At 64.8% G+C, this 57,671-nt stretch carries 46 protein-coding genes, 1 tRNA gene and 5 pseudogenes (1 of these 52 running past the window's edge); 24 read left to right on the top strand and 28 right to left on the bottom strand.

Annotated features, from left to right (window positions below; genetic code table 11):
- The 6 genes from AC6RIC_RS02130 to AC6RIC_RS02105 form a co-directional block, all read right to left on the bottom strand.
- Window positions 1-490, bottom strand: the 5' portion of a protein-coding gene (locus AC6RIC_RS02130) for an amino acid ABC transporter ATP-binding protein (RefSeq protein WP_499734906.1). Its footprint begins 275 nt before the window's first position; the window shows 490 of its 765 coding nt (coding positions 1-490); the start codon lies at window positions 488-490; the stop codon falls past the left edge of the window.
- Window positions 487-1,986 carry an argininosuccinate lyase gene (argH, locus tag AC6RIC_RS02125; RefSeq protein ID WP_499734905.1) on the bottom strand — a complete coding sequence of 500 codons (1,500 nt, stop codon included), beginning with the start codon at window positions 1,984-1,986 and terminating at the stop codon, window positions 487-489. Before argH ends, AC6RIC_RS02130 begins: the two co-directional genes overlap by 4 nt.
- A gap of 39 nt (window positions 1,987-2,025) precedes the next feature.
- The gene (locus AC6RIC_RS02120; RefSeq protein ID WP_499734904.1) at window positions 2,026-2,742 is read right to left on the bottom strand and encodes an amino acid ABC transporter permease; all 717 of its coding nucleotides are present in this window, start codon (window positions 2,740-2,742) and stop codon (window positions 2,026-2,028) included.
- 10 nt (window positions 2,743-2,752) lie between these two features.
- On the bottom strand, window positions 2,753-3,415 hold the full coding sequence (locus tag AC6RIC_RS02115; protein ID WP_499734903.1) for an amino acid ABC transporter permease: 663 nt from the start codon (window positions 3,413-3,415) through the stop codon (window positions 2,753-2,755).
- A gap of 73 nt (window positions 3,416-3,488) precedes the next feature.
- Entirely contained in the window at window positions 3,489-4,328 is an 840-nt protein-coding gene (locus AC6RIC_RS02110) for a transporter substrate-binding domain-containing protein (protein WP_499734902.1), read from the bottom strand.
- Window positions 4,325-5,533, bottom strand: coding sequence for a pyridoxal-phosphate dependent enzyme (locus AC6RIC_RS02105; RefSeq protein ID WP_499734901.1), 1,209 nt, complete (start codon window positions 5,531-5,533; stop codon window positions 4,325-4,327). Before AC6RIC_RS02105 ends, AC6RIC_RS02110 begins: the two co-directional genes overlap by 4 nt.
- Before the next feature lie 132 nt (window positions 5,534-5,665).
- Between AC6RIC_RS02105 and AC6RIC_RS02100 the strand changes: the two genes are divergently transcribed.
- On the top strand, window positions 5,666-6,544 hold the full coding sequence (locus AC6RIC_RS02100) for a LysR family transcriptional regulator (protein ID WP_499734900.1): 879 nt from the start codon (window positions 5,666-5,668) through the stop codon (window positions 6,542-6,544).
- Window positions 6,545-6,740: 196 nt separating this feature from the next.
- A pseudogene (locus AC6RIC_RS02095) lies at window positions 6,741-7,709 on the top strand (IS91 family transposase); the annotation flags it as partial.
- A 443-nt stretch (window positions 7,710-8,152) separates the two neighbouring features.
- Here AC6RIC_RS02095 and AC6RIC_RS02090 read toward each other — a convergent pair.
- The 7 genes and pseudogenes from AC6RIC_RS02090 to AC6RIC_RS02060 form a co-directional block, all read right to left on the bottom strand.
- Window positions 8,153-8,476: a nuclear transport factor 2 family protein gene (locus AC6RIC_RS02090; RefSeq protein ID WP_499734899.1), complete on the bottom strand. Its 324-nt coding sequence runs from the start codon at window positions 8,474-8,476 to the stop codon at window positions 8,153-8,155.
- A 55-nt stretch (window positions 8,477-8,531) separates the two neighbouring features.
- On the bottom strand, window positions 8,532-9,350 hold the full coding sequence (locus AC6RIC_RS02085) for an SDR family oxidoreductase (RefSeq protein WP_162766409.1): 819 nt from the start codon (window positions 9,348-9,350) through the stop codon (window positions 8,532-8,534).
- 49 nt (window positions 9,351-9,399) lie between these two features.
- The gene (locus tag AC6RIC_RS02080; protein WP_499734898.1) at window positions 9,400-10,812 is read right to left on the bottom strand and encodes an FAD-binding oxidoreductase; all 1,413 of its coding nucleotides are present in this window, start codon (window positions 10,810-10,812) and stop codon (window positions 9,400-9,402) included.
- Between the two features lie 133 nt (window positions 10,813-10,945).
- On the bottom strand, window positions 10,946-12,421 hold the full coding sequence (locus AC6RIC_RS02075; RefSeq protein ID WP_499734897.1) for a DUF3100 domain-containing protein: 1,476 nt from the start codon (window positions 12,419-12,421) through the stop codon (window positions 10,946-10,948).
- On the bottom strand, window positions 12,405-13,349 hold the full coding sequence (locus tag AC6RIC_RS02070; protein WP_162766410.1) for a LysR family transcriptional regulator: 945 nt from the start codon (window positions 13,347-13,349) through the stop codon (window positions 12,405-12,407). The genes AC6RIC_RS02075 and AC6RIC_RS02070 overlap by 17 nt, the downstream gene beginning before the upstream one ends.
- Window positions 13,350-13,372: 23 nt before the next feature.
- Window positions 13,373-14,377: a membrane dipeptidase gene (locus tag AC6RIC_RS02065; RefSeq protein WP_113586954.1), complete on the bottom strand. Its 1,005-nt coding sequence runs from the start codon at window positions 14,375-14,377 to the stop codon at window positions 13,373-13,375.
- A 209-nt stretch (window positions 14,378-14,586) separates the two neighbouring features.
- A pseudogene (locus tag AC6RIC_RS02060) lies at window positions 14,587-14,862 on the bottom strand (IS3 family transposase); the annotation flags it as partial.
- A 49-nt stretch (window positions 14,863-14,911) separates the two neighbouring features.
- Here AC6RIC_RS02060 and AC6RIC_RS02055 point away from each other — a divergent pair.
- A pseudogene (locus AC6RIC_RS02055) lies at window positions 14,912-16,316 on the top strand (IS30 family transposase).
- Window positions 16,317-16,323: 7 nt separating this feature from the next.
- Here the strand turns inward: AC6RIC_RS02055 and AC6RIC_RS02050 are convergent.
- Window positions 16,324-17,198: pseudogene (locus AC6RIC_RS02050) on the bottom strand (IS3 family transposase); the annotation flags it as partial.
- Window positions 17,199-17,293: 95 nt separating this feature from the next.
- Between AC6RIC_RS02050 and AC6RIC_RS02045 the strand changes: the two are divergent.
- Window positions 17,294-17,425: a hypothetical protein gene (locus tag AC6RIC_RS02045; RefSeq protein WP_280140841.1), complete on the top strand. Its 132-nt coding sequence runs from the start codon at window positions 17,294-17,296 to the stop codon at window positions 17,423-17,425.
- A 33-nt stretch (window positions 17,426-17,458) separates the two neighbouring features.
- On the opposite strand, the gene AC6RIC_RS02040 is transcribed toward AC6RIC_RS02045, so the two are convergent.
- The 12 genes and pseudogenes from AC6RIC_RS02040 to AC6RIC_RS01985 form a co-directional block, all read right to left on the bottom strand.
- Complete coding sequence (locus AC6RIC_RS02040; RefSeq protein WP_091862342.1) at window positions 17,459-18,274, bottom strand: transglutaminase-like domain-containing protein; 816 nt, start codon at window positions 18,272-18,274, stop codon at window positions 17,459-17,461.
- Between the two features lie 308 nt (window positions 18,275-18,582).
- Window positions 18,583-19,209: a tyrosine-type recombinase/integrase gene (locus AC6RIC_RS02035; RefSeq protein WP_091862347.1), complete on the bottom strand. Its 627-nt coding sequence runs from the start codon at window positions 19,207-19,209 to the stop codon at window positions 18,583-18,585.
- Window positions 19,210-19,580: 371 nt separating this feature from the next.
- Window positions 19,581-20,696 (bottom strand): acetate/propionate family kinase, encoded by a 1,116-nt coding sequence (locus AC6RIC_RS02030; protein ID WP_091862349.1) that lies wholly within the window; start codon window positions 20,694-20,696, stop codon window positions 19,581-19,583.
- The gene (locus tag AC6RIC_RS02025) at window positions 20,693-21,640 is read right to left on the bottom strand and encodes a bifunctional enoyl-CoA hydratase/phosphate acetyltransferase (protein ID WP_499734896.1); all 948 of its coding nucleotides are present in this window, start codon (window positions 21,638-21,640) and stop codon (window positions 20,693-20,695) included. Before AC6RIC_RS02025 ends, AC6RIC_RS02030 begins: the two co-directional genes overlap by 4 nt.
- Before the next feature lie 9 nt (window positions 21,641-21,649).
- Window positions 21,650-22,771: an alpha/beta fold hydrolase gene (locus AC6RIC_RS02020; RefSeq protein WP_091862357.1), complete on the bottom strand. Its 1,122-nt coding sequence runs from the start codon at window positions 22,769-22,771 to the stop codon at window positions 21,650-21,652.
- A gap of 82 nt (window positions 22,772-22,853) precedes the next feature.
- Window positions 22,854-24,746 carry a heavy metal translocating P-type ATPase gene (locus tag AC6RIC_RS02015; RefSeq protein ID WP_091862362.1) on the bottom strand — a complete coding sequence of 631 codons (1,893 nt, stop codon included), beginning with the start codon at window positions 24,744-24,746 and terminating at the stop codon, window positions 22,854-22,856.
- Window positions 24,747-24,782: 36 nt separating this feature from the next.
- Complete coding sequence (locus tag AC6RIC_RS02010) at window positions 24,783-25,916, bottom strand: ABC transporter permease (protein ID WP_499734895.1); 1,134 nt, start codon at window positions 25,914-25,916, stop codon at window positions 24,783-24,785.
- Between the two features lies 1 nt (window position 25,917).
- The gene (rbbA, locus tag AC6RIC_RS02005) at window positions 25,918-28,650 is read right to left on the bottom strand and encodes a ribosome-associated ATPase/putative transporter RbbA (protein WP_499734894.1); all 2,733 of its coding nucleotides are present in this window, start codon (window positions 28,648-28,650) and stop codon (window positions 25,918-25,920) included.
- The gene (locus AC6RIC_RS02000; protein WP_113587616.1) at window positions 28,647-29,651 is read right to left on the bottom strand and encodes an HlyD family secretion protein; all 1,005 of its coding nucleotides are present in this window, start codon (window positions 29,649-29,651) and stop codon (window positions 28,647-28,649) included. Before AC6RIC_RS02000 ends, rbbA begins: the two co-directional genes overlap by 4 nt.
- 120 nt (window positions 29,652-29,771) lie before the next feature.
- Window positions 29,772-30,505 (bottom strand): annotated as a pseudogene (locus tag AC6RIC_RS01995) (IS5 family transposase).
- 232 nt (window positions 30,506-30,737) lie between these two features.
- Window positions 30,738-32,579, bottom strand: coding sequence for a CocE/NonD family hydrolase (locus AC6RIC_RS01990; RefSeq protein ID WP_499734893.1), 1,842 nt, complete (start codon window positions 32,577-32,579; stop codon window positions 30,738-30,740).
- Between the two features lie 4 nt (window positions 32,580-32,583).
- Complete coding sequence (locus tag AC6RIC_RS01985; RefSeq protein ID WP_499734892.1) at window positions 32,584-33,918, bottom strand: M28 family metallopeptidase; 1,335 nt, start codon at window positions 33,916-33,918, stop codon at window positions 32,584-32,586.
- A gap of 111 nt (window positions 33,919-34,029) precedes the next feature.
- Here AC6RIC_RS01985 and AC6RIC_RS01980 point away from each other — a divergent pair, with 111 nt between their 5' ends.
- Entirely contained in the window at window positions 34,030-34,293 is a 264-nt protein-coding gene (locus AC6RIC_RS01980; protein WP_499734891.1) for a hypothetical protein, read from the top strand.
- A gap of 25 nt (window positions 34,294-34,318) precedes the next feature.
- Here the strand turns inward: AC6RIC_RS01980 and AC6RIC_RS01975 are convergent, their stop codons facing one another.
- Window positions 34,319-35,131, bottom strand: coding sequence for an IclR family transcriptional regulator (locus tag AC6RIC_RS01975; RefSeq protein WP_499734890.1), 813 nt, complete (start codon window positions 35,129-35,131; stop codon window positions 34,319-34,321).
- A gap of 215 nt (window positions 35,132-35,346) precedes the next feature.
- Between AC6RIC_RS01975 and AC6RIC_RS01970 the strand changes: the two genes are divergently transcribed.
- The 19 genes from AC6RIC_RS01970 to AC6RIC_RS01880 all read left to right on the top strand — a co-directional run bounded on the left by AC6RIC_RS01970 (window position 35,347) and on the right by AC6RIC_RS01880 (window position 57,631).
- A complete protein-coding gene (locus tag AC6RIC_RS01970; protein WP_499734889.1) occupies window positions 35,347-36,153 on the top strand; it encodes a polysaccharide deacetylase family protein in 807 nt (268 codons plus the stop codon).
- A complete protein-coding gene (locus AC6RIC_RS01965) occupies window positions 36,150-36,932 on the top strand; it encodes a polysaccharide deacetylase family protein (protein WP_499734888.1) in 783 nt (260 codons plus the stop codon). Before AC6RIC_RS01970 ends, AC6RIC_RS01965 begins: the two co-directional genes overlap by 4 nt.
- A gap of 17 nt (window positions 36,933-36,949) precedes the next feature.
- Window positions 36,950-38,500, top strand: coding sequence for an ABC transporter substrate-binding protein (locus AC6RIC_RS01960; protein ID WP_499734887.1), 1,551 nt, complete (start codon window positions 36,950-36,952; stop codon window positions 38,498-38,500).
- A 71-nt stretch (window positions 38,501-38,571) separates the two neighbouring features.
- A complete protein-coding gene (locus tag AC6RIC_RS01955; RefSeq protein WP_499734886.1) occupies window positions 38,572-40,263 on the top strand; it encodes a M20/M25/M40 family metallo-hydrolase in 1,692 nt (563 codons plus the stop codon).
- Window positions 40,264-40,327: 64 nt separating this feature from the next.
- Window positions 40,328-41,920 carry an ABC transporter substrate-binding protein gene (locus tag AC6RIC_RS01950; protein ID WP_499734885.1) on the top strand — a complete coding sequence of 531 codons (1,593 nt, stop codon included), beginning with the start codon at window positions 40,328-40,330 and terminating at the stop codon, window positions 41,918-41,920.
- A 35-nt stretch (window positions 41,921-41,955) separates the two neighbouring features.
- Window positions 41,956-42,897, top strand: a complete 942-nt coding sequence (locus AC6RIC_RS01945; RefSeq protein ID WP_499734884.1) for an ABC transporter permease — start codon at window positions 41,956-41,958, stop codon at window positions 42,895-42,897.
- The gene (locus AC6RIC_RS01940) at window positions 42,894-43,778 is read left to right on the top strand and encodes an ABC transporter permease (RefSeq protein ID WP_499734883.1); all 885 of its coding nucleotides are present in this window, start codon (window positions 42,894-42,896) and stop codon (window positions 43,776-43,778) included. The genes AC6RIC_RS01945 and AC6RIC_RS01940 overlap by 4 nt, the downstream gene beginning before the upstream one ends.
- 324 nt (window positions 43,779-44,102) lie before the next feature.
- Complete coding sequence (locus AC6RIC_RS01935; RefSeq protein WP_499734882.1) at window positions 44,103-44,549, top strand: hypothetical protein; 447 nt, start codon at window positions 44,103-44,105, stop codon at window positions 44,547-44,549.
- Window positions 44,549-45,955, top strand: coding sequence for an exonuclease domain-containing protein (locus AC6RIC_RS01930; RefSeq protein ID WP_499734881.1), 1,407 nt, complete (start codon window positions 44,549-44,551; stop codon window positions 45,953-45,955). The genes AC6RIC_RS01935 and AC6RIC_RS01930 overlap by 1 nt, the downstream gene beginning before the upstream one ends.
- Window positions 45,843-47,066, top strand: coding sequence for a hypothetical protein (locus tag AC6RIC_RS01925; RefSeq protein ID WP_499734880.1), 1,224 nt, complete (start codon window positions 45,843-45,845; stop codon window positions 47,064-47,066). The genes AC6RIC_RS01930 and AC6RIC_RS01925 overlap by 113 nt, the downstream gene beginning before the upstream one ends.
- Window positions 47,067-47,187: 121 nt before the next feature.
- The gene (locus tag AC6RIC_RS01920; protein ID WP_499734879.1) at window positions 47,188-48,108 is read left to right on the top strand and encodes a hypothetical protein; all 921 of its coding nucleotides are present in this window, start codon (window positions 47,188-47,190) and stop codon (window positions 48,106-48,108) included.
- Window positions 48,109-48,231: 123 nt separating this feature from the next.
- The gene (locus AC6RIC_RS01915) at window positions 48,232-49,233 is read left to right on the top strand and encodes a hypothetical protein (protein ID WP_499734878.1); all 1,002 of its coding nucleotides are present in this window, start codon (window positions 48,232-48,234) and stop codon (window positions 49,231-49,233) included.
- Between the two features lie 141 nt (window positions 49,234-49,374).
- Window positions 49,375-50,274 (top strand): hypothetical protein, encoded by a 900-nt coding sequence (locus tag AC6RIC_RS01910; RefSeq protein WP_499734877.1) that lies wholly within the window; start codon window positions 49,375-49,377, stop codon window positions 50,272-50,274.
- 122 nt (window positions 50,275-50,396) lie between these two features.
- Window positions 50,397-51,566, top strand: a complete 1,170-nt coding sequence (locus tag AC6RIC_RS01905) for an AAA family ATPase (RefSeq protein ID WP_499734876.1) — start codon at window positions 50,397-50,399, stop codon at window positions 51,564-51,566.
- Window positions 51,567-51,650: 84 nt separating this feature from the next.
- Window positions 51,651-52,517, top strand: coding sequence for a hypothetical protein (locus tag AC6RIC_RS01900; RefSeq protein ID WP_499734875.1), 867 nt, complete (start codon window positions 51,651-51,653; stop codon window positions 52,515-52,517).
- A 110-nt stretch (window positions 52,518-52,627) separates the two neighbouring features.
- Complete coding sequence (locus tag AC6RIC_RS01895; RefSeq protein WP_499734874.1) at window positions 52,628-53,149, top strand: RraA family protein; 522 nt, start codon at window positions 52,628-52,630, stop codon at window positions 53,147-53,149.
- Window positions 53,150-53,245: 96 nt separating this feature from the next.
- The gene (locus tag AC6RIC_RS01890; protein ID WP_499734873.1) at window positions 53,246-55,099 is read left to right on the top strand and encodes a hypothetical protein; all 1,854 of its coding nucleotides are present in this window, start codon (window positions 53,246-53,248) and stop codon (window positions 55,097-55,099) included.
- A 337-nt stretch (window positions 55,100-55,436) separates the two neighbouring features.
- The gene (locus AC6RIC_RS01885; RefSeq protein ID WP_499734872.1) at window positions 55,437-55,721 is read left to right on the top strand and encodes a hypothetical protein; all 285 of its coding nucleotides are present in this window, start codon (window positions 55,437-55,439) and stop codon (window positions 55,719-55,721) included.
- Between the two features lie 212 nt (window positions 55,722-55,933).
- Entirely contained in the window at window positions 55,934-57,631 is a 1,698-nt protein-coding gene (locus AC6RIC_RS01880) for a recombinase family protein (RefSeq protein WP_499736539.1), read from the top strand.
- On the opposite strand, the gene AC6RIC_RS01875 is transcribed toward AC6RIC_RS01880, so the two are convergent.
- A tRNA-Met gene (locus tag AC6RIC_RS01875) sits at window positions 57,588-57,664 on the bottom strand. The genes AC6RIC_RS01880 and AC6RIC_RS01875 overlap by 44 nt on opposite strands.
- Window positions 57,665-57,671 lie beyond the last annotated feature (7 nt).

Below are 57,671 nucleotides of genomic sequence, written 5' to 3'. Positions count from 1 at the left end.
TCGCCTTGGGCTGCATGGCCAGGGCGCGCACAATGGCGACGCGCTGCTGCTGCCCGCCCGACAGCGCGGAGGGGTAGTCGTCCGCCTTATGAGCGAGGCCGACCTGGGCCAGAAGCGCCCGCGCCCGTTCTTCGGCCTCGGCCCGGGGCAGCTTGCGCCGACGCTGCGGCGTCAGGGTCATGTTGCGCAGGACCGTGAGATGCGGAAACAGCGCATAATCCTGGAAGACCATGCCGATCTCGGTCCGGAGCACCTGCCAGGCGCTCTCCTTGTGGATGTCGACCGTCTTGCCGGCCACGGTCAGGCTGCCTTCGTCAGGCCGGACGAGTCCGTTGATGCAGCGGATCAGCGTGCTCTTGCCCGAACCGCTGGGGCCGATCAGCACGAGCACGCTGCCCGGCGCGACGTCGAGATCGATGCCGCGCAGCGCCTGATGGCTGCCGAAGCGCTTGCCGATCCCGCGCAGGCTGATCAAAGGCTCAGCGCTCATGCGGCCAGCTCGGCCAGATCGCGCTTCAGCGTCTCGCGCGCCTTCTGCAAACGGCTGCGCTTGTCGGCCAAGGCCGCGTGCCGCGCTTCGAGGCGCGCCTGCGCGGATTCGACCGAGCGGGCCACAGCTTCGGGCGCCGGTCCGCCGGGCAAGGTGCGGCCGGCGACACTGGCCGTGGGGTCGAGGCTGCGCCGGACGAGATCGGCATCGAGCCCGATCGCCCGGCCGAGCTGGTCGCGAGCCGCGTCGTCGACCATCTGCGTAGTGATGCCGTCGGCGGCGAGCCCTGAATCTATCGCTGCACGCACCACGGCGCCGACGATGTGATGCGCCTCGCGGAAGGACAAATCGGCATCGCGTACCAGGATGTCGGCGAGATCGGTGGCCGAGGCGAAATCCTCTGTCACGCGGCGCTTCATCAGGGCGGCGTTGGGCCGGCCCGTCGCGATGATCAGGTCGAACAGCGAGAGGCAGCGCAGCACCTCCTCGCCCGCCTCCCAGACGCCGCGCATGCCCTCGCGGTTGGCGTCGATTGTGTTGGTGAAATGCGTGCCCTTCACCGCCGTCGCCGAGGCGACGTAAAGGCCGAGCAGATGCCCGGTCTTGCCCTTGAGATGTTCGAGGACCACCGGGTTCTTCTTCTGCGGCATGATGCTGGAGGTGCCGGTGACGCGGTCGGGGAATTCGACCGTCTGGAACTCGTGGCTGACCAGCACGTGATAGTCCTGCGCGACGCGGCTCCAGCCGATTGCGATCTGCGAGAGACCGTTCAGGATTTCCAGGCCGAAATCGCGCGTCGCCACTGCGTCGAGCGTGTTCTCGACGAGGCCCTCGAAGCCGAGAGAGGCCGCGATCGCGTGGCGATCGATGGCGAAGGTCGTGCCGGCGAGCGCGCCGGCGCCGAGCGGGCTGATATTCGTGCGAGCCCAGGCATCGGAGAGGCGGCCGAAGTCGCGCTCCAGCGATTGCGCGACGCCGGCCAGGAAGAAGCCGTAGGTCACGGGCTGCGCCGGCTGCAGATGGGTGTAGCCCGGCATCACCGCATCGCGGAAGCGGAAGGCGCCGTCCAGCGCATGCTCCTCGACGGAGAGCAGCGCCTGGCTGGCATCGAGCAGCAGGTCCCGCGCCCTCATGCGGTCGAGCCCGGCGCTGAGATCGTTGCGGCTGCGGGCGATGTGCATCCGGCCGCCGGCATCGGTGCCGATCAGCTTGATGAGATGGGCCTCGTAGTTGAAGTAGGAATCTTCCCGCTGCGGGTCGAGTTCGACGACGTCGGGGCCCTCGGCTTCCATCTGTAGGAGCCCGCCCGCCAGCGCCTTCGCCGCCTGCGGCGAGATCAATCCGCACCGCGCGAGCATGAGCACATGGGCCTGGTTGAGGTCGCTCATATGGCCGAAGACCGCCTTGAAATCGCGGGCGAGGCGTGGCGCGTAGATGTGATCGCAGACCTCCTGAGCGACCTTTTCGGTCAGGCGACGGCTGACTTTGGATTCCATGGTGAAGTCCTTTGGCGAGGCGAGGAAAGCGATCGGGGATCAGGGAAGCTGTGCGATGGGCTGCTCGACGACCCGCGCGCCCGGCGCGACGCGGCTCCGGTCGGCCTTGAGGCGCCGTTCGAGCCAGCGGCCGAACCAGCTCAGCGTCGAGCAGATGACGAAGTAGATCAGCAGCACCGCGCCATAGACGGTGAAGGCCGGGTTCCAGCCTTCCATCATCGTGGTCCGCTCGACGATGATCTGGCCGACCTTGAAGAACTCGGTCACCCCCACGAGCGCGCCCAGCGAGGTCGCCTGCACGAGCAGCGTCAGTAGGCCGACGAAGGGCGGCAGGATCGAGCGCAGCGCCTGCGGGCCGGCGACGAATAGATAGACCTCGTAAGGCTTCAAACCGAGCGCAGCCGCGCTCTGCCACTGGTGCCGGGGCACGGCATTGAACCCGGCCCTGACGATCTCGGTGCCGTTGGCGCTGCCCCAGAGCGAGAGACCGACCGTGACCGCCGCGAAGGGCGACAGTTCGAGCCCGAAGAGCGGCGCGACGAAGAACACGAAGAAGATGTTCACGATCAGAGGGATGTCGCGAAACAGCTCGACATAGACCTTCACCGCAACCCGCAGCCAGGCGAAGCGCAGGGTTGCCAGCGTGCCCAGAACGAAGGCGATGAGGGTCGAGAAGAACAGCGTCGCTAGCGCCAGCGACAGCGTCATCCCGATGCCCTGAAGGATGAAGGGCAGGTTCTTGATCAGGAGTTCCATCGCCCCGCCCTCAGGTCCGGAACGGCGTGTTCAGCCGGTATTCGAGCCGGCTGGCGAAGAAGGAGAGCGTGAGGACGAGCGTGAGATAGATCACGCAGATCGCGGCGAACATCTCGATCGTTCGGAAATCCATCGAGATCCGGTCGATCGCGACAAAGGTCAGTTCCGCAAGCCCGATCGCCTGGAGATAGGAGGAGTTCTTGAGGAGGGAGATCGAGGTGTTGAGCATCGACGGCAGCCCGACGCGGACCGCCATCGGCGCGGCGACCAGCCGGAAGAAACGCCAGGGCGATAGACCGAGTGAGAAGGCCGCCTCGCGCAACCCCTTGCCGACCGTCTCCAGCCCGCCACGAATGTTCTCGATCTGATACGCACCGGCCCAGAGCGTCAGGCTCAGCACGCCCGACCAGAACAGCGAGAGCTTCAATCCCAGCCCCGGCAGCCCGTAGAAGATGAAGAAGAGCTGTGCGAGCAGCGGGGTGTTGCGGATGAACTCGACATAGCCGACGACGACCTTGTCGAGCACCGGCACTTGCAGGACGCGAACAGCCGCGCCACAGAGCCCCACCGCGATCGACAGCACGATCGACAGCGCACTGACCTGAATGGTCAACCACAAGCCGCGCATCAGCGCCGGCCACTGGGCTGCCAAATAACCGAGGTCGAATTCCATGGTCGCGCCGGCCCCTAGGTCGAGAGAGGAGCCGGAGGCGGTCTTTCACCTCCGGACACAAGAAGAGCGCTGATCAGCGCGCCGTCGGCTTCGGCTTGGTGAAGGCGTCGGTGTAGAAGGGTCGGATATCCGCCGGAACCCATTTCTCAACCCATTTCGTATACAGGCCCTCGGCTTTCATGCGGTCGAGCGCAGCATCGACATAGGCCAGCCAGGCCGCCTCGTTCTTGCGGACGCCCACCGCAGCATCCGAGACGGCGAAGGGTTCACCGACGAGGCGCAGCGATGGGTCCTTGGCGGCGATGACAATCAGCGTTGCCGCGTCATGGGTGTAGGCGTCGCCGCGACCCTGCTTGAGCGACTGGAGAGCGTCAGAGGCTGTGTTGAGCCGCAGGCTCTCGACCTTCGGCATGGTGTCCTCGAACCATTTCGCCTGGGTCGAGCCCTTGAGCATGATCACGGTCTTGCCGGTGACGTCGTCGAGCTTCTTGATCGGGCTGTCCTTGGCGACGAGCATGTCCGAACCGCCCCAGCGATAGGGCTTGGAGAAGTCCACGACGCGGGCGCGCTCGGGGGTCACGCCCAGCGTGGCGATAAGCAGATCGACCTTCTTGCCGTTGAGCTGCGGAATCCGGTTTTCCGCGGTGACGCAGGTCAGTTCGATCTTGTCGGCCGAGCCGAAGGCCCAGGTCGCGATCTGAATCGCCATGTCGGTCTCGACTCCGGCGAACTTGCCGGTTTCGTCCTTGTACCCATAAGGCGGCTGGTCGCAGCGAACGCCGGCCTTCAGCAGGCCGGCGGATTTGATCGCTTCGGGGAGTGGAGGCAGGCTCTGAGCCTCGGCATGAAAAGCAAAGCCGAGGCTGGCGAGCGCCGACAGGGCCATGCGGCCGGCGGAGATGGTCTTGGTCATCCGTTGTCCCTCTGTTGGACCGATGTTTCGGTTCTCGGTGGCAGAAAGCCGGGCATTGCCGGCGGTGCGGCGGCGTGAGGCCGCTCGTTCGCGTGAGGCCGTGGAGCCAGATCGTGAGCGCCGGGGTCGCGGAGGCCGGAGCCTGTCAACACCAGGGTGACGTGGCGCCCGGCGAGACATCCGTCGCAGGCCATGGCCTGGACGGCGGCCAGCCCCGCGGCAGCGGAGAGTTCGGCGTGGAGACCACAGCCCGCCAGAGCCGCCTGTGCCTGGCGGGCCGCCGTGTCGTCGACGGGAACCGAGAGCCCGCTGGTCGCTCGCAGGGCGGCGAGCGCCTGAAAGGTCACTGTCTCGCCCGCGGTCGAAACCTGGGCGGTATGCCCCTCGAACCGCGAGCGATAGTCCTCGCCGGCCATCACGCGGGCGAGCCGGGGAAAGGGCTCGACGGCGATCAACCGGGGCATGCCACCGCCGATCTCCTCGAAACCTAGCCGAAGACCGGAGAGAAGATCGCCGCGCGAACTCGGCACGATGACGACATCGGGAGGCTCGGAGCCGGCGAGTTCGGCCGCGAGTGTCTTGTAGCCCTCAATCCCGAATGGGTCGGTACCGATTGCCGGCAGTCGGTAATTGGTGGCGGCGAAGGCCCCTTCGGCGACGCGGCGCGCCAGATGGTCCCAGCGCGCCAGGCTGTCAGGCGCCTCGACCAGTCGCGCACCATGGGCCGCCATGGCGCGGCGATAGGACGGCGCGAGTGCTGCCGTAATGGCGATCTCTGTGGGCAGCCCGGCATGGGCGGCATACGCCGCGATCGACACGCCGCCATTGCCACTCGACGCGGCCACGACGAGCGGAACGTCGCAGGATAGGGCGCGAGCGATGAGCCGGGCGCTCATCCGGTCCTTGTGTGAGCCGGTCGGGTTGCACCATTCCAGCTTCGCCGTCAGTCGGCCAACCTTCATCGCCTGTGCCAAGGTCGGCAGTTCGATGCAGGGGGTCCCCCCTTCGCCGAGCGCCAGCGCCTCGGGCAGGCGCATCTCCCCGCTCTGGCCGTCATAAGTGAGCTTCAGGTTCGAGGCGTGGCCCTCGCTGGCACAGCGGGGGCACCCAGCGGCGTAGGTCTCGACAGGCCAAGCAGCGTCGCAGCGCAGGCAGATCATCCCGCTCGGAACAGTCGTCGCTGCGATGGGGGGCGCGCTGGACATGGACAAAAGTATTGCGACCGCCAGCTATCTGGTCAAATCTCAGTTTTTGAGCCTTCTATTCACCCGTGATATGAGGTCAGCGTGAACCTTCGGCATGTCGATGCCTTCCGAACCATCATCTTGCGGGGCTCGATGACGGCGGCGGCGCAGGAGTTGCGGACGTCGCAGCCCAGCATCAGCCGTCTGATTGGCGAGCTGGAGATGGAGATCGACCTCAGATTGTTCGAGCGTCGGGCCGGCCGGTTGCGACCGACGCCGGAGGGTCTCGCCTTCTACCGGGAGGTCGAGCGCAGCTTCACCGGCCTTGAAAACCTGACCTCTGCGGCGCGCGACATCCGCGCCTTCGGGACGGGGCGGCTGCGCATCGCCGCCATGCCCGTGATGGCGCTTGGGTTCATCCCGCGCTGCATCCGCAAGTTCAAGGAGCGCTTTCCGCGCGCCATCATCTCGCTGCAGATGGGCAATGACGGCACGGTGACGCGCTGGATGTCCTCGTCCTATTGCGACATCGGCTTCGTCGCCAACGTCATCGACATTCCGCAGGTCGAGCATCAACCGCTCTACGCTGTGCCTGGTGTCTGCGCCTTGCCTCCGTCCCATCGACTGGCTTCGCACGATACCATCGAAGCGAGCGATCTCGATGGTGAGGCATTCATTTCGCTCTCCCTGGAGGATGGTGCGCGAACGCGTGTCGACCGGGTTTTTGATGATGCCGGGGTGCGCCGCCAGATGACCTTGGAGACGCCTTTCAGTGCGGCGATTTGCGCTCTCGTGGAGCAAGGCCTCGGCCTGGGGCTCGTCAACCCCATCGCAGCCGACGACTACCGCCACGCCGAGATCGTCTTCAGGCCCTTCCGACCGCAGGTGATGTTCCACGGGCACGCGATGTTCCCGAGCCGCAATCGCGAGGATCCATTGGTTGGGGGCTTCTTATCGGTGGTCCGGGAGGAACTCGCCGCCTATCAGCGCCCGCTGGTCGAGGGTCGAAAGAGCGCTAGCAACGGTAGATAGTTGTCTTGGACTCGGCCGCGCGGCGGAGCTGCTCAGCCATGGTGTCCGGCGAGATCGCCAACTGGACGTTGGCCACGCGTCGCAACTCGGCAGCAGTTAGTAGCGGTCAGCTACGCGATAACGACGCGCCGATGTCGTTGAAAAAGTCGGTCTCAAGAGGGACGCGAGGGCATTTCGGATTTGGCCGATTGATCCTCGCCGGCAAGCCGATCTGCTACCCGTGCCCTACTATCATCTCGTCTTCACCCTGCCGGCGCCACTCGCAGCGATCGCCTTCCAGAACAAGGCCGAGCTCTACGGCCTGCTGTTCAGGGCCGCAGCCGAGACGCTCGCCACGATCGCCGGCGACCCGAAGCATCTCGGCGCCCGTATCGGCTTCACTAGCGTGTTGCACACCTGGGGATCGGCGATGACGCATCATCCCCATCTCCATATCATTGCGCCCGGCGGCGGCCTCTCGCCGGATGGCGCGCGCTGGATCTCATGCCGGCCAGGCTTCTTCCTGCCCGTGCGCGTGCTCTCGCGCCTGTTCCGCAGGCTCTTCCTCGAAGGGCTCGCCGCCCTGCACGCGGCCGGGCGGCTCGCCTTCCATGGCGATCTCGCCGATCTGACTGAGGCCGATGCCTTCGCCGCCTTGCTGGCGCCGCTGCGCCGGGCCGACTGGGTCGTCTACGCCAAGCGACCCTTTGGTGGCCCCGAGGCCGTGCTGGCCTATCTCGCCCGCTACACCCACCGCGTCGCCATCGCCAACAGCCGCCTCGTCGCCATGGACCGGCACGGAGTCACGTTCCGCTGGAAGGACTATCGCGCCCGCTCGTCCGGGAAGATCTGGCGCAAGACCATGACGCTGACGGCCCCCGAGTTCATCCGCCGCTTCCTGCTCCACGTCCTGCCCGACGGCTTCCACCGCATCCGCCACTACGGCCTGCTCGCCTCCAGCCGCCGCGCCGAGACCATCGCCCGCATCAGGCAGATCATCGCAGCGGCAACGCCGGCCACGACGACGGCAGATCGTGAAGCAGAGATCTCGGCCGAACGATCCGATCCGGTCGATGAGCGGAGGCCACCTTGCCCCTGCTGCGGCGGTCGCATGATCCTCGTCGAGCGCTTCGCGCCGGGCTCGGCCCCGCGCACCATCCTCGCCGTCAGGATCGATACCTCATGACGATGAAGCCCTTGCGATACCCGGACAGACCCGCGCCGATCTCGGCCAGAGAGCGGCCGATCCCGTTCGGCCCGATCGCGGAAATGGACCTTGCTGCGATCGCGGATCCCGCCCAGACGCACCAAACTTCAGGCTTCCGGGCATCCCGGTTGGAGCATTGCGCCGCCGACCCGCGCCTCGCACTAACCCGCAGACCAGGCGGCGCCGCGAAATCCCCATAGCCCACGGCCTCGGGCCGCGGCTTCCTCCCCTGGAGGCTTTCGGACGCCGGCCCTCAGCCCGGTCCGAACCCGCTCGCACGGGCCGGCATCCGAAACCCTTCACACAAGCCGACATTGGCCGATAGCCGGAAAGCGGACTCTAGCAGCCTTATCGTCGTTGTACGAAAGGCCATCCGGGTGGTGCAGCCAACATCAGATCAATTCGCGCGCACGAAGCGTGCTTCAGCTGATGTCGACGATTTCGGCGAGCTTGCCCTCCTTAATCGTGAAGAAGGAAGCTCCGCGCAGAGTTGTTTCCACTCCGGCTTTCATCTGGCCGAAATCCACGGTTGGCATACCGGTCCAGACAATCTCCAGCGCAACCTTGTCGCCGTCGACGAGCGCGGTCCTGACAATCTGCCTACGCCTGACGAACAGGGCCGCCGCCTGGTCGGCAAGCCCTGCGAAGGCCGCCCGGCCTTCGATCTTGATGGAACTGCCGGCATTCGAAACATGCTCGAAAACCACGGAATCGCTGACGCATTCGACGAGGGAAGCGACGTCCATGGCATTGTAGGATGCGAGATAGCGCTGAACGATGGCGGGCAATGTCATGATTGGCCTATGCGAGGGCGGAGCCGAAATTCATCCAATGGGACGTCGCCAGCCATCCTGCATCGACCGGGATCGAGGCGCCCGAGACCGCGCTGGCGGCATCCGACATCAGGAAGCCGACGACCGCAGCAATCTCCTCGATCTCGACGAGCCGGCCCATGGCAGTCGCCTGCTTGATCGCAGAATCGTCGCGTAGTCCGCCTTCGATCTTGGCGCGCATGATCGGCGTCAGGGTGAAGCCAGGGGCTACCGCATTGACGCGCAGCCCGGTCCGGCCGAATTCGCCCGCCGTCAGAGTCGTCAGAGAGCCGAGTGCGACCTTCGTCGGCGCATAGGCATGCAGCGGCAAGGGCCGGCTCTCGTTGATCGAGGTGATGTTCACGATCGAACCGCCGCCGCCCGTCATGATGCTGGCGCCGAACGTGCGCATGCAGGCCAGCGCACCGAAATAGTTCACGTCCCAGATTCTGCGATGCGCCGCCTCGTCCATGGCCATGAATGGCGTGATATCCTGGAGCAGGCCGGCGGCATTGACCAGGCCGGCGATCCCGACGCCGCGGGCATTCAGGTCCGCGGCAAGTGCACTGACCGCAGCCGAATCTGAGACATCCAGCGGCGCGAGCGAGAGTGCGGCGTCTTGCCCGCCGTCTCGCAATGTCTCCAGAGCATCGGCGCTGAGGTCGGTCGCCACCACATGCCAGCCATCGGCGAGCAGGTGCCGCACGATGCCGCCGCCGATGCCGCCGGCAGCGCCTGTCACGACGATCGCCGCACTATCACCCCGGCGACAGGACATGATCGAACGATGATCAATTCTATCGGACATCGACATTCCCTCTAGGCGCCTGTTTGCATCGGGATCCCTCGAACCGCTCTCAAGCCTCGAAGACCTTGCCCGGATTCATGATGTCGTGAGGGTCCAACGTCGCCTTCAGACGCCGCATGTAGTCGACGGTCACGCCCAGCTCGTCCCGGAGGAAGCTGCGCTTGCCCTCGCCGATGCCGTGCTCCCCGGTGCAGGTCCCGTCCATCGCGATCGCGCGATGGTTGAGCCGATCGATAAAGGCCTTCGTCCGCGCCATTTCCTCGGCATCCTCGGTCATCGCCATGATCGAGACATGGAAATTGCCGTCGCCGACATGGCCCACGATCGGAGCGACCAGGCCACTGCACTCGATATCCGCATGGGTCTCGGTCATGCAGTCGGCGAGCCGCGAGATCGGCACGCAGACATCGGTCGCGATGAATTTCGAACCAGGCCGAAGCTGGAGGCAGGCCCAATAGACGTCGTGCCGTGCGGTCCAGAGTGCGTTCCGCTCCTCCGCCGTCGCGGCCTGTTCGTAGGATAGGCAGCCGAACTCCTCCGCGATCTTGCCGAAGAGCTCGACCTGCTCGCTCACAGCGGCCTCGAGGCCGGAAAACTCCACGAACAGGGTCGGCATCTCCGCCATGGTGAGCTTCGAATAGGCGTTGCAGGCGCGGATCTGCAAGGCATCCGCCAGTTCGATGCGACCGGGTTGCAGGCCGTAGCGAATGCTGGCGATGACCGTATTGCAGGCTGCGCCGAGGTCGGGGAAGGCACAGACCGCTGCGATCACCGCTGGCGGAATGCCATGCAGCCTGACCGTCAGTTCCGTGATGACGCCGAGCGTGCCCTCCGCCCCGATGAACAGGCGCGTCATGTCGTAGCCGGCCGAGGATTTGCGGGCGCGTGTGCCGGTCCTGCAGATGGTGCCGTCGGGCATCACGACCGTCATGCCGAGGATGTTGTCCTTCATGGTGCCGTAGCGGACGGCGGTCGTGCCGGAGGCGCGGGTCGAGGCCATGCCGCCGAGCGAGGCGTCGGCACCGGGGTCGATCGGAAAATGCAGCCCGGTGGCGCGCAGATGCGCATTGAGCGCCTTGCGTGTCACGCCCGCCTGAACGACGCAGTCCATGTCCTCCTCATGGACGGCGAGGACGGCGTTCATCTGGCCCAGGTCCAGCGAAATGCCGCCGAAGGGCGCGTTGACACCGGCTTCCAGCGAGGTGCCGGTTCCGTAAGGGATGATCGGCACCCTGTGGTCCGCGCAGAGCTTCACGACAGCGACCACATCCTCAGTCGAACGCGCGAAGAAGACGGCATCCGGCACTTCGAGAGGGTGCCACGAGGTTGCATTCGCATGCTGCCGGCGGATGACGGCGTTTCGCGTGACCTGATCGCCGAAGCGATCGGCCAGGGCCGCGATGACCAGCTCGATGGCCTCCTTCGGCGGAGACTCGGGAAAATCTCGTGCGGCAAGCTTCATCTGCACCCTCGATCATCGTCAGTCAGCGGCCATGTCGCAGTCCATGCCCGAGGCATTGGAGTTGAACGGGACCTTCCGCGCAACCCGACTGCGCTGCCGGCTGCCGGGCTGCCGTTTTCGCGCGCCAAGCCCGCTAGCGCGCAAGCTCGGCGATCGTCGCTCCCGCGAGGAAGGCGCCGGCATTGGCCAGCAGCGAGACGACGATGATGCGCCAACCTAGCGCGCGCAGGAGCGGCAGGTCCTTCGCCAGCGCGAGGCCGGCAAAGGCCAGGACCGGCGTCACGAGCGGCAGCAGTCCCAGTTTCGCGACCAGCGGGTTCAGGCTTGCCGCGAAGGGCGAGAACGTCGCGCCCAGGATCATGCCGATCAGCGAGATCCAGAGCAGGTTCGGCAATCCGAAGCGTCGTGTCAGGTGCCCGATCGCCATGCCGACCACAGTCGCGCCAAGCAGGATCAGCATGCCGGGAAGCGCGTCGGCGATGGCGGTGCCGGTCGCGATGCGATTGCCGACCAGCGCCATCGCGGCGCTGGCACCGAGAGCGGCCAGCGTCGCGGGAAGGCCGGTCTCCACCTCGGCCGGCCGGTCGAGATCCTCCGGCGCGATTGCTCGCGCCGCGCCCCCGATCGCCGGCTCCAGCTTGCGATAAAGCCAGTTGGCGAAGGGCAGTGAGACGAACAGGATGATATAGGTCCCGACGACCGTCGTGATCAGATTGCTGGCCGCGGCCAGCGCGGCGATCTCGGATGCGGCTTGGGGAAACTGACTGCCGAGTGCGCCGACCGCAGCAGCCGTCATGCTGCCCGAGCCGATACCCGCCGCCATGCCGAGAGCCTGCGGGCTGAACCAGCCGAGTTGGGCGATCGCTGCCGCCAGCAGGGCCATGAAGACCGCGCCGAGAACCGAGCCGGTGATGTACTCGGCCAGGACGCCGCGCCCTTCGGGCGAGCCCATGCCATAGCGCTCGGAGATGATCGCGATGCCGTTCTCCCGCCCGATCGAGAAGGTCGCGCCGACGGCCTCTCGCTTGATTCCGAGCAGGAGCGCGACCGGCATGGCCAGCAACATCGTTCCGACGAAGTTCCCGATCTCCTGCAGGACAAGGATCCAGCCGGCATCGATGATGAGCCGCAGGTTTTCGCCGACGATGAAGCCGAGCTTCGCCACGAAGAGCAGGATGGCGACCTGCACGAAATGGCCCGACAGGGTCTGCATCGCCACCGAGCGAGCGCGCAAGGTGTCGAGCCGGCGCTGCAGCACGCTGATGGCGGCGCAGAACAGCAGCGCCCAGAGAAAGGGAAAAAGCACGACCTTGGTGAAGCCGAGCGGGATCGAGACGTTCCCGATCAGCTCCGACAGCGCAACTGCACCGAAAACGATGGCAAGGACGCTGAAAAGCTGCCCAGCGCCTAAGACGCCCGAAGACCGTTGCGAATGATCCGGAAGAGCTTGCCCACTCACCACGCTTCCCCCCCTTTTGCGCGCCGTCACAGCGGCTGTTGCCGCAACCAGCACCGGGGCGCCGATCTCTGCGGATCGGCCTTTGTCTCTCGGCGGGTTTGCCGCAAAAAGTCTAAAGGGCGCTACTGTGCGTCTACTTTTTGCGAACACTCGCAGAATCCGAGAAAGACGTCATCCGCTCTCGGGCGCGTTCGACGAGCAGCATCGTCGCAGGGGAATGGATCCGCCCTTTCCTCAGCAAGAGCTGGTTGCGCGCCGCCGTGATTGCAGGGTCCAGTAGGGCGACGAGCCGCACCGTCCCGCTTTCCGCAAGGCGCGACACGGCCGAGCGCGGCAGCAGCGTCATGCCGGTGGTACCCTCGACATGCATCGTCAGCAATTGCAGGGAGTTGGTCTCGAACCGGACCTGTAAGGAGATGCCATCCTCGCGCTCGATGCGTTCGACGAGATTGCGGATGCCGGAATGTCGCGAATGCAGGGCGACAGGATATTGCGCGATGTCGCGTAGCCAGGCCTCGCCGGCCTCCGCCAAAGGGTGCCGCGGATGAACGACCGCAAGCAGCCGGTCCTCGGCCTCCACGGCGACCTCCAGCGCCAGATGCCGCGGCGCGTTGAATGCCATGGCGATGTCGGCCCGGTCGCGCGCCAAGTCGTCAAGGATCTCGTTGGTCGCACCGACGGTAAGGCGAATCGCGATGCCGGGATGCTCGCGCGCGAAATCGGCGAGCACGCTGTGCATCATGTCGTAGGCAAAGCCTTCACCGGTGGAGATCGCGACCTCGCCGCGTTCAAGCCCCTGCAATTCCGCGATGCGCTCGAGGAGAAGATGGTCACGGCGGTTGCGGTCGCGCAGATGCCCCGCCAGCAGATGCGCGGCAGCGGTCGGCTGAGACCCCTTGGCCGTGCGTTCGAACAGGGGCGTGCCGACGCGGTATTCGAGGTCGAGCACCTTCCGCCCGATGGCCGAGGGCGTGAGCCGGAGCTTTTCCGAGGCGGCCCGCAGCGAGCCTTCGGCATAGACCGCCAGAAAATACTGCAGGGATCGCTCGTCGAGCCGGAGAAACTTGTCTTCGCTCACCCGCCGCTCCGACACATGGGCGCTCACCGCCAGACGGAGCGCGCGACTCGCAGATAGTTGAGCCCCAATATGCCCTCGATTTCCGGATCGGACAGGCCTCTCGCGATCAGGCGATCCGTGATGTGCGGAAGCTGTTCCGGCTGCACGAACAGCCAGGGCGGCGCGGAATAGCCCTTCGGGTACATGTAGGCGCGGTCATAGTACCAGCGATAGGCACTTCCCTCGACGAACATGAAGTCGGAGCCGAGCGCGACATGCTCGACGCCAACGAGCTGTGCGACATGGATCATCGCGTCCGTCATCCGCTCGACCATCGTCTCCGCATCCGCGCCGTTGAAGAGGCCGACACCATTGATCCCAACGACACCGCCGCTCGCCGCGCAGGCCTTGATTTGCTCGTCCGTGATGTTGCGCTCATGGTCGAACAGGGCGCGTGGATTCGCATGCGAGAAGACGACCGGAGCCGATGACAGTTCGATCGCTTCGAGCGAGGTCCGGATTCCGGTGTGCGTGCAGTCGATCAGCATGCCGACCCGGTTCATCTCGCCGATCACGAGTCGCCCGAACTTGCTCAAGCCGGCGTTCTCGGGCTCATGGCAACCGTCGCCGACGAAGGTTCGCTCGTTATAGGCGAGGAGCGCCTGACGGATGCCGAGCCGATAGAATGGCTCGATCAGATCGAGGTTGCGCTCGAACGGATGGGTGCCCTGAAAATGGAAGACGATGGCCATCAGGTCGCCGGCGCGCGCGGCCTCGATGTCCTCGACGGAATAGCAGAGGCGGTAGCGATCGGGGCGCGACAGCAGTTCGCGGCGGCGCTTGGCGATGAGCCGAAAGCTTTCCTGTGCATTGTCGACCGCTGCGACGGTCATCGACAGCATGTCGACGCCAGCCGCTCGAAAGCGCGCGAGAACCGCATGCAGATCGGCATCCTGCGCCAGGAATTCTTCATGCCAGGGCACGGTGAGATCGCAAACGAAAGCGCGCTTCTGCAGCTCCCGGGCATGATCGGACAGTGCTGTGTTCATGTCTGGCTCCCTATGATCCGGCGGGGAGCGAAACACAGTCGGGAGGGAGAGAAAATTGCAGAACCGCGACGGTTGGTGTCGATAAAAATCGAACGCGTGGGCTGTCCTGCTTCCAAATCTAAGAGTGCCTGACGCCCAGAGCTACCATCCCACCTCCCACTTCGGAAAGGTCTCCGTCGTGGCCTGCTGCCGGTTTCGTGGACGCTCAGTTAAGCTAACCCGACCTTCTTCTCGAACTCGACCGGGCTGATGTAGCCGATGGTCGAGTGCCTGCGAACGGCATTGTAGAAGCGCTCGATGTAATCGAACACATCGGCACGAGCCTCGTTAAGTGTCCGGTACACCCTGCCTCTGATCCGCTCGGTCTTCAGCGACGAGAAGAAGCTCTCCATCGCGGCGTTGTCCCAGACATTGCCAGAGCGGCTCATCGAGCAGGTGACGCCGTTGTCAGCCATGAGCTTCTGGAACTGCTCGCTGGCATACTGGGCGGATTCAACCGGTCGTCGCAACACCCAGAAATTGGAGGTTGTGACGATGGCTGGTCGACGAGCATCGGATCGATGCACACGACGGAAGTTGAGTACGCCTGGGAGGCCACCTGCTTGGCAGCGTGAGCATTATTGCCGCTTCTGGCAGGCTGTTGCGCGCGGACGTACAAGCGAGCAGGCGGCCGCCGACGCCGGCATTTCGGTGCCGTTGGGGCCGCGCTGGTTTCGGAGTTCGGGAGGGATGCCACCAACCCACCTTGCCCCTTCGGCGCCAGCGCCGACGGGAAGATACCTGTCGTTCGGCGAACGTGAGGAGATAGCGATCGAGCTGGCCAGGGGAACAGCGATCCGCGCGGTCGCACGGAAGCTGGGGCGCTCGCCCAGCACGATCTCACGGGAGGTGCGCCGTAACGCTGCCACGCGCGGTGGCAAGCTTGATTATCGCGCCATCGCTGCACAGTGGCATGCCGACCGCGCGGCACTGCGGCCGCGCCCGAGCAAGCTGGCCAGCAGCCCGGCTCTACGCGCCTATGTCGAGCGGCATCTCTCGGGACAGGTGACGAACGTCGATGGCGCCGGCTTCGCTGGCCCCAAGGTGGTATGGAAGAAGCGTCGCGCCGTACTCCGGCAGAGCCGGCGCTGGTCGACCGCTTGGAGCCCCGAGCAGATCGCCCACCGACTTCAGATCGATTACCCGGAAGACGCCAGCATGCGCATCAGCCACGAGGCGATCTACCAGTCCCTGTATATCCAGGGTCGCGGTGCATTGCGTCGGGAGCTGACGGCTTGCTTGCGCTCGGGTCGAGCTCTGCGTGTTCCGCGTGAGCGGACCCGCGGCCGTGGAAAGGCCTTTGTGGGCGATGCCATCATGATCAGTGAACGGCCACCGGCGGTCGAAGACCGGGCGATCCCCGGCCATTGGGAAGGCGATCTCATCCTCGGCCTGCACAGCTCAGCGATCGGAACTCTCGTCGAACGCAGCTCGCGCTTCACGATGCTGCTGCACCTGCCGCGCCAAGAAGGGTATCAGCGGGGACAGCGGGTCAAAAATGGCCCACCGCTTGCCGGACATGGTGCTGAAGCCGTCCGGACGGCGATCGTGCAATCCATGAGCGAACTGCCCGCGACGCTCCGTCAATCGCTAACCTGGGACCAGGGAGCCGAGATGGCTCAGCATGCACGGCTCCGCATCGAGACCGGGCTGGAAGTCTACTTTTGCGATCCGCAAAGTCCGTGGCAGCGCGGCTCGAACGAAAACACCAACGGCCTTCTGAGGCAGTACTTCCCGAAAGGGACCGATCTCAGCCGGCACTCAACCGGGGAGCTGGCTGCCGTCGCTTACGCTATGAACACCCGGCCCCGAAAAACGCTCGGATGGAAAACACCGATCGAAGTGCTCGATCAGTTCCTCGCTCAGCATTTATGATGCCGGTGTTGCGACGACCGGTTGAATCCGCCCTGGCTGCCCTGGTCCGAATGGTGCAGTAGGGCATCTGGCTTTCCTCTGCGCCAGATCGCCATCATCAGCGCATCGGTCACGAGCTCGGCGGTCATATCGGGCTTCATCGACCAGCCCACCACACGGCGGGAGAAGAGGTCGATGACGGCGGCAACGTAAAGCCAACCCTCCGCGGTCCAGATATAGGTGAAGTCGGCGATCCAGCGCTGGTTCGGACGCTCGGCATGGAACTCCCGGCCGAGCCAATTCGGCGCGATGGCCGATCGCTGGCCACCGTCCTTGGGCAGGCTGCGCCGACGCGGCCTGGCACGCAAAGCTTGGGCACGCATCAGCCTCTCGATGCGATGCAGGCCGCAATCGATACCTACCGCCAGCACGTCCCGCCAGACACGCCTGGCACCATAGGTTCGATCCGAACCAAGGAAGCTTGCCCGGACCCTGTTGCCGATCTCCTCGTCGTCGCGTGCTCGACGGCTCGGTGATCGGTTGAGCCAGGCCTGGAAGCCTGAGCGCGACACATCCAGCGCTTCGCAAAGCCATGCCACCGGCCAGATCCCCCGGTGCTTCGCAATGAACGTGAACCTCATGTCACGTCCTTCGCGAAGTAGGCTGCGGCCTTTTTTAGGATATCGCGCTCCGCCTTGAGCTTGGCCACCTCGCGCCGCAGCTTCTCGATCTCAAGCTGCTCCGGCTTCATCTGGCCGTGGCCGGGAAAGGCTTGCGCTGGATCGGCAGAAAAGAGCTTCACCCATTTGCGCAACTGGTTCTCATGGACATCCAGGTCCCGAGACGCCTGCGCCACACTCACTCCGCGATCCTTGATCAGGCGGACCGCCTCGATCTTGAACTCACGCCCAAACTGTCGTCGCCGCATACGCCACCTCCGGTTTCATGAAACACCCAATCTCGGTGTCCACGAAACCGGCAGCAGGCCAAGCAGCCCGCTCTTCGTCATGACAGGAGACTAAAATGGCCAAAGGCGAACAGCGCGGTAATCGCGAAGCGAAGAAGCCCAAAAAGGAAAAGCCGAAGGTGATCGCCGCCGCGCCGTCGACCCTAGCGGCGGCGGCTATCAAGGCAACAGCGCCGAAGAAGAAATAATTCCCCTCAAGGATTATCGAGCGCGAGCCGTTATCACCCAGCCGCGGCGACCTCGTCTGTCCAGACCCTGAAGCCCTTCAACGTGTTGGGGCCGAAGGTCGTGGCGATGGCGACGTCGGCTGCGTCGCGGCCACGCGCGATCAACACGCGGCCGATGCGCGGCACGTTGTTGCGAGGGTCGAACATCTGCCAGCCGCCCTCGAGGTAAGCCTCGAAGGATGCGGCGAAATCGCCCGGTGGCCAAGGTGGTGGCGTGCCGACATCGCCCAGATAGCAGGTGCAATAGCGCGCCGGGATGTTCAGTGCCCGGCAGAAGGCGATCGCCAGGTGGGCATAGTCGCGGCACACGCCGCGACCTTCGCGATACGCCTCTGTGGCTGTGCGCGTCACGCTGGCATCATTATAGTCGAAGGCGATGCGCTGGTGCACGAAATCGCAGATCGCCTGCACGCGTGGTGCGCCGGGTGGCGTATGCCCAAAAAGCTGCCAGGCCAGATCGAGCAGGCGGTCGCTATCGCAGAAGCGGCTTGCCAAGAGGAAGACGATGGTCTCCTCCGGCAGGAGGTCGACTGAAACCTGCCCGGCGCTCAAGTTCGTGGTCTCGGGCAGACCGCTGTCGGAAATCAGGGCGTCGGCGGTGATGCGCATTGCGCCTGCCGGTGCGAGCAACCGGCTACACCAGTTGCCGAAACCGTCGCGGTAAGCGCTGATCGGTACCGATGGCTCAATTCGCATGTAGTCGGGCGTCTCTAGATCCGAGAACCGGCTGAAATGCACGTTCAGCATCAAGATCAACGGGGTAGGTTGTGGAAAGTCGTAGTCGAGCTCGTAGCCGATCCGGAGTTTCACGCGATGCCTTCTGCGCGGCGAGCCGCGTCGGTGATGATGAGTTCCCCCTCATGCCAGTGAGCACTATGCGCGCAATCGCAGACATGCGCCATCGACCCGATTAGACACGTCAAATCTGTAGCCGCGCAGCGCTGGCGCGCATTAGGGCGGCCATTGACCCGTGCATCTCGGTTCTGCGCTGTGACGGAAGATTGGACCGCGCCGGAACCGGACATTTCCCGATAGTATGGGGAACGAACGCTTCCGACCCAAGTTTTCTGTGGGCCGAACGGCGGGACTGGCACGGCGGGAGCCCGCCGTGCCACAGCTCATAGGTCTGTTTGCTCCGAAAGGAGAAGCGCATCGTCAACCTCGATGCCGAGGTAGCGCACGGTGCTTTCCAGCTTCGTGTGACCGAGAAGAAGCTGGCAGGCGCGCAGATTGCCGGTGCGCTTATAGATCAGCGCGACCTTCGTGCGCCGGAGACTGTGCGTTCCGTAGAGCGCTGGGTTCAATCCGATCAGGGCGACCCAGTAGTCCAGAAGGCGGCCGTATTGGCGCGTTGTGATGTGATCGCCAGGCCGGCTGCGGCTCGGGAAGAGCCAGTCGTCCTCACGCGAACCTCGCTTTCTAAGCCAGGCGGCAAGCGCTTCCCGGGCTGAGTCCGTCAGTTCGAATGGTACCGGCCGCCCGGTCTTCTGTTGAACGATCGCGGTTCGGAGGCGAACAGTGCCTCCGAGGACGACATCTCCGACCCGAAGGCGAACGAGATCGCAACCCCGCAGCTTGCTGTCGATTGCTAGATTGAACATGGCGAGATCGCGAGTTCGCCCTTCATGCTGAAGCCGCGTCCGCAACGCCCAGATGTGCTTTGGCTTCAGAGGTGGTTTCGGCCCGATGATGCGCCCGAGGTTCCAGGCCTGATGGGGTAGTTGGTTCTGCGCTTGGATATCCATGGCAGATCCCCTTCTTGGGATGCCGCATCCACCAAAATTCTATCAAAGACGGATGGCCCTCTCACGCCTCTTGGCCAAAACCGCGGCGAGGAGCGCGCCCTGCGCCAGTTGCGGACGTTGGGCGGCCTTCGAGAAACAGACATTGGCGCGCCCGGAAGGTCACCTGTCCTCTCTCGATATGAGCCAACTTCAGTTTTGCAATGACCACAGCCGGCAATGGACGTTTTCGATGACACGCCCCGCTGTCGATCAGCCTGTGTAGTCGCCATTGCTCAAGAAGCGACGTATTGCGATCTGCATGTCGACTGAGCGGGTGAATTCGCTCGCTGCCCCATGCGGAGTGCGTCACGCGGCTGTAAGAGCTATTGTCTCTATCCCTCTCCGGCGAGACATGCGCGCGCTTGCAGCGCCATCACACGCTCTTCGTTCGCCTTGATCACGATGACTTCGAATGCGCCGAGAAAGCGGAGGCGTTCGACGATCGCATCGCGCACCGGAGCTGCGTGCTCGCCGATGCCGCCAGTGAAGACGAGCGCGTCGATCCCACCGATGGCGGCGGCCATGAATGCAGCGAACTGCGCGACCTTGAGCGCGAAATAGTCGAGAGCGAAGCGGGCGCGCGGGTCGTCGCTTTTCAGCAGCGTCTCGACGTCGTTGGAAAGGCCCGACAACCCGAGCAGACCCGAGCGTTCATAGAGCGCGTCCGAGACCTCCTGCGCGTTCATCCCCAGGCTCTGGAACATGTAGAGCACCGCCCCGGCATCAAGCGCGCCGCAGCGCGTCCCCATTGGCAGGCCATCGAGGGTCGTCATTCCCATGGTCGTGTCGATGCTGCGCCCGCCCTGGATGGCGCACAGGCTCGCGCCATTACCGAGATGGGCCGCCACGACACGGCCCGCATGGAGATGCGGATGCTGCTCCGCCAGCACCATCTCCAGCCATTGATAGGACAGGCCGTGGAAGCCATAGCGGCGGATGCCCCTGTCGCGCAGATCCTGCCCGAGTGCGAAGTTATGGGTCAGCGCATCGTGCCGGGCGTGAAAGGCTGTGTCGAAACAGGCGATGTTCGGGACGTCGCCCATCAGGCGCCGGGCAGCGGTCACCGCGGCCAGGTTATGGGGCTGGTGCAGCGGCGCGAGCGGCGAAAGCGCCTCTAGCGCCGCAAAAACCTCGGGTGTGACCACGACAGCGTCGACAAAGCGTTCGCCGCCATGGACGATGCGATGAACCACCGCCTTCATCCGCCAAGCATCGTCGTGGCGGTCGACGAAGGCGAGGACGGCCGCGAGAGCGGTATCGTGATCGCAGGCCGGCGGCAGCGCGATGCGCTCCCGGGTGCCGTCCGCGAGGCTCGCGTCCATGGCAGGCTCGGGCTCGCCAAGGCGCACGGCCTTGCCGCGCGCCAGAACGTCGAGATCACCGACGCGAAAGACCTGGAACTTGAGGCTGGACGAGCCGGCATTGAGGACGAGGACGGTGTCGATCACTTGATCCGCCCCGTGCGGCGCGCTTCCGCCAGGAGAACGGCCAGCCCACAAGAGAGCAGGCGCGCGCGCAGATTATCGGCGCGGCTCGTCAGGATGATCGGCACGCGCGCACCGAGCACGATGCCCGCAGCGTCGGCACCGCTCAGGAAGGTGAGTTGCTTCGCCAGCATGTTGCCGGCCTCGATCTCGGGCACAAGGAGGATATCGGCATGGCCGGCTACGGCTGAGGCGATGCCCTTCTCCTTCGCTGCTGCGGCGCTGATCGCATTGTCGAAGGCAAGCGGCCCATCGACGATGGCTCCGGTGATCTGGCCGCGATCGGCCATCTTCGAGAGAGCAGCGGCGTCGAGCGTTGCCGCCATATGAGGATTAACGGTCTCGACGGCGGCGAGCACCGCGACGTTCGGCAACTCGTCGATGCCGTTCAGCGCGACATGCCAGAGATTGACGGCATTCTGGACGATATCGGCCTTCGTCATCAGGTTAGGCGCGATGTTGACCGCGGCGTCGGTGATGATGAAGGGCTTGGGATAGCTCTCGATATGCATCACGAAGGCGTGCGAGATGCGCCGCTCGGTCCGCAATCCGGAATCGGCCCGGACGACCGCGCCCAGAAGCTCGTCGGAATGGAGCGAGCCCTTCATCAACGCATCAAGCTCGCCGGCGGCGGCCAGCGAGACCGCCTTCGCCGCGGCTTCGTGGCTGTGCTCGGCATCGACGATCTCCCAGGGCGAGATGTCGATGCCGGCCTCCCGTGCGGCAGCGTGAATGCGGCCGGCCGGGCCGATCAGGACAGGCGCAATCAGCTGCTCGCTGACGGCATCGGCCACCGCCTCGATCACATTGGCCTTGACGGGATGTACCACCCCGGTCCGCACGGCCGGAAGAGCCTCGCAACGGCCGAGCGCGAGCCGGAAGTACTCGGAGGAGGTCAGCGTCGTCATGGCGCCTCTCTAGCTTTGCGCAACAAGCCAGCGGGCGATGCCGGGCCATGTCTCGCCCAGCGTCTTGCGACCCATGAACAGGCCGATATGGCCGCCGGGCACCAGCTTCTTCTCGATCTTTCTCTTCGGCGTGCCGACGAGGTCCTCCGCTGCGAAGACCTGCTCGCTGGTGGTGATGTCGTCCTCAGCGCCGGCCAGCAGATAGACCGGGCAGGTCACGTCCTTCAGGCTGAGGCGCCGACCGAGGCCGACGAACGCGCCCTTGGCGAAGCGGTTCTCCTTGAAGATCTGCTCGATGGCCTGAAGATAGTAGACGCCGGGCAGGTCGAGCGGGTTCTCGTACCAGGCGGCGAAGGTCTCGGTCCGGTCGAGATAGTTCCTGTCGGCGAGGTTCTGGTAGAGCCGGACGAACTTATCGACGTAGTGCTCCTCGGGATGCATGTTCTTCCAGCCGGCGAGCATGAAGCGCCCCGGCATCAGGCCGCGTCCAAGCTTGACCATGTCGCGATAGCTCTTCAGCGGCATGGTCTGCGCCATCTGCTTGATCGGGCCGTTGCCCGCGTCGGCATCGATCGGCGAGCCCGCCAGCACCAGCGACTTCACCTTGTGCGGGAAGCGCGCGGCCAGCATCGCACTCAGCCAGCCGCCCTGACAGAGCCCGACCAGGTGCACCTCGCCGCCGAGATCGTCGATCGCAGCGTTCAGTTCAGCCAGATAGGTGTCGATGCTGAAATACCGCATCTCCTGCGTCGCCGGCTTCCAGTCCGTAACGAGGACACGGTCGACGCCGTTCGCCAGCAGCACCTCGACGAGGCTCTGTCCCTTGTCGTAATCGGCAATGGTGGCCCCGTGGCCGGCATAGGGTGCGTCGACCAGGACGGGAATGCTGCCGGCCACTACCTTGCCGAATTCGCGCAGGCGCATGGTCGGCAGGTCGAGCCGCACCGTGTTGGGCGTGGCCCAGTCCGGCGGCGGCGGGCGGGTGATCTTCACGGCCTCGGATAGGAAATCGAGATTGCGCTCGGTCAGGCGCAGCGCGGCATCGACCGGCCAGAACCAGGGTAGGCTGAGCGCGGCGGAGCGGCTCTTCGGCTGGCTCGCTGCCTTCGTCGCGTTGCGGCTGGTCGCCATGGTCGAAACACTCGCTCATCGATTGGCCCCGAAGGGTAGACAGGCAACCTGATAGAGGCAAACGCGACAGCCTTGCGACAGGTCAAACCTCGCCAGCGATGCGCGGCGTCCGGGCGGCCACACCGGGGCGGCCCGGCTGCAACGGCCCGACCAATGTACGCAAGGCGTTGATGATGACGGCGATGTCGATGCCCTGTTGCAGGAAGGCGCCGGCGACAGGCGGGATGTAGCCGAAGGCGGCGAAGACCATCGCGATCCCGGACAGGCCGAGGCCGACGACGATGCTCTGCAGCGCGATCGCCCGCGTCCGCTGCGCGATCGAGACCGCTTCCGCAACGCGGTCGATCCGGTCGACGAGGATCACCACATCGGCGGCTTCGGAGGAGGCGGTCGCTCCTCTCGCGCCCATCGCCACGCCGACATTGGCAGCCGCCAGCGCCGGAGCGTCGTTGAGGCCGTCCCCGATCATAACGGTCGGCTGCCGCGCCTGTTCGGCCGCGACGGCGGCGACCTTGTCCGCCGGGCTGCAATCAGCCCGGACTTCGTTTATGGCGAGCTGGGCGGCGACCGCCTTCGCCGTGCCGGCATCGTCCCCTGTCACCATCAGGATGCGGCTCACCCCTGCCGCGTGTAGGCGCTGCAAGGTTGCGGCGGCGTCAGGGCGCACTGCGTCCGCCATGGCCAGGAAGGCGACCGGTTGGCCCTCGACCGCGATGAAGACAGCGAGCGCCGCCGCCATGTCTCCGCTCGTCCCGGCCGATGTCGCCCAGGGAGGAAGCGGCCCATAGCCCAGCACAAGGCGGCGCGATCCCGCGCGGACATGCCGCCCCTCCACGACGCCTTCCAGGCCGGAGCCGCGGTACTCCCGAACGGCAGTGGGTGCCGACAGGGGCAAGGCCTTCTGGCGCGCCAGCGCGACCAGGGTCTCGGCGAGAACATGGTGCGAGGCTTGCTCGAGCGAGGCGACGAGGCGCAGGATATCGCCCGCCTCGACGCCCGGTGCCGTGTCGAGCGCGATCAGCCGGGCGCCGCCCTCGGTCAGGGTGCCGGTCTTGTCGAAGATCGCCGTGCGGACCTGGCCCAGCGCCTCGATGGCCGAGCTGCCCTTCATCAGGATGCCGGAGCGCGCAGCACGCGAGACACCGCCGATGAAGGCAACTGGCGCGGCGAGGATCAATGGGCATGGCGTGGCGACGACGAGCACCGCGAGCGCGCGGATCGGATCGCCCGACAGCCACCATGCGAGGCCGGCGACGATCAGCGTCGCCGGTAGCAGTAGCAGCGCGAAGCGGTCAGCCATGCGGATGAAGGGAGCCTTGGCGGTCTGCGCCGCTTCCACCATCCGGATGATGCCGGCATAGGTGCTCTCATGCGCCGCGGCCGATGCACGGTAACGGAACGCTTCACCGGCATTGACCGTACCGCTGCGCAGCGCGGCGCCCCGCGTCTTCGTCTCCGGCAGAGGCTCGCCGGTGACGGCGGATTCGTCGAGCTGGGCCCGGACATCGAGCAGTTCGCCATCGACCGGCAGCAATTCGCCGGCGCGGACCAGCAGTTCGTCGCCGGCCGCCACGTCCCCGGCGGCGATGTCGACGAGGCCGCCGGCCTCCTGACGGTGAGCGATGCGCGGCGTCCGGTCCCGCAGCGAGCGGAGCTCGCGTTCAGCCTTGCCGCGCGCATAGTCCTCCAGCAGGTTGCCGCCGGAATACATCATCGCGACGACCACGCCGGCGAGCGGTTCTCCCATGGCGATCGACGCGAGCATCGCTACGAGCGCGATCGCATCGACGCCAAATCGGCCCGCCAGCATGTCCCGCAGCATCGAGACGGCGAGCGCCACCGCAACCGGGATGGTGGCTGCCGTCCAGATCTGATCCGGCGTCCAGAGTCCTCCGAAGCGGCTAGCGAAAAATCCGGCGATGGCGCCGGCTAGCGCGATGGCGAACAGGTTCAGATGGATGACCATCTCACGCATCGGTACCGCTCCGGCCTTGCCTCTCTCCAATCCCCTTCAAGCGAAGATCACTTTCCGGAAGCGGGCGAGCGCGAAGGCGAAATAGGCTGCGCCGATCGCGATGATCTTGGCGATCTCGGGCCAGACGACGTCAAGGCCTGCGCCGCGATAGAGCACGCCTTGCGAGAAGGCGACGAAATGCGGCGTCGGCGAGAAGATCCGCATGATCCATTGCAGCCAGATCGGCATACTTTCCATCGGGGTCGTTGCACCGGACAGGAGCTGCGTCACCACGAAGACCGGGATCGCGAGCAGGCCGAATTGCCCCATCGTGGTCGCCAGCGTGCCGAGCAGGATGCCGAGCGCGGCGACGGCAAAAGCATAGATCGCCGTCCCGAGCACGAAGAGCAGGAGCGAGCCGGTGATCGGCACACCGAGAGCCCACTCGACAACGAGCACGAGCGAGGCCACCGCAGCGACCAGGATGACCAGCGCGTTCGCCACCATCTTGGCGAGCATGATCTCGACCGGCGTGACCGGCATCACGAGCAGGTGCTCGACCGTACCCTGCTCGCGCTCCCGGATCAGGGCAGCACCGGTCAGGATGATTGTCAGCAGGGTGACATTGTTGAGCACCTGCATGACCGAGCTGAACCAGCCGGAATCGAGATTGGGGTTGAAGCGCGCCCGCACCACAAGATTGATCGGCAGCGCCGTCGCTGTCTCGCGCCCGGCCTGCCTGTTCGCGATCTCCTGCGCGATGATCTGCTGGATATAGACCGCGCCATTGCCGGCCTGGGTCATCGCGGTGGCGTCGATATTGAGCTGCAGCGCCGTCTGCCGCCTGGCCAACAGGTCCGCCTGGAACTTGGGCGGGATCTCGAGCACAAAGACGAGCCGGCCGGAGTTCATCTCGGCGTCGATCTCCGAGGCGGCGATGCGCTTTGAGACCTTGAACAGCGGCGGGTTGAAAGCACCGAGCAGCGAGCGCGAGAACTCCGACTGGTCCTCGTCGACGATCCCGATGGTGAGGTCGCGCGCCTCCAGCTTCACGCCGGTCGCAACCGTGGAGACGGCGATGCTGAAGGTATAGGCCACCAGCACCAGCATGATCGGATCGGCACGCAGGCTGCGCAGCTCCTTCACGACGAGGCGCAGGATATTCTGGAGATGGATGACGAGCGCGGCCATCTCACACCTCCTGCTTGCGTAGCGCCAGCTGCGCGACGACGAGGAAGAGCAGGAAGAAGAAGCCCAGCATCACCAGATTGGGCCAGAGCTCGGCCGCCCCCAGCCCCTTGGTGAAGACGCCAACACTGACCGGCTGGTACCAGGCCGGCGGCAAGCTCATGCCGATGATCCGGCCGCCGCCAGAGAGCGAGGCAACCGGCACCATCAGGCCGGAGAAATTGACTGCGGGAATGATCGACAGGATCGCGGTCGCGAAGACGGCCGAGACCTGCGTGCGGGTGAAGCTAGAGATAAGCTGGCCGAAGCCGGTCGTGGCGGAGACATAGAGCAGGGTCGCCAGCACCAGCACCCAGGTCGGCCCCTTGATCGGCACCGCAAAGACGGTGAGCGAGATCAGTGCCAGCATGAAGAAGCTCGCCATCGCCACAGCGATATAGGGCAATTGCTTGCCGAACAGGAACTCAAAGCGGCTGATCGGCGTCGAGCGGAAATTGGCGATCGAGCCGGTCTCCTTCTCACGGACGACGCCGATCGCCGACATGATGGCCGGGATGAGGATCAGCATCAGCATGATCACGCTCGGCACCATCGCATTGGCGCTCTTGAAGTCTTGATTGTAGCGGAAGCGGGTCTCGATCGTGACGGGCGACGGCGCATGGCTCGACGCGGCCTGCGCTGCCGCGAAACCTTGCGCATATTGCGTCGCCAGGCCCGTGACATAGCCGCGGGTGGTCTCGGCCCGGAACGGCATGGCGCCATCGAGCCAGACCGAGAGCTCTGGCGCTCGCGCCGCCATAAGGTCGCGGCCGAAGGAGGGCGGGATCTCGATCGCAAGCTGAATCTCGCCGCTTCGCAGGCGCTGGTCGAGTTCGGCAGCGGAGCGGATCGGCGCCTGCTCGTCGAAATAGCGCGAGCTGGAGAAGGCCTCGACCAATTGCCGGCTCTCCATCGAGTTATCCTGGTCGAAGGCCGCGAATTTCAGGTTCTCGACATCGAAGGAAATGCCGAAGCCGAAGGCCAGCATCAGCAGGAGCGGCCCGAGGAAGGAGAAGCTCAAGCGGATCGGGTCACGCAGCAGCTCCATGGTTTCGCGGCGGGTGCAGGCCCAGAGCCGGCGCGGATCGAAGCGGCGGGCCGGGGGCGCCGGCCGGGTTTCGCCGGCAGGCGCCGTAGCCGCCTCCGCTGGCGTATCCTCAATGCCGGCGGCTTCCTTGAGATAGGCGATGAAGGCCTCTTCGAGCGTATCGACCCCGCGTTTCTGCACCAGCTCCGGCGGGGTGCCGACCGCTAGCACCTTGCCTGCATGCATGAAGGAGATGCGATCGCAGCGCTCCGCCTCGTTCATGAAATGCGTCGACAGGAAGATCGTCACGCCGTCGTCGCGCGAGAGGTCGATCAGCGTGCGCCAGAAGGCGTCGCGCGCGATCGGGTCGACGCCCGATGTCGGCTCGTCGAGGATCAGCATGGCCGGCTTGTGCAGGACGGCGACGGCGAGCTGCAGGCGCTGGCGGATGCCGAGTGGCAGACTCTCTGGCCGCTCGTCGGCGACATCAGCCAGATCGAAACGGGTCAGCAGCTCCGAGATCCGGCCGGGAACCTCGGCCGGTGGCAAATGATAGAGCTCGGCATGGAGCACGAGATTCTGGCGGACCGTCAGCTCGCTGTAGAGCGAAAACGCCTGCGACATGTAGCCGACATTGCGGCGCGTTTCCATGTCGTCGGCCGCGAGCGGCTGGCCGAAAAGCCTGGCCGTGCCTTCGGTCGCGGGCAGCAGGCCGGTCAGCATCTTCATCGTCGTCGACTTGCCGCAGCCATTCGAGCCGAGGAAGCCGAAGATCTCGCCGCGGCCGATGCGGAAGCTGACATGGTCGACCGCAACGAAATCGCCGAAGCGGCGGGTCAGGCCCTCCGCCTCGATCGCAGGTGTCGCATCGTTGCTCACGACCCGCGGCCGCAGCGCGACCTCCCGATGCTGCGCGCGCTTGACTTCCGGCAATAGCGCGACGAAGGCGCCTTCCAGCGTCGTTTGCCCGGCCTTTTCGCGGAGTTCGGCAGGCGTGCCGGTGGCGATCGCCTTGCCGTCATCCATCGCCACGAGCCAGTCGAAGCGCTCGGCCTCCTCCATATAGGCGGTGGCGACGATGACGCTCATGCCCGGGCGGCGGGTGCGGATCGTGTCGATCAGGTCCCAGAACTGGCCGCGCGACAGCGGATCGACGCCCGTCGTCGGCTCGTCGAGGACGAGCAGATCGGGATCATGGATCAGCGCACAGCAGAGCGAGAGCTTCTGCTTCATGCCGCCGGACAGCTTCGCGGCAGGCCTGGCCTCGAAGGGATCGAGCCCCGTCGCCTTGAGCAATTCGTCGATGCGGCTGCGGCGCTCGGCCGCGTCCTGCCCGAAGAGCCGGGCATGGAAGTCGATATTCTCGAAGACCGAGAGCGTCGGATAGAGATTGCGGCCGAGTCCCTGCGGCATATAGGCGATGCGCCCGCGCCGGGCCTCGCGCTCAGCCTTGATACCGAGATCACCGCCAAGCGCACGGACGTTGCCCTGCTGGATGGCCCGCACCCCGGCGACCAGTGCAAGCAAGGTCGATTTGCCGACGCCGTCCGGCCCGATCACGCCGATCATCCGGCCGGCGGGAATATCGAGGGTCAGCGCGTCGAGGGCGATCACCTTGCCGTAGCGGTGCGTGACCCCCGCGAGGCTGGCGGCGGGGCCGGCCTCCGTCATGGCAGCTTCACGGCGAGAGAGTCAGGCCATTTCGCGCTGGGGGACGTGCGGACGAAACCGAGGCCGCGCACGCCCGTCTTCACCTGCCGATGGTATTTCGCGAGCAGGTTGCGATCGACCTGTAGCTTGGCGCGGAAGACCAGCTTCTCGCGCTCCTCGGCGGTCTCGACGGCCTTGGGCGTGAACTGTGCATCGGCTGCGACGAAGCTCACCGTCGCCGGGATGACATATTGCGGCACGGGGTCGAGGATGATGCGCGCTTCGTCGCCCAGCGCGAGCTGCCCCGCCTGCGCGGCCGGCAGATAGATCGTCATGTAGACATCCGAGAGGTCTAGGATGGTGACGACGCGGGTGCCCGCCGCGACGACCTCTCCGCTCCGGGCAAGCTGGTACTGGACGCGCCCGCTGCGCGGCGCGAGCAGCACGAGATCGACCAAGATCGCCTTGATCTGCTCGGCATCGGCCTCGGAGGCGTGGATCGCGAACTGGGCCTGATCGCGCTGCGCCTGGGCGGCTCGCAGCGCCGCGTCGGCCGCGTCGGCCTTGGCCGAGCGCTGGTCGTCGACCTGCTTGCTGAGATATCCCTTTGCGACAAGTTCCTTGCCCCGCTCGGCATCGGTGCGGGCGAGGATCTGGTCGCTCTTGCGCTGGGCGATGAGCGCCTCGGCCTCCGCGAGGGCCTGCCGAGCGCGCAGCACCTGCGCCTGTGCGGACCGCAATTGCGCTTCGTATTCGGGCGACGCGATGCGGGCGATGACCTGCCCGGCAGTGACCTCGTCACCTTCCTTCACAGTGACTTCCGCCAGACGACCGGCATATTTCGAGGAAACGTCGACCTGCGTCGCCTCGATCCGACCGTTGGTCTTGACGATCCCGTCCGGCATCGTGTCGCCTCGCAATCTCTCGATCAATGCCTTGATGCGGGACTGCGCCTGCACACCAGGCGCCGGCAAAACGAGCGCAGCGAGAAGGATTGCTGCAACGGCTCGAAAGCGACGCATCTTGCATCTCCGAAGAAAGTAGGCGGGGCAGGTATAGGCCATCGCCTTAACATGCGGGAAGCAGCGGACCTCGCCAAGCAGCCACTTGGCGTCAGTAAATTTACCCGGCGATGTCGAGTGCTAGGCTTCGTGGACAAAGGGTAGCCAGAGTTTGACTGCGGCAATGGCGACGAATCCGAGGTAAGATTCCTTGCTCTTGTCGTAGCGTGTGGCGACGCGCCGCCAGTTCTTGAGCTTGCTGAACAGACGCTCGATCAGATTGCGCCACTTGTATTTCTCGGCATCGTGCGGCGCAGGGTTCTTGCGGTTGCGCTTGGCCGGTATGACGGCCTCGATCTCGGCTTTCGCCAACTCCTCGCGAATGGCGTCGGCATCATAGCCCTTGTCCGCCAGCAGCGCTTCGATCTTGTCGGCGACCATCCGCAGCAGCGGCGCGAAGCCCTTGACGTCGTGTGCCTCTCCGCCCGTCAGGACGAAGCCGAGCGGGCGGCCTTTGGCATCGCAGCGGGCATGGAGTTTGGTGGTAAAGCCGCCACGCGATCGACCAAGCGCCTCTGTTTGCTGAGTCCCCTTTTTATGCCGACTGCGCAGTGATGCGCCCGGACGATGGTTGAGTCGATCATGTCGGCGGAGGGGTCTCGCTCGACCATCTCCGCCAGGCTTTCCAGCATGGCGTCGAAAACGCCGACCTCCAGCCAGCGCCGGTAGCGGCGGAAGACGCTGTTCCATTTGCCGTAATCGTCGGGGAGATGCCGCCACTGCGCGCCCGTCCGCGCCAACCACATCATGCCCTCAAAGTAGCGGCGGTTGTCCTGCGCCGGTCGGCAACCGCGCCCGTGCTCGGCCGGCAGCAAAGGCCCAATCAACGCCCATTCCTCGTCCGTCAGACCGATCCGCTCGCCCAAGGCTTCCTCCAAAAAGAAGCCTTGAATCAATCCGCGTGTCTCAGGTCAAGCTTTGTCCACGAGGCCTAGACGACGGATCACATCACCTGAAACCGGACGATGCCAAAGTCCGCTAAGGGTTGATACCGGAAAATCTAGGCCCCGCGCCGCTAGCCATGAAGGCTGCGCAAAACCCAGCCTGTTACCAGGCATACAGGATCAACCGCGATGGCGTTGCGGGCCCGAGATGAACCGTGTTGCGAGCGATCACCCTTGCACGACTCATGCCTTCCGGTGCGCAGGTATTAGGATTCACGTCGAACTTGGGAAAATTCGACGAGGAGATGTCGAGACGGATGCGATGCCCGGCCTTGAACAGGTTTGCCGTCGCGAACAGCTCGATGACGACATCGAACACTTCGCCCCTCAGGATCGGCTCCGGCTGCTCCCATGAATCACGATAGCGGCAGCGAAAAATGCCGTCGCTGAGGTTCATCGCGAAACCTGTCGGATAATCCATGCTGGGCGGATGGACGTCGATGAGCTTGGCCGTGAAATCGGTATCCGGCGCATCGGATGAGACCCACAGATGGACCGTGACCGGCCCAGCGACAGTGACGTCCTCCGGCAACGGTTCGGTCTCGAACATCAGTACATCCGGCCGCGACGAGAGCGGCAGGCCCGGCGTCCGGCATCCGAAGAAGCGACTATCCTCGCGCTGATCGAAGGCGCCACCTTCGAAAACCGGCTGACCGCTCGTCAGGGCCCCTCCGATCGTCGGAACGGGATCGCGCGGATCGAAATCATAGGTGATCGCCTGTTCGGCAGGCGCCGGCCCCTCAGTAGACAGGATGCCGTCCGGACGAAAATGGAAGGCTGTCTCGCAAGCTTCAGGCGGTGGCCAGCTCCCAGTCTCCAGCCAACGCCCGCCATGGTCGAGCTTCCCGCCAGTCGTCCGACGGCCGGAACCTCCACCCATGACGAAGAGCCGCAAGGGAGCCGCCTCCGCGCGCTGCCCCGGCCCCTTGAACTGGCGGTCGAACCAGTCGATCCGGAAGCGCAGCCAGTTCTCCCCGACATTGCCGTCGAAAGGAGCGGACGGGCCGAAATCGACATCGCCAAAGACACGCTGCGTACGGTTGCCATGTGTCCAGGGGCCCATCACCAGCTCGGGGCGATAACGCCCCCCACTCAAGCCTGCGAAATTCTCGAAGGTCGTGGGGACGTAGACATCGTACCAGCTCGACATGATCAGGACGGGGATGTCGGGGATCACGTCGTAATAGCCGGCGGCATAGATGCCGAGCGCCTTCCAGTAATCGCCGAACGCGCCGTTCTGCCACTGCTCCAGCAGGTAGCTCTCGTATTCCGGCTCCCATCGGATCGGGGAATTGCCGCGGCTCCACGGCATACGCCCGAACCAGTCGATGATGTTTTCCGCTTCCAGAGCCGCGCGCAGCTTGGGATCCTCCGCGCAGGCGCGCCCTTCGCTCGCACGGTTATACGCCCAGGTCGCCTGCTTCAGCTCGAAGGCCCCACCCTGCCGGATGCCACAGCGATAGGCATTTGAGAAGCCACCGGAATCGAGGATCATGCCGGCCAAAGCCGGTGGTGCGAGGCACGCCGCCGCCAATTGCGTGTGCGCGGCGTAGGACAGGCCCATCGTGCCGACCTTGCCGGAACACCATTCCTGTTCGGCGATCCACTGGATGGTGTCGTAGCCGTCCGGCGCTTCCGAAAGGTATTTGGTGAACTCGCCCTGGGAGCCGTAACGGCCGCGGCAATCCTGGAAAACGACGGCATAGCCAGCCCCGCAGAAAGCCTTCGCAACCTCGCTCCGGCTCATGGGGCGTTCCCTGCCGACCGTCAGCTCGGAACGCGATGCCAGATGTTTTCCATACGGCGTACGCTCCAGGATGGCGTGAAACGGGCCGTCCTGCCCCGCAGGCAGATAGATGTCGGTGGCGAGCTGTGTGCCGTCCCGCATCGTGACCATGACGTCCCGAAGCAGCCGGGGCTCGCCGATCGAAACCGCCGCATTCATGATGTCAGGCTCCGGCTAGGTCAGTTGACGGGGTCGAGGCCGCCGCCAGCAGGTTCGATGCTTCGGTGAGACTTTGGGTCAGCCGGTTCAGCGCACGGACCGCATCCACTTCCGCAAACCGAGCCTCGTCGCCGGCCGCGCTGGAAGCCAGTCGCCGGAGCGGATCGAGAATCGGCCAGGACGGCAACGACAGTGCGGGATCGTGAACGAAGCGATCCCCGCGGGTGTAGTCGAGGGGCACGAGGATGCGGCTCAGCCGCATGACCGCGCGATCATGCGCCGAAGCGTCGAGCGCCATGACATCGACAGCCGCGAGATCCAGGGCCAGAGCTCTCGCATTGTCGACCGCCGTGCGGAGATGCGGCGCGATGTCAGGCCGATCCCCGAGGCAGCCCAGCTCGCCGGCGAGATCGCCTAGCTGATTGGCGAAGTCGATCGGCAACCGTTCCCGCTTCAGAAGGTCCAGCACGACGCGCAGCACGATCCGCGCGTCCCGCACCAGCAAATCAGGGTCGATCTTGTCGAGCAGGTCGTGTTCGGTATGCCACCACCAGCCTAGATCGTTGCGCATCTTCAGCGCGCTCGGTTCCTGCAGGCTGAGGCTCCCAAAAACCGAGGGAATGCCGATCCCCGGGAAGGAATCGTCGGCCGAGCGCGCCTTGCGGCGCCCGGCCAGCTTCTGCCCGGTCTCGTCCGCGATCGCGGCCTCTGCGATGCGAAAAAGGCCACCGGCCGCGCCGGTCCGGGTCAGATCGTTCGCTCCGATACCTCCGGGGCTGTCGAGATTCACATGGGCTGCGCAGCGCGCGTCGAGCTCCGCCCAATGATTGTCCGCATACCAGGCCGATCCGGAATAGCGCCCCTGGGAATGCCCGGACCAGAAGCAGATGCGAATGCCCCGGCGCCAAGCCGTCCGATGATCCAGGCACAGCCGCAAGACCTCAAGCATCGCGATGTTCGCGGAGCCGTTGTCCATCACGCCCTTGAACCAGGTGTCGACATGGCATGAGAGCAGGATGAACGGCCCTTGCGGATCGCCAGCAAGCGGCAGATCGCCAACGAGAAGAGGGGTCTTGCGCCAACCGGTATCCACTTCGGCATGAAGCGTGACCTCGGCCGCACCAGCCCCCAGGGCGGTCCGCAGGGCTTCGCCATCCGCATTGCTGATCGTCAGAACGACGACCTTCGGCAAGGCGCAGCGTGTATCGGCCGACGGATTGCCCCAGATCGGGGAGATGCACATCTCGTGCAGCAGGTGGTGAGGGCTGATCTGCACCACACCCGCTGCACCGACCTCCGAGGCGAGCAGTGCGACGCCGGGACTGGCGATGCCGTTCACAAGGACGATCCGGCCCCGAACATCCTGCCCCGCGAAAGCCTGGCGAGATCCGTCTCCCAGATCGACGAGCGGGCCGGTCAAACCACCGGCTGGCGAGGACAGCGACATCGCATGGGTGATCGCAGGAACCGTTGCCTCGCCGATGACGAGCCGGGCAGGCCCGGGGATGCTGATATAGGCGTCGTGCTCGATGAGTTCGGTTCGCAGGCCGAGTTCGTCGAGTTGCTCCCTGATCCAGGAGAAGCTGGCGGCCTCGCCGGCCGTCCCGGCGAGTTTCGACCACTGGGCGAGGGTTTCGAGCCCCGCCATCATGCGGTCTGCGGAAACCTGGTCGACGACCCCATGGTCGACATTGATGCCGGATTGCATCGCTAAGGCCATGTCGATGGCTTCCTCGTCATTACCTGGTCTGTGCAGGCGTGGGTTGAACAGATGCGCGTGGCGCGCCGAGCAGCGCAGACAGCTCGCGGGCCGCGCTGCGCACCGTCTCGATATGTTCCGGCAGGAGCGCCTCGGTAACGCGCCCGGTCGGCGCGCCGATATGGATGGTCGCGAGGATCTTGCCGTCCGGCCCCATCACCGGCGCGGAAATGGAGATCAGGTCCGGGCTTACCTCGCCATGGCTGACGTAATATCCCTGCTCCCGCACGATCTTTAGGACTTGCCGCAGGCGCGCTGGATCGGTGCAAGTGCGTTCGGTGAATGCCGCGAGCGGCTCGCGAAGCAGGGTTTCGCGAAACTCCTCGTCCTGAAACGCGAGCAGCACGACGCCTGAGCCCGCGTGCATCGGTCGGCGGCCGCCGATATTGGCCAGGACCTTGACGGCCCGCTCGGGCTCCCAGCCTGCGACGCAGAGGCTGTTGCGCCCGTCCCGCACGCGCAACTGGACCGTTTCGCCGGTATCGCGCCCCAGCTTCGCGACGATAGGCTCCGCCAACCTCGCGAGATCGACCTGCCGATCCGCCGCGTTGCCGATCGCGAGCGCGGCAAGCCCCAGGCGATAGGTGCGCTTTTCGGTGGTGCAATTGATGAAGCCACTGGCCTCCAGGCTGCACAGCAGCCGGTAGACCCGGGCCTTGCTCTGCCCCGAACGCCGCGTGATCTCCGACAAGCCGAGATCCGGCGTTTCCGCGATGAGCATCAGCACGCCGAGCGCCGCGTCGACGGCATCGACCCGGTAGTCCTCGATGTCCTTCTGCGCCGTTGTCTTCATCAGCGACATCCTCCCTGCCCGTTTGTCGACCGTGATCGATCGACTCGGGAAGGTCTATCACGAACGGTTCACTAGATGAACCATTGGTTCAATAATTTGACATTGGCTACCGGCCGACGCAAGCTCCCCTCGCAATCGACCTTTGGCGACGGCCGACATTCGGCGACGCCATCGAGATCGAAGGGGAACGAAGACCGATGGCTTCGATGTCGGAAATGCCCGCGAGCGGAATTACCTGGCCGGATCGGGCTCGAGCTGTCGTCTGCGTCACGATCCATGTCGATGGCCCCGCCGTCGAAGCTGGCCGCGGGCAAAACGCGCTCGGAATTCACAGCCGCGGCAATTACGCGCTACGGCGCGGCATCCACCGCTATCTGGAAATGCTCGACCGGCACGACGTGAAGGCGACCTTCTTCTGCTGCGGTTACGACGCCGAGCATTGGCCGGAGCCGTTCTTCGACATCCAGCGAGCGGGGCACGAGATCGCAGCCCATGGCTACCAGCACGAAGGCTTCGATCTAGGCGACAGGGAGCCGGAACTGCTCGAAAAGACCCATCGGATCCTCGCCGGATTCGGCCAGGCGCCGGTCGGCTGGTGCTCGCCGTCAGGACGCAAAAGCCGGCTGACGCTGCCGACGCTCCGACGCCTCGGCTACATCTACGACGCGAGCGAGAAGGACGAGGACATCCCCTACCTGCTGGAGGATGGCTTCATGATCCTGCCGAACAACACCGTCTCGCTCGACGATTTCCCGATGTATTTCACGGGCGGTGCCTCGGCAGCGGAGGTCGAGCGCAATTTCGTGCAAGAATTCGACGCGGCGCTCGATCGCGACGGCTACGTTCACCTGACCGTTCATCCCCGGGCGGGTGGCGGCTCTGGCACCCCGGCACGGGCGGCGTCGGTCGACCGCTTCCTGGCGCATGCCAGGGCGACGACGGGCGTCCGCTTCATGACCTGCCGCGAACTGGCGGAATATTGCCTGAACGAACCCTCCCGCTGGAAGGGAGCACGGGCATGACCGGCTCCCTGCTCATCACCGTGAATGTGCACGGCATCGGCCCGGAAGCCGCAGGTACTCCCGAAGCCGAGCTGTTCGGCCGCGATGCCCATGGCCGCTACACTTATCGCATTGGCCTCGCGCGCCTGCTCGATGCCTTGCGCGAAGACGGGCTGCCGGCAACGTTCTTCTGGCCGGCGATGGAAGCCGAAAGGCTGCCTCACCTTGTCGAGCGCTGCCTGCGGGACGGCCACGAGATCGCCAGCCACGGACGCGCGTTCGAGGACCACGCCACGCTCGACCGCGAGGCGGAAGCTGCCGCCATCGGCGAAGCCCATGAGACGCTGCTTCGCCTGAGCGGGTTGCCGCCGCGTGGCTTCCGCTCGCCGACCGGCACGCTGTCCCCCGACACGATCCCGATCCTCCAGGGCCTCGGCTATCTCTACGATTCGAGCTTCCTCGATGACGACTGCCCCTATGGATTGGCCGGGCATGGCGGCGAGCGGATGGTCGAGTTGCCCATTTCGGAAGGCCTGACCGACGCCACGCATTTTCGGCGGCGCGTCACGCAGGACCGGGCCGAGGAATTGATGCGCGAGGAGCTCACGGCTTTGCTCGCCGTCGACAGCTATGCCTGCCTTACCTTTCACCCGCGCGCCGATATCGGCGTCGGCCGCGCCGCGCGCCTGCCGCTGATCCGGCGCCTTTTCGGGCTGGCCCGGGAACAGGGAGCCAAGCCCGTTCTCTGCGGCCAGCTCGCGCAGCATTTCCGCTCAACCGGCATCACGCCGACACCCTGACATTATCGGAGATTGAGATGCGTGCTCTTGCAGCCCTCGCCCTCGGATTCACCGCATTCGCGGCCATCGGAGGTCCAGCCTCGGCCCAGACGCTGCGGACAATGCTCACATCCGACATCCGGGGGGTGATGCCCGGGCGCAGCCCCGACACGGCAACGGGAAGCGTCCTCCAGAACATCTATGAGGGGCTGGTCGCCTGGCGGACGGATGGCAGCGTCGCGCCGATGCTGGCCGAAAAGATCGACACGTCGGCCGACGGCAAGACCTATGTCTTCACCCTCCGCGACGGCGTCAAGTTTCACAACGGCGCCCCCCTGACCGCGAAGGAAGTCGTCTGGACCTGGGAGCGATTCCTCGATCCCAAATCCGCCTGGCCCTGCCGTGGCGCCTTCAACAGCACGAACGCGACGAAGATCGAAACGGTCAAGGCGCTCGACGACCGGCGGGTGGAATTCCAGCTGGCCGAACGGAGCGGTTCCTTCCTCAGCGCCATGGCCCGCGGCGATTGCGATTCCGCCGGCATTGCCCACCCCGATGCCGTCGATGCCAACGGCAACTGGACGACGGCGATCGGCACCGGCCCGTTCAAGATGACAGAGTGGCGCAAGGGGCAGTTCATCGAGCTTGCGAAATTCGCCGACTACAAGTCGCGGACGGAGCCTTCGGACGGCCTTTCCGGCGCCAAGGAAGCGAGAATCGAGAAGGTCCGGATCAATCTCGTTCCGGACGCCCAGGTCGCGAAGCTCGGCATCCTGCAGGGCCAGCTCGACCTCTGGACCGATGTCGATGCCGCTTCGATCAAGGATTTCGCCAGCGACAAGAACGTTACGGTCGTGACCACGCCGGTCGCCGGCATCTACACGATCCCGCTGCAATCCCGTGATCCGGTGCTGGCCGATCCACGAATCCGGCAGGCGATCAGCCACGCAATCGATCGCCCGAGCCTCGCCAAGGCAGTTCTGGACGATGACAGCATCGCCTCTGCGTCGCTGATCCCGCTGACGAGCAAGTTCTACGGCAAGGTCCAGCGCAGCGGCGCGGAATACAATCCCGACAAGGCGCGCGCCCTGATCAAGGCCTCCGGCTACAAGGGCGAACGCATCGCTCTCATCACCAGCAAGGCGTCGCCCATCATGGGCGATACCGCGATCTACCTCCAGTCGATGCTGAAGGCCGTCGGCCTCAATGTCGACGTCGAGATCCTGGAATTCGCGACGCAGTTCGAGCGCTTCTACAGCGGGCGCTACCAGATGATGGTCTGGAACCTCACGCCTTACCTCGACCCGCTCTTCATCGTCGAGCGCTTCACCGGCGACAAGGCGCGCCAGGCCGACAAGGTCTGGGACAGCCCTGCCTCGAAGGAACTCCTGAAGAAGCTCGTCCTTGCCGATGACAGCCAGGACAAGCAGGCGCTCTACGATGAGCTGCACCGCCTGCAGATGGAGGAAGCGCCGCTCGTCGTCTGGGGCACGCGCGCCACGACGGTCGCCTACCGGAAAAGCGTCACCGGCTTCCAATCCTGGCCCGGCCAGAAGCCGCGCTACTGGAATGTCTCGGTCGCTCAGTGACCCCTTTGAGGGCCGGAGCGATTGCCCGGCCATCGCTCCGCAAATCCCATCATCAGACGGCCGAGGGCCAGATGACGCTCGCGATACTCACCGACCCGAAAGGTGCCGGCATCTCCACGGAGAGGTTGCGGGAGACGGTGGCCACCCTGTCCGCACTCGGTCGAAAACTGCCGGGATCGGAGAGCGCCGCGACCGCCTGCCGCTTGATTTGCGAACAACTGACATCCGTCGGTGTCGCCAATCAGGTTCTCGAACTCGACGCCTTCATCAGTTGGCCCGTCACGGCGTCTCTCACGGTCGACGACACCGTGCTTCCGGCCAATGGCTCCGCCTTCACCGCCTCCGCCGACAACCTGACCGGCCGCGCCACGCGTTCGCTGGAGCCCAGTGACCTGAAGGGCGCCTTTCTGGTGATCGACGGCCTGCCGCGCTACGACGCCTGCATCAGCGCGCAAAAGGCCGGTGCGCTCGGCGTCGTCGCGGTCTCGCATGGTCCCCAGCGCCATTACGTCCAGGCCTCGCCGCTTTGGGGCGCACCGACAGGCCCTGCCGATCTTGCCCTGCTGCCCAGCGTGCCCGCCATCCAGGTCTCGCGCGATGCCGCCGACATCCTGGAGCAAGCCATCGCGAGCGGTTCCCAGGTCACCATGGCCAGTGAAATCCGCACGGAGTGGCGTGCCGCTCAACAACCTCTCGGTGAGATCAAGGGGCGCGAGCCGGGCTACATCCTGCTCGGAGCCCATTATTGCACATGGGGCGACGGAGCGACCGACAACACCGCCGGCGTCGCGCTGCTCATCGAATTGGCGCGGCTGCTGAAGCAGCAACCCAAGCCACGCTACGGCATCAAGTTCGCCTTCTGGACCGGGCATGAGCAGGGCGGTTACGCCGGCTCGTCCTGGTACGCGGACGCATTTCGCGACTCGCTCTACCGCGACGCCATCGCCTATCTCAATGTCGATATCGTCGGCAGCCGCGGCGGCACCACGAAGGCCCTGCGAAACACCACGGCCGAACTGGCCGATTACGTGCGGAGGGTGCTGGACGGAACGGTCGGCAAGCAGACGCGAGAGGAAGAAGAGTTCATCGACCGCTCCGTCAAGCGGCTGGACCCCTATATCGATCCGCGGCGCTCTGCCCGGAACTCCGACCAGAGCTTCAGCGGAATCGGGCTCGCCACGGCCCAGGTCAGCGCCTTCCTTCCTGCGGCCAGTCCCGAACATCTTCACGGCAGCGGTCTGGCCTGGTGGTGGCACACCGATCAGGACACGATCCAGCACATGGATGCCGACGTCCTGGCCGTCGACACGCTGATCTATCGAAACCTCGTCGCGGGATTGATCGACGCACCCGCCCTGCCCTTCAAGCCCGAGGCCATGGCTGGCGATGTGCTGGCAGGCCTGCGGGCCTATCGCGAAGCCGCCCCGGGGCTCGACGATATCACGCAACTGACCGGCCTTGCCGAGAGACTGGCCGATACGCTCACCGGCTGGACGCCGACCGCGGCCGAAGACCGGCTCCTCCTTCGGCTCGGACGCCACCTCAACCCGGTTCTCTATCACGCGCGCAGCGCCTTCGAGTTCGACCTCGGCCGGGCCAGTCGCATCCTGCCGGGGTTGGCACTGGCGTTGACGCTCGATCGCCTCGACGCTGATGCCGCCCGGATGGCGCGGGTGCAACTGCGTCAGCGCGCCAATCGCATCGCGCACGGCCTCTCGCAGGCCATCGAGTTGGTCGAGGCCGCACGCAGCGACGCGCTCTGACGGATCTGGGTTTCGATCAATCCGCGCGGCCCCCTCGGGCGGCGCAAATCAACAGGAGACCATCATGGACCGACGCAGTTTCATGAAGGCCGGCGCCGCCGCTGCACTCGCCGGCATCAGCGCTCCGGTCCTTTCGCAATCGGCCCGGCAGAAGGTGCTTCGGTTCGTGCCCTATACGGACCTGACGATCTTCGACCCGATGTGGTCGACGGTCGATATCACCCGCGACTACGGCTACATGATCTACGACACGCTGTTCGGGATGGATGCGAATTTCCAGCCTCAGCCACAGCTCGCCGAAGGCTTCCTCTGGGGTGATGACGGACGCAGCTGCACCATCACTCTGCGAAGCAACATCACCTTCCATGATGGCGAACCGATCCGCGCCCGCGATTGCGTCGCCAGCCTGAAGCGCTGGTCGCAGGCAGCCCCCATGGGCGCGACCTTGTTCGCGTTGACGGACGAACTCGTCGCGGTCGACGACCGGACGCTGCGTTTCCGCCTCAAGCGCCCCTTTCCGATCCTGCCCGCCGTGCTGGGGCAGCTCAGCGCTCCCGTGCCCCTCATCATGCCTGAACGGGTCGCGCAGACCGACGTGAAGACGCAGATCACCGACCGGACGGGCTCGGGCCCGTTCAAGTTCAAGGCGGATGAGTTCCAGCTCGGCAATCTCGCGGTGTTCGAGAAGTTCCAGGGCTACCGGCCAACCCCCAGTACGGCGCGCGGCCTCACCGCCGGGCCGAAGATGGTCCATTTCGACCGTGTCGAATGGCGCCGCATTCCCGACGCGGCGACAGCGGCTGCGGCCCTCCAGACCGGCGATGTCGACTGGATCGGCGGCCCGACCTCGGAAACGGTCGAGCTGCTCGCCGGCTTCAAGGATATCGATCTCCCCCGCCTCGAGGATATCCCTTCGATGGCGATGATGCGGATCAACGCGCTCCATGCGCCGTTCAACAACAAGAAGATCCGCCAGGCGCTGCTCCCTGCCATTGACCAAGCAGAGTTCTGCATGTCCGTTGCCGGGACAAACCCGCAGAACTTCGCCACCGGCAGCGGCTTCTTCCCGCCCGGCACGGCGCTCGCCAGCGATGCCGGCCTCGACCCGCTGAAAGGTCCCCGCAGCATCGAGAAGGCCAGGCAACTTCTGAAGGAGGCCGGCTATGCGAACGAGCGGGTACGTCTGCTCGGCGCGGCCGACAGCCCTGCCTCGACCACCCCACTGGCCCAGGTCGCGGCGGACATGTTGGGCAAGCTCGGGCTGAACCTGGACATCGCGCTTCTCGACAATGCTTCCGTGGCCCAGCGCCGTCGCTCCGAGGAGCCGATCGACAAGGGCGGCTGGTCGTTAAGCTGCTGGCTCTTCCCCGGCACCTGGTTCGTCGATCCCGGCACCAACATCATGCTGCGGGGCAATGGGCGCAATGCGTGGTTCGGTTGGCCGACCATCCCCAAGCTGGAAGAACTCCGCGACGCCTGGCTCAACTCGCCATCAGTCGACGACCGCAAGCGTATCGCGCAGGAGATGCAGGTCGTCGGCATGGACGAACTCCCTGCCATTCCGCTCGGCGCCATCTACCGCCAGACCGCGCTCAAGAAAGACCTCGTAGATCGTGTGCCAACCGCCACGGTGTTCTGGAACATCCGTCGTGGCTGATCCGGTCATCCCCGCGGCATGAGGAAGCTGGTTCCATGCTCGCCTACATCCTGAAACGCATCCTCGCGACGATACCGGTGATGCTGGTCGTCGCATTGACGGTATTCTCGCTGCTGTTCCTGGCGCCTGGCGATCCCGCAACGATGATTGCCGGGGACCAGGCTTCCACGGCGGATATCGAGCGGATCAGGCAGAGCCTCGGCCTGGACCAGCATTTCCTCGTGCAATTCGGCAGCTGGCTGTGGCGGCTCGTCAATTTCGACCTTGGCAATTCCGTTTTCACCGGCCAGCCGGTGACGGCGCTGATGGCGGAGCGGGTAGGACCGACGGTCTCGGTCATGCTGCTGACGCTTCTGCTCTCCATCTGCATCGCCGTTCCGCTCGGCGTGGTCGCGGCCTGGAAGAGTGGCAGCTGGATCGACCGGACGATCATGAGCGTCTCGGTGGTCGGTTTCTCAGTGCCGCTCTTCGTCGTCGGCTACATCCTCGCCTGGACCTTCGCCTTGAAGCTGCAATGGCTCCCGCCGCAGGGTTATACGCCTATCGCGGAGGGGCTCTGGCCGTGGCTGCAACGGCTCATCCTGCCCGCGATCACGCTCGGTTTCGTCTATATCGTCCTCATCGCCCGGATCACCCGCGCCTCGATGCTGGAGGTCCTGCAGCAGGACTATGTCCGGACCGCGCGCGCCAAGGGCCTGGGGCCGCGCTCCGTGCTGTTCCTGCACGCGCTCAAGAACGGTGCGGTGCCCGTCATCACGGTCATCGGCATTGGCTTCGCTGCGCTGATCGGAGGCACCGTCGTCACTGAAACCGTCTTCACGATACCCGGCATGGGGCGGCTGACGGTCGATGCGATCCTGCGCCGCGACTATCCCGTCATCCAAGGGCTCGTGCTGGTGTTTTCCTTCGTCTACGTGCTCGTCAACCTGGCCGTGGACCTCATCTACACGCTCGTCGATCCGAGGATCCGCTATTGAGTTCCTCCCTGCTCCACGCTGGCGCCACTGGACCGTCTTCCGGCGGCTCCCGTCTTGCCGAGGCGCTCAAGCTGATGCGGCGCCACCCGACGATCCCGTTCGGGTCGATCGTCCTGATCGCGATGGTTGCGATCGCGCTGCTAGCCCCTTTGCTGGGAACGATCGATCCGACGGCGACGTCGCTGGCGCGCCGGCTGCGCGAGCCTTCCGCCCAGTTCTTCTTCGGCACCGACATGCTCGGGCGCGATCTCTATTCCCGCGTCCTTTACGGCGCCCGCATTTCGTTGCTGGTCGGCTTCTCGGTCGCGATCCTCTCGTCGATCGGCGGCCTTCTGCTCGGGCTGGTCGCGGGCTTCATCAAGCGCGTCGATGTCGTCGTCATGCGGATCATGGACGGGTTGATGTCGATCCCGTCGATGCTGCTGGCGATCGCGCTGATGGCTCTTACGAAGGGCTCGGTCATCAACGTGATCGTCGCCCTGACGATCGTCGAGATCCCGCGCGTGACACGCCTGGTCCGCTCGACGGTGCTCTCCCTGCGCGAGCAGCCCTATGTCGAGGCTGCGACCGCTGCCGGCGCAGGCACCGCGAGGATCATCTTCCGCCATATCCTGCCGAACTCGCTGTCTCCCCTGATCGTCCAGGCGACGTATATCTGTGCGGCTGCGATGGTCACCGAGGCCGTGCTGTCCTTCATCGGTGCAGGGACGCCGCCGATCACACCGTCCTGGGGAAACATCATGGCAGAGGGCAGGACGCTCTGGCAGCTCAAGTTTTACATCGTGCTGATCCCGGCGGCGTTCCTTTCGGCCACAGTGCTTGCTGTCAATCTCCTCGGAGATGGCCTGCGAGATGCACTGGATCCGCGCCGAATCTATTAGTGCGCTCCCTGATGACAACAACGAATTCAATCAGAGCAGACTTTCGCAATGCCCGCAGAGGGCCAGTTGCAGCTGCGCGTCTCGGCGGCGAATTGGACAGCCTGAAACCAGGCATTCCCAACGTCAGCAAGGGGCCACTTGCGCGTGTTGGCTGATCATGAACTCGACGGTTGAGAGCCGCCGCGAGCGGTTGCTTGGCTACCGTAACGGCGTCGTGGAAAGATCGATAAGTGCTCGGAAGTCGGAACTCGATAACGGGAACCCCTGCGAGCTTTGGTCCGGACGAGGGCGGCTGCAGGTCTGAACTCCGACCGAACAAGCCTGATGAGCGAGAACCCCATGGGCGGCGACACCGCCCTGCCTGCCGATGACGAACTGCGCCTGTATCAGCGCGCCTATCTTTCCCAGCCCGATGCGGCGACGCTGTATCGCCGATGGGAGGCCTGCATGGCACATGCGCGGCTTCTCGAAGCCGATCCCGCGAAGGCCTACCGTGAGTATGGCGGCCTGAATGGCCGCCAGCTTGGGGAAGGGGCCCGTGCCGCCGCCCGACGCTTCGCCCTGATCCTGGCCGAGCCGCCGGCTTTTGACCATGCGATGCTCAGCCTGAAGATCGCGGTCTATGAGGAAATGGCTCGTGATGATAACGAACATCGTCGATCGCGTGCAGCACCGATGATAGAGGCGGCGATGCTGGCGGATGCGACCGACCTGGGCGTCGTCTTGACCAAGGTGCCGTTCGGCAGCGAGCCCGAAAGGGGTTTGCACTGATGGCCGGCTACATCTTCTACGATCTGGAATGCACCGGTCTTTCCCCAGCCTTCGACGTTCCGGTGCAGGCCGCGTTCATCCGCACCGACGAACACCTCGTCGTCGAAAAGGAGCTGGTGCTTCGCGCGCGCGTGCCCGATCACGTCGTGCCGGCGCCCGATGCCTTGATGGTCACAGGTCAGCGTCCGGGCGACCTCACCGACGCCCCTCTGAGCCAGACGCAGATGCTGCGCGAAATCGCCATCTTCATCGCGAAGGCTGCTCCAACCGTCATCATGGGCTACAACGCCCTGGCATATGACGAAGAGATTCTTCGCGCGGCGCTGTTTCAGAACTTGCTGCCGCCCTATCTGACCTCGCTCGACGGCAATCGTCGTGCCGATGTCCTCACCATGGCCCGAGCGATCGCGACCATCAGGCCGGGCGCAATCCGGATCCCCGAGCGGGATGGCCGGCAGGTATTCCGCCTCGGTGAGGTCTGCCGGGCCAATGCCATCGATCTCGATGAGGACGCGGCCCATGACGCACTGAACGATGTTCGTGCCACCATCGCTCTGTTCCGCTTACTGCGCGAGCAGGCTCCGGATCTCGTCGCCTCGTTGATGGAAAATGCCGACAAGCGTTCGGTGCAGCGCAGGCTGGATGCCGGCGGCGTGTTCGGCCTGGTCGCCTTCGGCAAAGTCGTGCCTGTGGCGCCGCTCATGACCTCACCAACCAACCCGTCCAGCCTGGCGCTGGCCGATCTCCGGATAGACCCGGCAAGCTGGCTGGATCAGTCGCAGGCCGAGTTGAGCGCTGCCTTGGCGTCCAGGGGAGAGAAGCTGGTGCGAACCGTCAAGCTCAATGCCCAGCCGATGCTGCTGCCATGGGCAGACGTTCATAACGCCGCGGGCTGCGACGAAGCGGCCTCCGCGCTGCATCGCGACCGGCTGCAGCAGATCAATGCACACGATGGGATCTGGAAGACGCTGCCTCCGGCCCTGGCCGCGCGATATGCGGACCGCGAGCCCAGTCCCTGGCCGGAGGCCCGGCTCTATGAGCGCTTCGTCACCGATGCCGATGCCCGCGCTTGCCAGACCTGGCACCACCTTCCCTGGGAGCAGCGTTTTGCGTTCGCGGCCGAGGCGATCGCGGATGAGCGCCTGCGCGCCTTTGCAAATCGTCTCGCCTTTCTGGAAACCCCACATCTGCTGTCGCCCTCAGCATTACAGCGCGGGCGCGCCTGGCTAGCGCATCGGCTGACCACGACTGATGAGGTGCCGTGGCTGACCTTGCCCGGGGCATTGCGGCGCGTTGCGGAGCTGCGTTCCGGTTTCGCCGAGGACGAAATCGGCCTTCACGCCCATCTCGACGAAATCGAGCGCTGGCTGCGTCAGCGCAGCCAGTACTTCCAGTTGGCAGCGTAAAGCAGAACCATCTGCCCTGACGACGAAGGCGCCCAAACTGGGCGCCTTTTTGATTCCGGGAGCGAGGGGAAGCGCAGCCGGGATGGCTGTAACCCCAATGAAAGTTCGGAAGATGACGAAGATGAATGAGGGCGGCCGCTCGGTTGCCCTGCGTAACAGCAAAGCGATCGATAAGCCGGCGGATACCTCTCTGCGGGATCCGATCGCGGTGGCGATGGAAATGGCCGCCGGCGATGATCCCTCCGTGGCCGAGCTGGTCGCGTTCAGGCGCCAGCCGCTCGATCTCAAGAATGCCGCGCGAAACGCCAAGAATCTGCATTCAGAGGAGTTCCGGGTCTGGCTGGCACGCGAGAGCGGCGATGAGATCGCCGAGGCCGTCTGCGGCGGGCTCGAGATCATGAGCATCAGCCTAATCGCGCTGGTCGCGCTCTGGCCGGCGGATGACCTCGACGCTGCGGAAGCAAAGCTCGCGCTCGACCAGAGGACCGGGGTGCAGCTGCACAAGCGCGAGAAGGACTTCGAGGGCAGCATGGAGACGCAGACCGCCCGGCGGATCCGCTGGCGACGCGGCGCCTTCGCCGTACCGTCGCTGATGTTGCCTCCGGCGCCGGTTGCCCCGAAAAGCGAGGACCGAGGCCTCTCATCCTGGCCGCTCGAGCGCTTCGACCTCGTCGAGCATCTGCCGAAACGCGGGGGCCTTCCGTCGTTTGCCGACCGCCAGGTCGTCGAATGGAGCCGGTTTGCCCGATCCGCTCCCGATCTCGACCCGCTTCTCCAGCGCGCCGCCAAAATGTTCGAGACCTGCGACCGGCTTCTCGAGCTTGCCGGCCGCGGACCCGGCAATGCGAGCGAGCTGCTGACGGCTGCCGAGGGCGCCCGCCTGATGGGATACCTCGCTGCCTGCCAGGTCATGATCTGGCCCGTCCACAACCGGGACGCACTGGCGACCAAAAAGCAGGTGGTCGCGCTCATCAACCGGCGGGGCGAGGCCGGCGATCCGCCCGCCATGCAGTCGGCGGTGCGGCACGTCACGGCCGAGGCGGCCTGGATAAAAACCCTGCCTTACGACGCGCGAGACAGGCTGACGTTCGACTGGAACGAGCTGGTCTGACGGTCGGCCAAATAGCAAGACATCAGGGAGGCGCCCGGGATCGGGCGCCTCTTTCGATTCTCGGGGCCGAGGGAAAGCGCAGCTATGTGGCTGTCACCCCTATGATCTGGGACGACTGAAAATGAAGACCATCTCCTCTGCCTCACTCGCCGATATCGAGCTCGAACTGCCGATCAGAGCGGTCACCGACGACCTGGCGTCCTTCAGCGACCGCCTGTCGCTTTCCACTGGCGCGGAGAAAGGCTACGCCAGCTTCGCCGCCGAGACCCATGAGGTCGGCGAGATCGCCGCGCGCGCCATCGGGCACGCTGTCGAGATCAGCCGCTTCCTGTCGCTCGCTGGCACCTCGGATCGGGCGCAGGTCGCCTTCTACCTCGACATGCTGATCGGACTGTCCGTCCTAAACGCGGCTTCGACGATCGCGGTCGCGCTGGCGCCGCCGCGCTTGGCCGTAGACTTCGCTGCGCGCCGACGCGTCCTCGGCGATATCATCGCTGCGGTCGGTAGAGATGCCGACTTCGTCGAGGCCGCTCGGAAAGCCTTCGCACATGGCGATGTCGGCGACGTCGAAGTCGTCGAGACCATGTTCAATGCGGCCACAGTGCCCGCCCTCGATGACGCGCGAGACGGTCGCCCGGCCGTGCTCGGCCTCGAGCAGGGGCTGAGCCTCATGGCCTTCGCGCGAGAACTGGCCCCGCCTGCGCTCCTGGTCGAGCGCGCGGCACTGCAGTTCGACGATGCCGATCGCTTCGCCAGGTTGATCGAACAGGATGCCGATCTCGATCCCGAGCGTCTCGATCGACTTCAGCGCGCTATCCAAGGTGCAAACCTGCTGGCGGCGGCCGATCTCGCGCGGGCCTGCCTGATCGACGCGGTCACGGCCGGCGACCAAGGCCTCCGAGCTCGGGGCGAGGAACTGGCGCAGCGCCTGATCGAAGAGCGCCTGAAGGACATCGTGATGTTCGCTGGCGCGATGGCTGATCGCCTAAGGGAGCTGCGTCGCATGCAGCAGGACACGGCCGGCCGCTTCAAGCGGCTCTGATCAGGACCGGAGCAGACTCCGAACATGTAGGGAGGGCGCCGCGGACCGCGGTGCCCTCTCGCGATTCCAGGGACCGGCGGGAGGCGTAGCCGATAGGGCTTCGACCCAAACGAGAAAGCAGACATGACCAAGAGCGATTCACGCGGCCCCCTCGCGCCGCACGACAATGCAAATTCCGGCGGCCACGATGGGCCGGCAGAGCCGATCCGCGACCCGCTGATGGCGATCACCGAGAACGTCGGTGACGATCCCTCGGTCGCGGAGTTGGTCGCATTCAGACGTATCGCGCCTGACCTTCAGGCCATGGCCATCGACGCCAAGCGCTGCGGCGATGAGGCCCGCCGGCTGCTGATCGGCAGCAATCACCCCGATCTGCAAAACCGGGCCTGGGTTGCGCTCGCCATCGCGGGTCTCTCCTGCGCCGGGATCGTCACGATCTGGCCATGCGACACCGTTCACGATGCCCATGCCAAGATGGCGCTGGCGGAGGCCGGCGCGCTCCATGGTGACGATGCCGAGCGTGGCGAGGCTGCTATGCTCGACGTTGCGACTGCAACCCGGATCCGGCTTCAGCGCGCCGCCTATGCGGTGGACCCGTTGATCGTGCCCCCGGGGCCTGTGGCCCCCTGCAAAGAGGATCGGGGCCTGGCACACTGGCCGATCCGCAACTTCGATCTCACCGATCTGACCCCACCCTCGGCCGGAGAAATCCTTCTCGCGCCTCGTGAGATCGCCCGCTGGGGTCTCTTCCTGAAGGCTGAACCGTCCTTCGAGGCGCGTCTGGCACGGGTCGAGCAGATGTTCGCGATCGCCGATCGACTGCGGGTTTTGGCGCGGCAGGCGGAAGATGGCGCGCGTGATCTGCGCTGGGCCTGCGAGGGCGCGCTCATCCTGGCCTACCTGGCCGCGGCGCAGATCGCGATTTGGCCAGCGCTGAAACACTCGGCCGAGGCTGCGACGAAGGAACGGCTCGTCACCATCATCAACGAGCGCGCCAGCCGTGGCGATCCCGCACACATGCAGGCGGCGATCCGGCATCTCTACACCGAGGCGGCATGGCCGGCCCATGGCTGGCGACCCACCGCCACCGTCGTGGACGAGCCGAGCTGGATCCCGATCGTGTAGGGCGGCTGCTGACCATCTGACCATAGGTCTTCGAAGGGCGGCGCCGCGAGGTGCCGCCCTTTCGCGTTCAGGCGGCGCGGTTGGAGAAGAGGAGGACGGGCACTGCAGAGAGCAGATCACCCCTATGAAAAGAGCAATTCCGTGAATTTCAGCAATGACGCCGAGATCGCGACGGCCTGGCATTCGGCCGCAACCGACCTCAAGCTCGTCGGTATCGTCGACGAGCTCGAAGCCCTTGAGTTCCTCGGTGACGAGGATCAATCCATTCTGCGGCGATGCGCTTCGGTCTGGCGCGAGCGTCCGTCGCTGTTGCCGATCCGATCGCGGGCACACTTCCATACCGCGCAGGTCGGAAATCTGCTGACAGCCCTGGGCGACGGCACCGTGGAGGTCGACGACATCAAAGCCGACTGCGTCACGGCATGGGCACTCCTGATCAGCGCAGGCAATGTCGCGACGATGCTGATCGCGCCGCGCAGCGCAGCGGATGATCGCGCACGGGCCGACCTGCGCCGCGCCATGCGCCGTCAGGCTCGACGTTCGGGCGAGCCGGATGTCGTCTATCGCGTCAGCCGGATGTGCGGCGGAGACTTTGTCGCACTCAGCGAGGACGGTATGAAGCCGGCCAAGCTGCCGAAGGTCTTGACCGAGCGTTGCCTCAGTGCGGCGGCAGGCAAGCCCGCGGCCTATCCGGCCGGGATGGCCCGGTCGCTGCAGCTCTGGCTCGAGACGCCGATCGATCTCGCCGACCTGTTCGACGGCGCCCGCACGCTGCTGGCGCAGGTCGATATCTGGCGGCGGGTCCAGGGCAAGGTGGCTGACCCTGCAATCTGGACTGACTGCATCCGGGGCGCTGAGCTTCTGGCCTATGGCCGGCTCGCCAGAATCGGCGTGTATCGCGCTCTCGATGCCGACGACCTTGCCATCAAGCAGGCTGCCCTCGACTTGATCGCACCCCGCGGCCATGATCCCGATCACATGCGGGCCACGATCGAATGGGCCGTCGAACTCGGCAGGACGGTCACCGATATCGTCTTATGACGCCAGTCCAAACACACAGCCAGGCCTGAGCCGCTAAAGGCGCGACGTGCCCTGTCGCGCCTTTAGTCGCGATCGATGGTGCTGGGTGCAGCTCGAGCGAGCCCACCCACCGAGATCCCATCATGACCGACGCCCTTCCCGCCTATGAATCCACTCCTCGCATAAAGCGCCGGAGCCGCGCGCGTCCCGTTGATCGAGATGCGGATGTGGTAGGCGACGCCGCCGCCAACCCTCTCCTCGATAACAGTCCTTATCCACCTCGCGAGGTCGCGATCTATGACCGCGCCGCGCTGCTGGACCAGCTCGAGCGCGTTTACGGCCGGCCATACATGTTCGACGACGAGGTCGAACTCGGCTTGCCTCAGCCCAATCTCGCGACCGAGGAGCAGGTGCGTCTGGAAAAGCTCCGCTGGCTTGCCGACGACGAGCGTGGTGCTGCCCGGCCCCTGCTGTTCGGCTCGCAGGCGATGCGCGATCGGCTGGCCGAGACCAGGCTGGCCTGCCCGACCTTCGCGCCTGTCATCGACCTGATTGACCGCGCCGTGGCGCTGTCGATGATGTCGGAGGCGGCTCTCAGCGTGCCGCCGCTGCTGCTGCTCGGACCGCCAGGCGTCGGCAAGACCCACGCCTCGAAAGCAATCGCGAGCGCCCTTGGAACGGCCATCCATGCTTTCGCATGTTCGACGAACAGCGATGCGCAGCAGCTCATCGTCGGGCACCCGACGTCCTGGCGCGGCGCACGCATGTCGGTCGTTAACGAGGCGTTGGTCGGCGGAAACACCGCCCAGCCCGTGATACTCCTTGATGAGATCGACAAGTTCGACAGCCACCGTGACGAACAGCCCTACAACGTGCTGCTCAACGTGTTGGAACCAGAGAATAGCCGCGCCCTGCAGGACGATTATCTGCGTATCCCCTTCGACCTGTCGGGCGCGATCGTCGTCGCGACCGCGAATGATGCCGGTCGCCTGCCATCGTTCATCCAGGACCGGCTGGTCATGTTCGAGATCGCCGCGCCCAGCCGTGATGATCTTCTAGCGATCACGCGCCTGATCGTCAGAGCGGCTCTGGAAGAGGCCCGAGGGCTGATTACCCCGCCCGATGACGAGGTGATCGCCCGGCTGGCGTGCGCCAATCCGAGGCGGATCACGCGCGTCGCACGGCTTGCGTTGGGTTACGCTGCGTCGGCCGGTCGCAGGCATCTCACCGTCGCCGACGTCGAGGCGGCCGATCGATTAGCTACTGGCTCATCGAAGCCCGAGCCGATCGGGTTCCTGAGAGCGCGACAGTAAGCGTTCGCGCTGAGCGCAGAGTGAGAAGCGGCAATGGAGAGTGAGATCGGGAATGCCCCCGGGAAGCTCTTCGAGGACAAGATCATGACGACGAATGAACAAGCCGAGCTCGAGGCGGCTTCGACGAAGCGCGCGGTTGGCAGTAGGCTGCTGCCGCCCGGATCCGCCGGCGCGGTCACCGAATGGTACCCGACGCGCTGGCCGCAGATTGGCGGCAAGAGCGTATTCCGCCTCAAGGAGAACGCCTTCATCAACGAGCTCTTCCGGCGCAACTACAAGCCCGGCAGGCTGGTGTGGATCTACGCGGCCGGCTGCGGCGAGGATTATCGCTTGCCGACGGCGACGGGGCTACTGGGTCTGGCGCGCCGCCTCAGGATCGCGGTTCATAAGGTCTCGGTGACCGCCCAGGTCAACATTCGCGATCGGCTGCGCGAGCTCAACGCGGACCGGTACGGCTCGCTGACCACGAGCGCCGACGGGTTCCTCTGCTCCGACCTCGGCTACGACAACTGGATGCTGCAACACATCCTGCCGCCGACGGCGCCCTTGCGCGGATCGCCAGTCGCCTTGGCGGAGCGCTGTCTGGCGGTGCGCCTGCCGGATGGCTTGTCGGTAAGGGAGTTCGACAAGCAGCTTCACCATCACATGCGCCACGCAGCGCTCAATCCTTGGCTCGATAGCGAAGCCGGCCGCGCGCATTGCAGCCTTATCGACATCGCGCCAGCCGAACTCATGCGCCAGACCGCCTATGGCTTCGGTGAGATGAAGCGGGTTAGCGCGGCGCAGGAGTTCTACTTCTTCCGCCCGAAAGGCGACGATGCCGACCGGCTCCTACGCATCGTCGAGCTGATCGTCCATGACCATGTCATGCGCCCGCACTGGCGCAAGGCCGCGAGCTGGAAATCGCGGGCACAGGGCTTCGGGCAGGCTTTCAAACCTGCCGCGATCTGATCTCCAGCCCCCGCATCTAATTCGCCAGCCTCTTCCGAAACTTGCCCTCTGGTTTCGGAGCGGCGCGTCTCGGAAATTCTCCCGACTGCAACATGCTTTAGGAGATAGTGATGGCCGCCTACAAGTGCATGAAGATTTGCGAGAGCCTCGGACCCTTAGCCAGGGTTCTCCCCAGCACGACGAACTACACGCAGATCGCCGAATTCGAGGGCGATGCGCTGCCCATTGTACCCCATGTCGGGCGCCTCAAGCTCAATGAGGTGCTCCGGACGCGCGGCAGGGATCAGGTCGTGATCATCGGCGCCAGCCACTTCGGCAACAGCGCCTTCTTCGGCAAGGATGAGCTCGTCAGCGCGATCCAAGGGGGCTGCCGGGCTGTCGTCATCCTCGGACAGGTGGGGCAGGTCGATGCCATGAGGAAGGCGCGCATCCCGATCCTGGCCTACGGCAACACGCCTCGGCTCCTGCGCAAGGACGAAGGCATCGCTTATGCTGGCGTCGTCGACTGCGAGGCGGGCCTCATCACCTCGTCGCATTACATCGTTGGCGATGCCGATGGCGTCGTTGCCGCCGAGAAGGAGCAGTTCCAGGCTAGGTTTCCCGTGAAGACGGGCGGCGTCAGCACTCCGTAGGCCAGCGCTTCCGAAATTAACCACGGCTCGCCGACGCCCTATCCCTTTCCGCGATCTTTGTCATCCTTTTCGGAGAAAGGGCGGTGATTCGCGGAAATGGGAAGCGCGTTAAGGGAACGGCCCAGCGGGCGTGTCGATGGCAGTAAGCCCGACTTCTCCGAGGCCTATCTGGTTTCGGCTCGCTATGGCGAATGCCGTCGCGTCAACGGCAAGGTGCTCAGCATCTTTCAGATCGCCTGCGGCATCAACGAGGCGGTCGTCAGTTGCAAGCTCGAAGAGGGCATCACGTTCGCGGACCTCAAGTTGGCCGACGTGATCGACATGGTCCCCGAGGGCCGCCGGTTCATTCCCGCCGATCGGTGGGAGCCCTCGCTGTCCGATCAGGAGGCGTATCTAACCGTACAGCCGATATTGCTGATCAAGCTTGAGACCTTCACGATTGTGCTGGACGGATTGAAGCGGCTCGAATTACTTCAAGAAAAGGGATCCGAGCTCGTCCGCTGCGTTCTGCTCAGCGAGAAGAAAGCGTTTTATTTCGGGCGCAGAGGCATCGAAGTCTTCGATGCCAATGGGCTGTTGGTTGAACTGGATATCAAACAGCGGACGCTAAAGGGCAGCCTCCCACCTTCCATAGATGCCTTCGATCCGTATGCAGGATCTGACTACTTCGAGGACTATGACGAGTATATTCGACCCGCTTTATCAGGCCATAGGCGGTCTGCCGTGCCAAGGGTCGGTGAGATAGGTAAGGTTGGCCGCAAAGGGAAGATTATCGACCGAGATAAGCTTCTTATCGAGGAAACCCATCTTGCTGCGCTCGCACCGCATCTTGCAAGCGTCAGAAACCGCCGTCTCCAAATGATCATGGAGATCGCAGCGAAGGATGCGCGTAAGGTTGCACTCGACCCTAATGGGAAAATTCATCTGGTATTGGATCGGGATATCAGGGTCGATCGAAATATTTTCAAGCACGGAAACGCTACAAAGTCATCACATGAGATCATCCTGATCCGCTTCTTGATGACGCTTTTCAAAGCCATCGAGATTCTGCACCGTGAATTGATAGCAGCCGGCCTGATCGAAATAGAGAAAAGCTCATCGCACAAAGGCATTTACAATCCGCGCGTTGGTCACACGATTGTCAATCGCGACCACCGGTACAGACACGCAATGGGCAGCTTTGTCGACTTGCAAGAAACTATAAAGGATTGGTCGGAGATCGCTGAATTGACTTCTGGCGTTTACGCTCACGGTCTGAACGAAGGCCTATTTCACCTCGGACTGCAGCACTGTCATGGTTCCGGTGACCACGGTGCCGAGATCCGGATCGATCACGCTTACAGGCTTCTTCAGGCCACGCTAAAGACCCTTCAGCGAGCTCATATTCAGACTGGGCATCTGCGTGACGTCCGACAGCAGAACAACGGCAAAGCGGCGAAGAGCGATCTGCGTGCGACGCTCGACCGAGCCGTCAACAGCGAGCCTTCGGAAGCGAATCCGAAACCTTGGGCTGTTGACCGGATCTTTCGGGCATTGCTGGCACTGCATGCTCGAGTTAATCCTGCTAAACTCTGGCTTGACGACATTCACCTGACCCTGATGTACCAGTGGTTCATCGCGCTGGGTGATCTGAACCGCTGTGGCAGCATGATCGTGACCTGCCACATGGCGCAGGAATTCTTCCTGGTTCACGGCTTCCGCTCGTCAGGCGACAACCAGGACTTCAACCGGGATTGGTGCTATTTCGATGAGGCGCTGAGCCTGGCTGTTGTACAGCACCCTGCGCGGGGCAATGCCGTGTGTGAATTGGTCAACCTGTGCGCCACGGCCATGGTCAATGGGCGAGCAACCCGAGTTATGCTCAATGCCGATGGCGGGAAATGTTTAAAGCCTGAGACGTTATCAGAAGAGACCAGCGTTCTCGCCGAGGCAGCGATCTGGCTGACCTAGCCGTATCTCCCTTTTTCCGAAACTTCCCCCCTGTTTATCTGGCTCGCAACTGGATTTGGTCGATCTCCCAATTGGAGGTGGCCATGGCCAAGAGGCCAAGACAGCATCCGGAGATTTTTCGCTCCGACCAACCGGTCGGTGTCGAGGCTGAAGTGGTCACGGTTGCCTCCGACCGACTGCACACGTCTTCGGGTGCCGCCAACGAGGCCATCCGTCGCTTGGCCCGACTGATGGGCAGGCAGATCGCGCGCGAGCTGAAGCGAACCTCTAGCTGATGTTGGGAGCAAGTACTCGGAGCGGGAAGACGATCAGAACGTTTGACGGAAAGGAGGAGACAATGCTCGTACGCTTGGATGAGGGAAGGCTCCACGACATGAAGTGGAGGGCGCGGGAGGCTTTCAGGCCTGCTGGCCATGGTCACACGATCGAAGCGCTGGCCCGGGGACTGGGTGCGGACAGCTACCATGCACTGCTCGCTTACACGGAAAACTACGGCGGGATCCTGTGGGATGGCGACGGTTCGAAGGCGATTGCCTTCCTCGCCGAGCGCGGGATCACGATTGAACATGGCGCGCTCGCCGAGGTCGTGGCCGTTGATGTCGTCGAGCACGAGCACATCTGACGCAGTCCAGCGACAGTATCGCTAGACGTGGTCCCGATCCGCTCACTGGTCACGTCGGAGGTGTGCCTTCGACGTGACCGTTACGGCAGCAGGGGCAACCTGGATCGCGGCAGAAGGGAAGCAAGGCTTGAAGGAGTTGCAGACGATCTTGATACTAAGTGAATCCTACCCCATGAGCCTGTGATGAAAGCCCTCTTTCAAAAGGCGCCCCGATGACCCGCGTCGCGCTTTACGCCCGTTACTCCTCCGATAACCAGCGCGCTGCCTCGATCGAGGACCAGTTTCGGATTTGCCGGGAGCGCGCGGAGCGCGAGGGCTGGGAGGTTGTTGGAATGTACAAGGATGCGGCGATTTCAGGGGCGAGCATGATCCTACGGTCCGGCGTCCAGGCCTTGCTGCAGGCGGCCCTGGACGGAGGTTTTGACCTCGTCCTGGCGGAGGGCCTCGACCGGGTGAGCCGGGACCAGGCCGACACCGCGACGCTCTTCAAGAAGCTTCAGTTTGCCGGCGTGCAGATCTTCACCCTGTCTGAGGGCGCGATCAGCGAACTCCATGTTGGCCTGACGGCCACGATGAACGCACTGGCTCTGAAGCAGATCGCCGAGAAGACCCATCGCGGCATGAGTGGCCGTGTCGAGGCTGGCAAGTCCGGCGGCGGGCTCTGCTATGGCTACAAGGTCGTGAAGCAATTTGATGCACATGGCGAGCCGATCCGGGGCGACCGCATCATAGACGCTCGCGAAGCCGAGGTCGTGCGCCGCATATTCGCGATGTTTGCCGCGGGCGTCGCGCCGCGCAGCATCGCGCGGACCTTGAACAGCGAGGGCATTCTCGGCCCCGGCGGCAAGCCCTGGGGCGACACCACCATTCGCGGCCATGTGAAGCGCGGCACGGGAATCGTCAACAACGAGCTCTATATCGGCCGCCTCATCTGGAACAGGCTGCGCTACATCAAGGACCCTTCATCCGGCAAACGCGTCTCCCGGCTCAACCCACAGGACTCCTGGATCGTCAAGGACGTACCAGAATGGAGGATTGTCGATGACGTGCTTTGGGACGCCGCTCGCGCCCGCCAGGACGATATCGCGGCCAAATTCGCGAAGGTGACGGAAGGGGTCCGCGAGCATCACCGGCGCAACCGCCTGAACGTCGCGCGCCGCCCACGCACCCTGCTCTCTGGCCTGATCTTCTGCGGCTGCTGCGGCGGCCCTTACTCGCTTCGCGGTCCGCGGCGCTATGCCTGCTCGAACCACATGAGCAAGGCGACCTGCGACAACAGCCGCAGTATCCGTCAGGACGCCCTGGAAAGCCGCGTGCTGGCTGGCCTGAAGGACCGGTTGATGGCGCCAGAGATGGTCGAGGAGGCGATGCGCGCCTATGCGCGGGAGACCAATCGATTGAACCGCGAGCGGCGCTCCAATGGTGACGCCTGGCGCACCGAACTGCCAAAGGTCGAGAAGCAGATCGCGGGCATCGTCGAGGCCATCGCCGACGGCATGTACCATCCCTCGATGAAGCAGAAGCTCACAGGGCTCGAAGCCCGCAAAACAGAACTGACCGCCCTGCTCGCGGACGCTCCCGTCGACAAGCCGGACCTGCTGCCGAGCGCCGCAAACATTTATGCGCAAAAGATCGCAGCCCTCGCTGAGGCCCTGAACCAGCCCGATGAGCGAGCCGAGGCCACCGAGGCCCTGCGCCTGTTGATCGAGAAGATCGTGCTGACGCCGGGCCCGGCGCGCGGCGAGATCCATGCGACGCTGCACGGAGAGATGGCGACCATCCTGGAATGGACGGAGCGCCAAGCCACTGGAAAGACGCCAAAAAACAAAACTCCCGCAGCCGAGGCTACGGGAGTGTCTGGATCGGTGGTTGCGGGGGCCAGATTTGAACTGACGACCTTCAGGTTATGAGCCTGACGAGCTACCGGGCTGCTCCACCCCGCGTCAACTT

It is taken from the genome of Allobosea sp. TBD101, assembly GCF_059817965.1.
This window is presented reverse-complemented; position numbering and strand designations above follow the sequence as displayed.

What these genes read in the sequence shown, in the direction of transcription:
- argH (WP_499734905.1), bottom strand. Translation starts at nt 1,986, where the DNA reads ATGGAATCCAAAGTCAGCCGTCGCCTGACCGAAAAGGTCGCTCAGGAG.
- AC6RIC_RS02120 (WP_499734904.1), bottom strand. Translation starts at nt 2,742, where the DNA reads ATGGAACTCCTGATCAAGAACCTGCCCTTCATCCTTCAGGGCATCGGG.
- AC6RIC_RS02115 (WP_499734903.1), bottom strand. Translation starts at nt 3,415, where the DNA reads ATGGAATTCGACCTCGGTTATTTGGCAGCCCAGTGGCCGGCGCTGATG.
- AC6RIC_RS02110 (WP_499734902.1), bottom strand. Translation starts at nt 4,328, where the DNA reads ATGACCAAGACCATCTCCGCCGGCCGCATGGCCCTGTCGGCGCTCGCC.
- AC6RIC_RS02105 (WP_499734901.1), bottom strand. Translation starts at nt 5,533, where the DNA reads ATGTCCAGCGCGCCCCCCATCGCAGCGACGACTGTTCCGAGCGGGATG.
- AC6RIC_RS02100 (WP_499734900.1), top strand. Translation starts at nt 5,666, where the DNA reads ATGACGGCGGCGGCGCAGGAGTTGCGGACGTCGCAGCCCAGCATCAGC.
- AC6RIC_RS02090 (WP_499734899.1), bottom strand. Translation starts at nt 8,476, where the DNA reads ATGGACGTCGCTTCCCTCGTCGAATGCGTCAGCGATTCCGTGGTTTTC.
- AC6RIC_RS02085 (WP_162766409.1), bottom strand. Translation starts at nt 9,350, where the DNA reads ATGTCCGATAGAATTGATCATCGTTCGATCATGTCCTGTCGCCGGGGT.
- AC6RIC_RS02080 (WP_499734898.1), bottom strand. Translation starts at nt 10,812, where the DNA reads ATGAAGCTTGCCGCACGAGATTTTCCCGAGTCTCCGCCGAAGGAGGCC.
- AC6RIC_RS02065 (WP_113586954.1), bottom strand. Translation starts at nt 14,377, where the DNA reads ATGAACACAGCACTGTCCGATCATGCCCGGGAGCTGCAGAAGCGCGCT.
- AC6RIC_RS02045 (WP_280140841.1), top strand. Translation starts at nt 17,294, where the DNA reads ATGGCCAAAGGCGAACAGCGCGGTAATCGCGAAGCGAAGAAGCCCAAA.
- AC6RIC_RS02035 (WP_091862347.1), bottom strand. Translation starts at nt 19,209, where the DNA reads ATGGATATCCAAGCGCAGAACCAACTACCCCATCAGGCCTGGAACCTC.
- AC6RIC_RS02025 (WP_499734896.1), bottom strand. Translation starts at nt 21,640, where the DNA reads ATGACGACGCTGACCTCCTCCGAGTACTTCCGGCTCGCGCTCGGCCGT.
- AC6RIC_RS02020 (WP_091862357.1), bottom strand. Translation starts at nt 22,771, where the DNA reads ATGGCGACCAGCCGCAACGCGACGAAGGCAGCGAGCCAGCCGAAGAGC.
- AC6RIC_RS02015 (WP_091862362.1), bottom strand. Translation starts at nt 24,746, where the DNA reads ATGCGTGAGATGGTCATCCATCTGAACCTGTTCGCCATCGCGCTAGCC.
- AC6RIC_RS02010 (WP_499734895.1), bottom strand. Translation starts at nt 25,916, where the DNA reads ATGGCCGCGCTCGTCATCCATCTCCAGAATATCCTGCGCCTCGTCGTG.
- rbbA (WP_499734894.1), bottom strand. Translation starts at nt 28,650, where the DNA reads ATGACGGAGGCCGGCCCCGCCGCCAGCCTCGCGGGGGTCACGCACCGC.
- AC6RIC_RS02000 (WP_113587616.1), bottom strand. Translation starts at nt 29,651, where the DNA reads ATGCGTCGCTTTCGAGCCGTTGCAGCAATCCTTCTCGCTGCGCTCGTT.
- AC6RIC_RS01990 (WP_499734893.1), bottom strand. Translation starts at nt 32,579, where the DNA reads ATGAATGCGGCGGTTTCGATCGGCGAGCCCCGGCTGCTTCGGGACGTC.
- AC6RIC_RS01980 (WP_499734891.1), top strand. Translation starts at nt 34,030, where the DNA reads ATGGGTGATCGCAGGAACCGTTGCCTCGCCGATGACGAGCCGGGCAGG.
- AC6RIC_RS01975 (WP_499734890.1), bottom strand. Translation starts at nt 35,131, where the DNA reads ATGAAGACAACGGCGCAGAAGGACATCGAGGACTACCGGGTCGATGCC.
- AC6RIC_RS01970 (WP_499734889.1), top strand. Translation starts at nt 35,347, where the DNA reads ATGCCCGCGAGCGGAATTACCTGGCCGGATCGGGCTCGAGCTGTCGTC.
- AC6RIC_RS01965 (WP_499734888.1), top strand. Translation starts at nt 36,150, where the DNA reads ATGACCGGCTCCCTGCTCATCACCGTGAATGTGCACGGCATCGGCCCG.
- AC6RIC_RS01960 (WP_499734887.1), top strand. Translation starts at nt 36,950, where the DNA reads ATGCGTGCTCTTGCAGCCCTCGCCCTCGGATTCACCGCATTCGCGGCC.
- AC6RIC_RS01955 (WP_499734886.1), top strand. Translation starts at nt 38,572, where the DNA reads ATGACGCTCGCGATACTCACCGACCCGAAAGGTGCCGGCATCTCCACG.
- AC6RIC_RS01950 (WP_499734885.1), top strand. Translation starts at nt 40,328, where the DNA reads ATGGACCGACGCAGTTTCATGAAGGCCGGCGCCGCCGCTGCACTCGCC.
- AC6RIC_RS01945 (WP_499734884.1), top strand. Translation starts at nt 41,956, where the DNA reads ATGCTCGCCTACATCCTGAAACGCATCCTCGCGACGATACCGGTGATG.
- AC6RIC_RS01935 (WP_499734882.1), top strand. Translation starts at nt 44,103, where the DNA reads ATGAGCGAGAACCCCATGGGCGGCGACACCGCCCTGCCTGCCGATGAC.
- AC6RIC_RS01930 (WP_499734881.1), top strand. Translation starts at nt 44,549, where the DNA reads ATGGCCGGCTACATCTTCTACGATCTGGAATGCACCGGTCTTTCCCCA.
- AC6RIC_RS01920 (WP_499734879.1), top strand. Translation starts at nt 47,188, where the DNA reads ATGAAGACCATCTCCTCTGCCTCACTCGCCGATATCGAGCTCGAACTG.
- AC6RIC_RS01915 (WP_499734878.1), top strand. Translation starts at nt 48,232, where the DNA reads ATGACCAAGAGCGATTCACGCGGCCCCCTCGCGCCGCACGACAATGCA.
- AC6RIC_RS01905 (WP_499734876.1), top strand. Translation starts at nt 50,397, where the DNA reads ATGACCGACGCCCTTCCCGCCTATGAATCCACTCCTCGCATAAAGCGC.
- AC6RIC_RS01900 (WP_499734875.1), top strand. Translation starts at nt 51,651, where the DNA reads ATGACGACGAATGAACAAGCCGAGCTCGAGGCGGCTTCGACGAAGCGC.
- AC6RIC_RS01895 (WP_499734874.1), top strand. Translation starts at nt 52,628, where the DNA reads ATGGCCGCCTACAAGTGCATGAAGATTTGCGAGAGCCTCGGACCCTTA.
- AC6RIC_RS01890 (WP_499734873.1), top strand. Translation starts at nt 53,246, where the DNA reads ATGGGAAGCGCGTTAAGGGAACGGCCCAGCGGGCGTGTCGATGGCAGT.
- AC6RIC_RS01885 (WP_499734872.1), top strand. Translation starts at nt 55,437, where the DNA reads ATGCTCGTACGCTTGGATGAGGGAAGGCTCCACGACATGAAGTGGAGG.
- AC6RIC_RS01880 (WP_499736539.1), top strand. Translation starts at nt 55,934, where the DNA reads ATGACCCGCGTCGCGCTTTACGCCCGTTACTCCTCCGATAACCAGCGC.